55 protein-coding genes, 3 tRNA genes and 1 pseudogene (2 of these 59 cut by a window edge) are annotated in these 57,671 nt (G+C 50.8%); 7 read left to right on the plus strand and 52 right to left on the minus strand.

Translation table 11 applies throughout. The annotated features are described in order from the left end of the window. The 10 genes from PHR44_00340 to PHR44_00385 all read right to left on the minus strand — a co-directional run. Positions 1–834 carry the 5' portion of a class I adenylate-forming enzyme family protein gene (locus PHR44_00340; GenBank protein MDD4909122.1) on the minus strand. 603 nt of this gene lie to the left of the window's left edge, so 834 of the gene's 1,437 nt are visible here — the first part of the coding sequence; the start codon lies at positions 832–834; the stop codon falls past the left edge of the window. A gap of 108 nt (positions 835–942) precedes the next feature. Further along, positions 943–1,239 (minus strand): hypothetical protein, encoded by a 297-nt coding sequence (locus tag PHR44_00345; GenBank protein ID MDD4909123.1) that lies wholly within the window; start codon positions 1,237–1,239, stop codon positions 943–945. Further along, positions 1,236–4,349, minus strand: coding sequence for an efflux RND transporter permease subunit (locus PHR44_00350; protein ID MDD4909124.1), 3,114 nt, complete (start codon positions 4,347–4,349; stop codon positions 1,236–1,238). The genes PHR44_00345 and PHR44_00350 overlap by 4 nt, the downstream gene beginning before the upstream one ends. Positions 4,350–4,352: 3 nt before the next feature. Next, entirely contained in the window at positions 4,353–5,222 is an 870-nt protein-coding gene (locus PHR44_00355) for an efflux RND transporter periplasmic adaptor subunit (protein MDD4909125.1), read from the minus strand. Then, positions 5,222–6,514, minus strand: coding sequence for a TolC family protein (locus PHR44_00360; GenBank protein ID MDD4909126.1), 1,293 nt, complete (start codon positions 6,512–6,514; stop codon positions 5,222–5,224). The genes PHR44_00355 and PHR44_00360 overlap by 1 nt, the downstream gene beginning before the upstream one ends. 1 nt (position 6,515) lies before the next feature. Further along, on the minus strand, positions 6,516–6,965 hold the full coding sequence (locus PHR44_00365) for a MarR family transcriptional regulator (protein ID MDD4909127.1): 450 nt from the start codon (positions 6,963–6,965) through the stop codon (positions 6,516–6,518). Between the two features lie 89 nt (positions 6,966–7,054). After that, positions 7,055–7,567 (minus strand): PadR family transcriptional regulator, encoded by a 513-nt coding sequence (locus PHR44_00370; protein MDD4909128.1) that lies wholly within the window; start codon positions 7,565–7,567, stop codon positions 7,055–7,057. Continuing rightward, positions 7,564–8,514 (minus strand): acetyl-CoA carboxylase carboxyltransferase subunit alpha, encoded by a 951-nt coding sequence (locus tag PHR44_00375; protein MDD4909129.1) that lies wholly within the window; start codon positions 8,512–8,514, stop codon positions 7,564–7,566. Before PHR44_00375 ends, PHR44_00370 begins: the two co-directional genes overlap by 4 nt. A 4-nt stretch (positions 8,515–8,518) precedes the next feature. Next, positions 8,519–9,328 carry a L,D-transpeptidase family protein gene (locus PHR44_00380; protein MDD4909130.1) on the minus strand — a complete coding sequence of 270 codons (810 nt, stop codon included), beginning with the start codon at positions 9,326–9,328 and terminating at the stop codon, positions 8,519–8,521. An 8-nt stretch (positions 9,329–9,336) separates the two neighbouring features. Beyond that, a complete protein-coding gene (locus tag PHR44_00385) occupies positions 9,337–9,783 on the minus strand; it encodes a divergent PAP2 family protein (GenBank protein ID MDD4909131.1) in 447 nt (148 codons plus the stop codon). A gap of 85 nt (positions 9,784–9,868) precedes the next feature. Between PHR44_00385 and PHR44_00390 the strand changes: the two genes are divergently transcribed. From PHR44_00390 to PHR44_00405, 4 genes are all read left to right on the plus strand, one after another. After that, positions 9,869–10,135, plus strand: coding sequence for a SpoVG family protein (locus PHR44_00390; protein MDD4909132.1), 267 nt, complete (start codon positions 9,869–9,871; stop codon positions 10,133–10,135). Then, positions 10,119–10,475, plus strand: coding sequence for a YraN family protein (locus tag PHR44_00395; protein MDD4909133.1), 357 nt, complete (start codon positions 10,119–10,121; stop codon positions 10,473–10,475). Before PHR44_00390 ends, PHR44_00395 begins: the two co-directional genes overlap by 17 nt. A gap of 11 nt (positions 10,476–10,486) precedes the next feature. Next, the gene (locus PHR44_00400; GenBank protein MDD4909134.1) at positions 10,487–12,019 is read left to right on the plus strand and encodes a YifB family Mg chelatase-like AAA ATPase; all 1,533 of its coding nucleotides are present in this window, start codon (positions 10,487–10,489) and stop codon (positions 12,017–12,019) included. A gap of 120 nt (positions 12,020–12,139) precedes the next feature. Continuing rightward, a complete protein-coding gene (locus PHR44_00405) occupies positions 12,140–12,628 on the plus strand; it encodes a transposase (protein ID MDD4909135.1) in 489 nt (162 codons plus the stop codon). A gap of 54 nt (positions 12,629–12,682) precedes the next feature. Here PHR44_00405 and rlmN read toward each other — a convergent pair whose 3' ends face one another. Both rlmN and PHR44_00415 read right to left on the minus strand, forming a co-directional pair. Continuing rightward, entirely contained in the window at positions 12,683–13,717 is a 1,035-nt protein-coding gene (rlmN, locus tag PHR44_00410) for a 23S rRNA (adenine(2503)-C(2))-methyltransferase RlmN (GenBank protein MDD4909136.1), read from the minus strand. A gap of 6 nt (positions 13,718–13,723) precedes the next feature. Continuing rightward, positions 13,724–15,169, minus strand: a complete 1,446-nt coding sequence (locus PHR44_00415; protein MDD4909137.1) for a glycosyltransferase family 39 protein — start codon at positions 15,167–15,169, stop codon at positions 13,724–13,726. A gap of 81 nt (positions 15,170–15,250) precedes the next feature. On the opposite strand from PHR44_00415, the gene PHR44_00420 reads away from it, so the two are divergent. Continuing rightward, the gene (locus tag PHR44_00420) at positions 15,251–16,462 is read left to right on the plus strand and encodes an MFS transporter (protein MDD4909138.1); all 1,212 of its coding nucleotides are present in this window, start codon (positions 15,251–15,253) and stop codon (positions 16,460–16,462) included. Then, positions 16,452–19,139, plus strand: a complete 2,688-nt coding sequence (locus PHR44_00425) for an AMP-binding protein (protein ID MDD4909139.1) — start codon at positions 16,452–16,454, stop codon at positions 19,137–19,139. Before PHR44_00420 ends, PHR44_00425 begins: the two co-directional genes overlap by 11 nt. Here the strand turns inward: PHR44_00425 and folE are convergent. From folE to PHR44_00520, 19 genes and pseudogenes are all read right to left on the minus strand, one after another. Next, positions 19,129–19,686: a GTP cyclohydrolase I FolE gene (gene folE, locus PHR44_00430; GenBank protein MDD4909140.1), complete on the minus strand. Its 558-nt coding sequence runs from the start codon at positions 19,684–19,686 to the stop codon at positions 19,129–19,131. The genes PHR44_00425 and folE overlap by 11 nt on opposite strands. Positions 19,687–19,698: 12 nt before the next feature. Continuing rightward, positions 19,699–21,063, minus strand: coding sequence for a tRNA uridine-5-carboxymethylaminomethyl(34) synthesis GTPase MnmE (gene mnmE, locus PHR44_00435; GenBank protein MDD4909141.1), 1,365 nt, complete (start codon positions 21,061–21,063; stop codon positions 19,699–19,701). 44 nt (positions 21,064–21,107) lie between these two features. Beyond that, a complete protein-coding gene (locus PHR44_00440) occupies positions 21,108–22,502 on the minus strand; it encodes a bifunctional folylpolyglutamate synthase/dihydrofolate synthase (GenBank protein ID MDD4909142.1) in 1,395 nt (464 codons plus the stop codon). Positions 22,503–22,526: 24 nt separating this feature from the next. Further along, complete coding sequence (gene purH / locus PHR44_00445; GenBank protein ID MDD4909143.1) at positions 22,527–24,080, minus strand: bifunctional phosphoribosylaminoimidazolecarboxamide formyltransferase/IMP cyclohydrolase; 1,554 nt, start codon at positions 24,078–24,080, stop codon at positions 22,527–22,529. A gap of 19 nt (positions 24,081–24,099) precedes the next feature. Next, positions 24,100–24,342 (minus strand): annotated as a pseudogene (locus PHR44_00450) (DUF933 domain-containing protein). Between the two features lie 452 nt (positions 24,343–24,794). Beyond that, on the minus strand, positions 24,795–26,753 hold the full coding sequence (locus PHR44_00455; protein MDD4909144.1) for an elongation factor G: 1,959 nt from the start codon (positions 26,751–26,753) through the stop codon (positions 24,795–24,797). A gap of 154 nt (positions 26,754–26,907) precedes the next feature. Further along, on the minus strand, positions 26,908–28,086 hold the full coding sequence (locus PHR44_00460) for a KamA family radical SAM protein (protein MDD4909145.1): 1,179 nt from the start codon (positions 28,084–28,086) through the stop codon (positions 26,908–26,910). Further along, positions 28,083–29,078 carry an ATP-grasp domain-containing protein gene (locus PHR44_00465; GenBank protein ID MDD4909146.1) on the minus strand — a complete coding sequence of 332 codons (996 nt, stop codon included), beginning with the start codon at positions 29,076–29,078 and terminating at the stop codon, positions 28,083–28,085. The genes PHR44_00460 and PHR44_00465 overlap by 4 nt, the downstream gene beginning before the upstream one ends. 150 nt (positions 29,079–29,228) lie before the next feature. Beyond that, positions 29,229–29,843: an HAD family phosphatase gene (locus tag PHR44_00470; protein ID MDD4909147.1), complete on the minus strand. Its 615-nt coding sequence runs from the start codon at positions 29,841–29,843 to the stop codon at positions 29,229–29,231. Between the two features lie 5 nt (positions 29,844–29,848). Continuing rightward, positions 29,849–30,820 carry a PAC2 family protein gene (locus tag PHR44_00475; GenBank protein ID MDD4909148.1) on the minus strand — a complete coding sequence of 324 codons (972 nt, stop codon included), beginning with the start codon at positions 30,818–30,820 and terminating at the stop codon, positions 29,849–29,851. Then, positions 30,795–31,214 carry a YbgC/FadM family acyl-CoA thioesterase gene (locus PHR44_00480; GenBank protein ID MDD4909149.1) on the minus strand — a complete coding sequence of 140 codons (420 nt, stop codon included), beginning with the start codon at positions 31,212–31,214 and terminating at the stop codon, positions 30,795–30,797. Before PHR44_00480 ends, PHR44_00475 begins: the two co-directional genes overlap by 26 nt. 12 nt (positions 31,215–31,226) lie before the next feature. Beyond that, positions 31,227–34,031: a M1 family aminopeptidase gene (locus PHR44_00485; GenBank protein MDD4909150.1), complete on the minus strand. Its 2,805-nt coding sequence runs from the start codon at positions 34,029–34,031 to the stop codon at positions 31,227–31,229. Continuing rightward, positions 34,013–34,648 (minus strand): endonuclease III domain-containing protein, encoded by a 636-nt coding sequence (locus PHR44_00490; protein MDD4909151.1) that lies wholly within the window; start codon positions 34,646–34,648, stop codon positions 34,013–34,015. Before PHR44_00490 ends, PHR44_00485 begins: the two co-directional genes overlap by 19 nt. Next, complete coding sequence (locus PHR44_00495; protein ID MDD4909152.1) at positions 34,645–36,576, minus strand: hypothetical protein; 1,932 nt, start codon at positions 36,574–36,576, stop codon at positions 34,645–34,647. The genes PHR44_00490 and PHR44_00495 overlap by 4 nt, the downstream gene beginning before the upstream one ends. Continuing rightward, positions 36,533–38,953: a DUF3857 domain-containing protein gene (locus PHR44_00500; GenBank protein MDD4909153.1), complete on the minus strand. Its 2,421-nt coding sequence runs from the start codon at positions 38,951–38,953 to the stop codon at positions 36,533–36,535. The genes PHR44_00495 and PHR44_00500 overlap by 44 nt, the downstream gene beginning before the upstream one ends. A 78-nt stretch (positions 38,954–39,031) precedes the next feature. After that, complete coding sequence (locus PHR44_00505; protein ID MDD4909154.1) at positions 39,032–39,817, minus strand: aminotransferase class IV; 786 nt, start codon at positions 39,815–39,817, stop codon at positions 39,032–39,034. 53 nt (positions 39,818–39,870) lie between these two features. Beyond that, the gene (gene pabB, locus PHR44_00510) at positions 39,871–41,271 is read right to left on the minus strand and encodes an aminodeoxychorismate synthase component I (GenBank protein ID MDD4909155.1); all 1,401 of its coding nucleotides are present in this window, start codon (positions 41,269–41,271) and stop codon (positions 39,871–39,873) included. Then, positions 41,240–42,064, minus strand: a complete 825-nt coding sequence (locus PHR44_00515) for an exonuclease domain-containing protein (GenBank protein ID MDD4909156.1) — start codon at positions 42,062–42,064, stop codon at positions 41,240–41,242. The genes pabB and PHR44_00515 overlap by 32 nt, the downstream gene beginning before the upstream one ends. Beyond that, positions 42,064–43,404: a phosphatidylglycerol lysyltransferase domain-containing protein gene (locus PHR44_00520; GenBank protein MDD4909157.1), complete on the minus strand. Its 1,341-nt coding sequence runs from the start codon at positions 43,402–43,404 to the stop codon at positions 42,064–42,066. The genes PHR44_00515 and PHR44_00520 overlap by 1 nt, the downstream gene beginning before the upstream one ends. A gap of 48 nt (positions 43,405–43,452) precedes the next feature. Between PHR44_00520 and rpsT the strand changes: the two genes are divergently transcribed. Then, positions 43,453–43,716: a 30S ribosomal protein S20 gene (gene rpsT / locus PHR44_00525; protein ID MDD4909158.1), complete on the plus strand. Its 264-nt coding sequence runs from the start codon at positions 43,453–43,455 to the stop codon at positions 43,714–43,716. Here the strand turns inward: rpsT and PHR44_00530 are convergent. The 21 genes from PHR44_00530 to PHR44_00630 form a co-directional block, all read right to left on the minus strand. After that, positions 43,702–44,343 (minus strand): hypothetical protein, encoded by a 642-nt coding sequence (locus PHR44_00530; protein MDD4909159.1) that lies wholly within the window; start codon positions 44,341–44,343, stop codon positions 43,702–43,704. The genes rpsT and PHR44_00530 overlap by 15 nt on opposite strands. A 4-nt stretch (positions 44,344–44,347) precedes the next feature. Continuing rightward, positions 44,348–44,887: an LPS assembly lipoprotein LptE gene (lptE, locus tag PHR44_00535; GenBank protein MDD4909160.1), complete on the minus strand. Its 540-nt coding sequence runs from the start codon at positions 44,885–44,887 to the stop codon at positions 44,348–44,350. Then, complete coding sequence (bamD, locus tag PHR44_00540) at positions 44,884–45,846, minus strand: outer membrane protein assembly factor BamD (GenBank protein ID MDD4909161.1); 963 nt, start codon at positions 45,844–45,846, stop codon at positions 44,884–44,886. Before bamD ends, lptE begins: the two co-directional genes overlap by 4 nt. Beyond that, positions 45,843–47,876: a phenylalanine--tRNA ligase subunit beta gene (pheT, locus tag PHR44_00545; GenBank protein ID MDD4909162.1), complete on the minus strand. Its 2,034-nt coding sequence runs from the start codon at positions 47,874–47,876 to the stop codon at positions 45,843–45,845. Before pheT ends, bamD begins: the two co-directional genes overlap by 4 nt. 87 nt (positions 47,877–47,963) lie before the next feature. After that, positions 47,964–49,016, minus strand: coding sequence for a phenylalanine--tRNA ligase subunit alpha (gene pheS, locus PHR44_00550; protein ID MDD4909163.1), 1,053 nt, complete (start codon positions 49,014–49,016; stop codon positions 47,964–47,966). After that, positions 48,965–49,453: a DNA-binding protein gene (locus PHR44_00555; protein ID MDD4909164.1), complete on the minus strand. Its 489-nt coding sequence runs from the start codon at positions 49,451–49,453 to the stop codon at positions 48,965–48,967. Before PHR44_00555 ends, pheS begins: the two co-directional genes overlap by 52 nt. Then, positions 49,450–50,952, minus strand: a complete 1,503-nt coding sequence (locus PHR44_00560; protein MDD4909165.1) for a TrkH family potassium uptake protein — start codon at positions 50,950–50,952, stop codon at positions 49,450–49,452. The genes PHR44_00555 and PHR44_00560 overlap by 4 nt, the downstream gene beginning before the upstream one ends. A gap of 1 nt (position 50,953) precedes the next feature. Beyond that, positions 50,954–51,112: a hypothetical protein gene (locus tag PHR44_00565; protein ID MDD4909166.1), complete on the minus strand. Its 159-nt coding sequence runs from the start codon at positions 51,110–51,112 to the stop codon at positions 50,954–50,956. Next, on the minus strand, positions 51,109–51,771 hold the full coding sequence (locus PHR44_00570; GenBank protein MDD4909167.1) for an NAD-binding protein: 663 nt from the start codon (positions 51,769–51,771) through the stop codon (positions 51,109–51,111). The genes PHR44_00565 and PHR44_00570 overlap by 4 nt, the downstream gene beginning before the upstream one ends. Positions 51,772–51,785: 14 nt before the next feature. Continuing rightward, on the minus strand, positions 51,786–52,430 hold the full coding sequence (locus tag PHR44_00575) for a TrkA family potassium uptake protein (protein ID MDD4909168.1): 645 nt from the start codon (positions 52,428–52,430) through the stop codon (positions 51,786–51,788). 67 nt (positions 52,431–52,497) lie between these two features. Beyond that, on the minus strand, positions 52,498–52,857 hold the full coding sequence (gene rplT / locus PHR44_00580; protein ID MDD4909169.1) for a 50S ribosomal protein L20: 360 nt from the start codon (positions 52,855–52,857) through the stop codon (positions 52,498–52,500). Between the two features lie 11 nt (positions 52,858–52,868). Further along, positions 52,869–53,060, minus strand: a complete 192-nt coding sequence (gene rpmI / locus PHR44_00585; GenBank protein MDD4909170.1) for a 50S ribosomal protein L35 — start codon at positions 53,058–53,060, stop codon at positions 52,869–52,871. A 12-nt stretch (positions 53,061–53,072) separates the two neighbouring features. Next, positions 53,073–53,600 carry a translation initiation factor IF-3 gene (infC, locus tag PHR44_00590; protein ID MDD4909171.1) on the minus strand — a complete coding sequence of 176 codons (528 nt, stop codon included), beginning with the start codon at positions 53,598–53,600 and terminating at the stop codon, positions 53,073–53,075. Beyond that, a complete protein-coding gene (gene thrS / locus PHR44_00595; GenBank protein MDD4909172.1) occupies positions 53,597–55,306 on the minus strand; it encodes a threonine--tRNA ligase in 1,710 nt (569 codons plus the stop codon). The genes infC and thrS overlap by 4 nt, the downstream gene beginning before the upstream one ends. A gap of 136 nt (positions 55,307–55,442) precedes the next feature. Continuing rightward, a tRNA-Val gene (locus tag PHR44_00600) sits at positions 55,443–55,516 on the minus strand. Positions 55,517–55,534: 18 nt separating this feature from the next. Next, positions 55,535–55,617 (minus strand) — tRNA-Leu (locus tag PHR44_00605). Positions 55,618–55,645: 28 nt separating this feature from the next. Further along, positions 55,646–55,717 (minus strand) — tRNA-Cys (locus PHR44_00610). Between the two features lie 2 nt (positions 55,718–55,719). Continuing rightward, a complete protein-coding gene (locus tag PHR44_00615; GenBank protein ID MDD4909173.1) occupies positions 55,720–56,259 on the minus strand; it encodes a flavoprotein in 540 nt (179 codons plus the stop codon). Positions 56,260–56,270: 11 nt separating this feature from the next. After that, the gene (gene rpoZ, locus PHR44_00620; GenBank protein MDD4909174.1) at positions 56,271–56,471 is read right to left on the minus strand and encodes a DNA-directed RNA polymerase subunit omega; all 201 of its coding nucleotides are present in this window, start codon (positions 56,469–56,471) and stop codon (positions 56,271–56,273) included. A 13-nt stretch (positions 56,472–56,484) separates the two neighbouring features. Further along, the gene (gene gmk / locus PHR44_00625) at positions 56,485–57,060 is read right to left on the minus strand and encodes a guanylate kinase (protein MDD4909175.1); all 576 of its coding nucleotides are present in this window, start codon (positions 57,058–57,060) and stop codon (positions 56,485–56,487) included. Further along, a protein-coding gene (locus PHR44_00630) for a YicC family protein (protein ID MDD4909176.1) crosses the window boundary here: on the minus strand, positions 57,057–57,671 show its 3' portion. Its footprint extends 198 nt past the window's final position; only the last 615 of its 813 coding nucleotides appear in the window; its start codon lies off the right edge, out of view; it ends in the stop codon at positions 57,057–57,059. Before PHR44_00630 ends, gmk begins: the two co-directional genes overlap by 4 nt.

Below are 57,671 nucleotides of genomic sequence, written 5' to 3' on the forward strand. Positions count from 1 at the left end.
TAACAATTCCGGCGAGGAAGGCGCGCCGAAGACAACGGCATATTTCAAATGAGAAAAATCAAATTTATCGTATTCCTTTAACGATAAGATCGCCACATACATCGCCGGGACGATGCAAAAGATGGTTACTTTATGCTTTTCCGTATTCCTCAGGAACTCCAAAGGATGGAATCTTTCCATCAACACCAGGGTTGAGCCAAAATACAGCATAAACAGGGCGTAATCAAAGCCGCCAAGATGCGAGAACGGCACTCCGCCGCATAAATATATGTCATCGCAAGAGGCGCCCAAAAAATGCTCTATTGTCTTTACCGGGCTGTCAAAATGCTTATGCGTCAAGACCACTCCCTTGGGATGGCCGGTTGAGCCGGAGGTATAAAAAATGGAAGAGATATCTTGTTCATTGATTTCTATATCTGGCCTCGCGGAACTTGCCCCTATGTTATCGTTAAGTATGACGACCTGTTTCAGGCGGAGGCAGCGGGTTTGGATGGATTGCGCGTCTATGTCTTTTTTGGGCTGGGCGATCAGGAGTTTCGCGTCGCTGTGATTGATGAAATTAACGATCTCTTCCTGCGTTAACATAAAATCCAGGGGCACGCACACCGCGCCTGCGCTGAATACGGCAAAATAACTGTAGATATACTGGGGGATATTGGGAAGGAACACGGCCACCTTATCCCCTTTTTGAATGCCCTGCTCAATGAGGAAGTTGGCGAGCTTAAAGGAGTTATCGCGCAAGTCCTTGAAGCTGACAGAGCTGTCGCGGAAGATAAGCGCCGGCTTATCAGGCCGCTCTTTTGCCTGCTTTTCCAGTAATACGGTAATATTCATAATATAGTAAAATTTTACTAATTAAATTGTATTATATAAAATATCCCCTGAATGTCAAGGTTTTTTTAGAGATAAAACTGATTGGCTTAATTGAAGATACGGCGTGAATTAAGTGGCGTCTTCCAAAGGCAGGAGGAATGCCTTAACACCTTCGCGGCCCAACTCTTTACGCAGCTGCCTGATGCAGTCAAGTAGCTGTTTAGCCTGCTGATCTTCACAGGCGATATACAAAAGATCGTTCTTCCCCGGCCAGATATCAGTCCCAAAATGCGTGCCGGAACTGCTGCCGCTGCCAAAAACACCGGTTACTTTAGTATAATTCTTCAAGCCGCAGCCCTCCAAGGTTTCCATTACCTCGGCATCTATGGCTTCGTTGTAAATGACCATCACCATTTTCCGGCTCACTTCTTATGGCCTCCATTTCTCCTGATCCTGGCTTCGAATATGGCATACAACGTCGGAACGAACAGCATCGTAACCAGGGTAGACACGGTCAAGCCGCCGATCATCGTGATCCCCAGCGGCTGCCAGGTTTCAGAACCCTCGCCTCTTGATAAAGCCAACGGCATAAGCCCCGCCAGAGTGGTAATGGTGGTCATTAAAACCGGCCTCAAGCGGTCCCTGCCTCCCCGCGTTACCGCCTGAAGCATTGAAAGGCCCCTAGCGCGCAGAATATTTATGTAGCTGATAAGCACTATGGCGTTATTAACCACGATGCCCATAAGCATAATGATGCCTAAAAAGGTGACCACGCTTAATGTCGTCCCGGTCACAAGAAATGCCAGGAATACTCCCGTAAAGGTAAAGGGCACGGCAAACATAACGATGAAAGGGTCTAATAACGACTCAAACTGGGCGGCCATGATCATATACACAAGCACAAGGCCCAGGGCCAAAAGGAACGTTAAGTCACGGAACGCCTTCTTCTGCTCTTCTGCCTCCCCGCCGAAATTCAGCATTATGTCGGCGGGCAGGATCAGCTTCCGCAATTCCTTCTTTACGTCTTCTATGACTTTTCCCGCCGAGCGTTTATAGGTATTGCATTCTACCCTGACTACTCTTTCGCGGTTCTGGCGCTCGATATTGATGGGCCCGGCCGTCTCGTAGACCCTGGCAAAATTAGACAGGCGTATCTGCTTGCCGGTTACCAGAGAGACAAGCGAAAGGTTCTCTATATCTTCTATTTTTGAGCGCGACGACTCCTCCAACCGCACATAAATATCGTATGTCTCGCCCTTCTCGCGGTATTTTGTGGCGGTAGAGCCCTCAATAAATGTCTTAACGCTGCTTGCTACCGTGTTCATATTAAGGCCCAGTGCCGCCGCCTTTTCCCTGTCCACCTCGATCCTCAACTCCGGGCGGCTTATATCCCGCGAGATGCTCGTATCAACAGCTCCGGGGACCTTCTCCATAACCCCTTTTATCTTCGCTGCCAACGCGTTGGTATCTTCAAAAGAGTGGCCGATGATCTCCAGCTGTATCGCCTTCCCGCCTGCCCCGGTGATCATCCTGCCGAGGGGGTTGCCGGTAGAGATATCGACCTTTAACACCCCGGGAATGCGCCAGATCTCCTCCCTGAGCTTCTGTCCGACCTCAAATACCGAACGCCGTCTTTCTGTTTTCGGCACCAGCTTTGCCCCGCAAACCACAACGTGCGGCCCGGAGTCGCCCGCGCCCATTGCCCTGCCGCTGCCCGTGGTAGTGCCGGCCCTGGCATAAAAAAACTTCGCCTCGGGGACGCTCTTTTCCAGAATATCCTCGATCCTGCCGGCTACCTTATCCGTTTCTTCAAACCTCGTGCCCAAAGCAAGCTGAACGGTAATGCGCACGTCGCCGCTGTCCTCTTCGGGGATGAATTCATTGCCTATGAAACGGGTGGAAAACAGGCTCGTTATAAAGGCCGCCAGAAAACCGAAGATCACCAGTTTTTTATGGCCGAGGCACCAGGCAAGGCAGCGGCCGTAAAAATCTTCCCATGACTTGAACAATCTCTCTGAAAAATCATAAAGTTTGGCCAGCGCCCCGCTCTGTTTCCTCAATCTCAGCAGTTTTGAACAAAGCATCGGCGAGAACGTGGCGGCGGTAAAAAGAGAAGCCAGGAGCGTTACGGTCACGATCATGGCCAATTCCCCGAACATGATGCCGACGACGCCGGTGATAAAGAGCATCGGCAAAAATACGACCACTGTGGTAAAGGTAGAGGCGGCAATAGAGAGGAACATTTCGGAAGCGCCGAATATCGCGGCCTCCTGAGGCCTGCGGCCTTTCTCCAAAGAGCGGTAAACGTTGTCCACTACCACGATGGCGTTATCCACCACCATACCGCAGGCGATCGCCAGCGAAGAAAGTCCGATGACGTTTATGGTCTTTCCGCTCAAGAAGAGATAGATAAAGGCGATCAGCAGCGAAAAAGGCAATGTCAAGGCGATGATGAGGCTGCCGAAAAACTGCCGCAGGAAGAACCATACCACCAGTATGACCAGGATAATGGCCAGCCAAAGCGCCGACTTGAGGTTCTGGAGAGAATTGATGATATCCTGCGAAGTATCAAATATGAGGAACATCTTTACGTCGGCGGGAAGCGTCTTTTGGAATTCCTTTAATTTATTCTTTATCCGCGCGGCCACCTCCACCGTATTGGTGCCGGTCTGCTTCTGCACCATCATCATCAGGCCCGGATGCCGGTTGATCCTCACGTTCATCGTTACTTCCTTGAAACTGTCCTCCACTTTGGCGACATCCTTAAGATAAACGGACTTCCCGTCGCGCTTGCCGAGGATGACCAGGTTTATCTCTTCGGGCGAGGCGAACTCGCCGGGAAGGCGCAGGAGATAATCGCTTAATCCCGTCTTTATGCCTCCCATCGGCTGGGTGACATTCTCCTGCTTTAAGGCGTTCTGTATATCAAGCACGGAAAAACCGTAGCCCTCCAGCCGCTGCCTGTTTATCCAGATATTGATCTGCCGCTCCAGGCCGCCAAACAACTGCACGGTGCCCACGCCCGCAAGCTGCCTTAAGCTGTCGCCCACCCTTTTATCAATCAGATCATACAGCCCGGCGTAGCTCTGCTCGGCGGTTATCCCCGTGAATATGATGGGAATATTGGCGGTGTTAAATTTATATATAAAAGGGTTGTCCATCTCATCGGGGATATCCGGAAGGAAGCGCTTTGCCAGGTCAATGCGGTCGCGGATATCATTTGAGGCCTCATCGATGTTGGTCCCCCACTTGAATTTTATGCTGATCAAAGAGAGCCCTTCAAGAGAATTGGAAGTCATCTTTTCCAGGCCGGGGGTAGTAGAGAGCTGGTTCTCCAGCGGCTCGGTAACCTTTATCTCCACGTCTTCGGGGCTGGCTCCGGAATAAGAAGACACCACCGTGATCACCGGCGGCTCGATCTCCGGCATCATATCTATGCCTAACCTTGACATACTGTAAAAGGCAACGACGAGGATCGCCGAAAAGATCATCAAATTTGTTACCGGCCTTTTTACGCCGAACTCAGGAAGCAACATATTTTACTCCGTTTCCACGCTTACCTTAGCGTTCTCGTAGAGCCGCTGCTGGCCCATGATCACCACCAGGTCGCCCGGTTTTATTCCGTCGTCAACGGCATAATAGGGCCCCTGGCGGACGCCTAACTTTACTTTCTTTAACAGAACTTTATTATCTTCTATCACATATATATAGGTATCCGGCTCCTTACCTACAACCGCCTCTTTTAAGATTACCGGCACATTTTTATATTCCTCAATAAACAAATTTACCTTGGCGAACATCCCGGGCTTAAGGAGCTGTCCCTCCTGATTATCTATGGTTATCTCAATGGGCGCGGTCCTGGTCTCCAGGTCAACCATCGGGCTGAACTTGGTCACCTTGCCGCTGAATTCCCTGTCAGGATAGGCGTCTACCTTGATCTTCGCTATCTTCCCCAGTGAGACCCTCGGCAGGTATTTTTCCGGCAGGCCCAGATCAATAAGCATACTGTCCATATTGACCACCAGCGCTACCGGGTCTTGAGGACTTACGTTTGAGCCGATGTCCACGTACACCCTGCCGACAACGCCGTCCAGAGGGCTTTCTACCGGCGCCTTCTCGAACTTCAGGCCGACCTCATCCCTGTCAATGTAGACGATCGCCTCTCCCTTGTTCACCGGGCTGTTATCCTCTTTGACCTTCCGCATTATCTTGCCGCCTACCTTGGGATAGACCAGCACTTCGTCTTCGGCCTTGATGTTGCCCACGTATTCCAGGGACTCAAACAGGTCGCGCAGCTCCACCTTCATTACCTTTACCGGGATGGCCTCTTCAGGCGCTGTCTCGGGCCCTTTCTGCGAGCATCCCGCCAACATTAAAACGCAAAACAGCAAAATAACTAACGGTCTCATCAGATACCCCCTGTTGCCTTGTCAAAACTCGCCTTGGCGATTATGTAGTCGTATATCGCCTGTTTTTTATTAAAGGCGGTTATGTCGTATTTCACGGCGGAATCGTCCACGTCCAGGGCGCTGGCTATGCCCTCTTCATATTTTTCTTCCGCCGTTTCCAGATTATCCTTATATAAGGCCGTATCGGATTCTACCGCCTGGATCTTTGATATCGCGTCCTGTAAAGCAAGATAGGCGTTCCTTAATTCCAGCACGATATCCTTAACGGCCTTTTCTTTGGTCAACTGCGTCTGTTTCAGGCCTATCAGCGCCTGCCCTACCCTGGCCTTTGCCGCCCAGCCGTCAAAGACCGGCCAGGAAAAAGTAAGCCCGATGATGTTGTAGTCCTGCCAGCCCTTTCCTGGACTGAAGGTCAAAGATGCGGTGGAACGGCTATAGTAATCCCAGGAGGCGTAAATCGAAGGCCGGTTATCCGCCTTGGCGATCTCTACCGCGTTTTTATCCGCCTTGAGCTGCGCTTCATACTGCCGTATCTCCGGCCTGGCGGAAATCGCCTTTAATAACGCCAGGTCATAAGCGATCTCTTGCGGTTCATAGCCGAACTCCGCGTCGGGCCTGATCCGGGCTTCCTTCTCTAAATATAGCAGATTTTTCAAAAGCTCCTCCGCTGCCTCCGCCTGATTAAGCGATGCCTCGTACTCCTGCCGGGCGCTGCTTAAAGACGCTTCCATATTAAGTATATCTGATTCTGACGCCTGGCCGTTTTTATAGCGCTCTTTGGCCACGGCCAGATGCACCCTTATGTTCTCCAATATCTTTTGATTTACATAAGCGAATTCATCGGCTAAGGCCAGAGTATAAAATGACTTATTTATATCCAGCGCCAGCTCCAGCTTTTCTTTATCCAATAACGCCTGGGAGACCTCGAATTCGTTCTCTTTTTGTTTTATGGTATTGATCGTCTTGCCGCCTTTGTAGAGGTATTGCTTAAGAGTGGTTTGCGTGGTGGTCTGGGCTATGTCTTTGGCGTAATAACCCCGCGTATCGTTCCATGTGCCGGTAAAACTTAACGCCGGCAGCAGTCCTGAACGCGCCTCAGCGATCTTTAGCTTCGCGTTTTCAACGTCCTGCGCTTTAAGGCGTATATCGCGGTTATCTCTTAAGGCGATGGCCAGCGCTTCATCCAGAGTCAAGACAATGGCCTTGCCCTCAGCGGCTGCCGCGGCCATACAGCGGGCGCTGCCGCAACAGAAGAATGTAAAAATCATATATAATATAATGTAATTGCGCATTTTATTTTTCGCCGGCCTTCAAGTGGCTGTGTATCTTGGTCAGGATCTCAAGGTACTTGTCGCGGTCTGAAACGCTCAGATTGCCGAACGCCTCCATTATCATCCTTCGCCTTGCCTCGTTTATCCTTACAATAACGCCCTTGCCCTTCGGAGTAACGCTGACTTTGACTACGCGCCTGTCGTCGGGCAGGCTCTCGCGCGCGACAAGGCCTTCTCTTACCAGTTTATCTACAAGCCCTGTGGCCCCTGCCATGCTTACGGACAGGTCCTTGGCCAGTTCGCTCATGCGCATTGATTCCTCTTCTTTCAGGATATCAAGTATGATCGCCTGCGCGAAAGAGATATTCGCCGCTGCCAGCCATTTTCTGTGCCTCTTCAGGAACTGGCGCATGACAGCCGGCAGGAGCCGGCAGACACCGTGGGAAAATTGGACGAGATCGTTGTCAGACATATTTAATCTACCTGATATTTAGGTTACTTAAATATTCACTAGATGAAGTATAATATATCTTTGCCATCCTGTCAAGAAAAAATAAGGAGTTATTGAGCGGCCAGGCGCGTGAGGAATTTTATCTCGGCGTCAAGCAGCTGCTGGTTATGCTCTATGATAGTAATAAGATTAGGGGGGGCGTCGGGGGCGAGGGTGTTTTTAAGTTTCTGGAGCCCTCTTTCCAGGCGCTCCAGAAGTTTCAGGCGTATCTTTAAATAGCGCCGCCTTGGCTGCGGCGGTATATGGTTCAGGAAATACAGCGACAGGTCAATGCTGAAATACGGCCTTTCGATCCTTAAGATGTTCTCCAGGAGCAGCCTGCTGAACTCCTCCCTGCCCCTGGAGGTGATCTTGTAGGTCTGCCTTGCCGGCCGCCTGCCTGCCTTGGTCAGGGCCTGCGTGACCAGGCCCCGGGACAGCATCTTTCGCAGAGGATAATATATGGAATCCGTGTCAAACCCCGCGAAAGTGGAAGAAACCTCCCGCATTATCTTCTTTAATTGATAGCCGTGTTTAGGGCCGTCGCTAAGAAGACCTAAGAAAAGCAATTCCTGTTCTTTCATTGCTGAAATACGCCGATTTTTCTGAATTTATTGTAGCGCTTCTCCAGCAGTTCATCTATGGGGACTGCCTTGCATTCTTTTATATTGCGAAGCACCGCTTCCTTCAGGGCCCGCGCCATCTTTTCCGGCTCGCGGTGGGCGCCGCCTAACGGCTCCGGCACAATTTCATCTATGATGCCGCGCTGCTTAAGGTCTGCCGCGGTCAGCTTCAGCGCCTCGCAGGCATCCTGCGCGCGGCTTCCGCTTTTCCAGAGTATCGCGGCGCAGCCTTCAGGCGAGATCACCGAATAATAGGCGTTTTCCAGCACGCCGATCCTGTCGGCAACGCCTATGCCTAAGGCGCCGCCTGAGCCGCCCTCCCCTATCACAAAGGCAACTATTGGCGTGGCGATCAGCGACATCTCCATCATATTAAGGGCTATTGCCTGCGCCTGGCCGCGCTCTTCAGCCCCTATGCCCGGATACGCGCCCGGCGTATCAATAAATATCACGATGGGGATCTTGAATTTTTCCGCCAGTTTCATAAGGCGGAGCGCCTTGCGGTAGCCCTCCGGATGCGCGCAGCCGAAGTTGCGCACCAGGTTCTCCTTTGTATCGCGCCCCTTCTGATGGCCTATGACCATGACCTTTTCGCCGTCTATCCTTGCCAGTCCGCCTACCATCGCCTTATCATCCGCGAATGAGCGCTCTCCGTGCAGCTGGACAAAATCCGACATGATCGCGTTTATGTAATCAAGGGTATAGGGCCTCTGGGGATGGCGGGCAAGCTGCACTCTCTGCCAGGCGGTAAGGTTGGAATAGACCTCCTTCCTGAGTTGCTGCAGCCGGGTTTCCAGCCGTTTGATCTCGCTGGACAGGTCTATCTTCTTCTCGTCTGTAAATGAGACCAGTTCCTTGATCTTTCTTTCCAGCTCTAAAATGGGCTTCTCAAAATCAAGTCCGCTCATTTCTCTAATCTATGATGGTGACTTCCGTGCTCACGGGCACAATAGTGTAGAGTTCCTCTACTTCCTGATTGGCCATACGCACGCAGCCCTGGGTGACCTGCTTGCCCAGGTTCTGCGGCTCGGTTGTGCCGTGTATGCCGTAACCGGCTAAATTAAAACCCAGCCAGCGGCTGCCTAAGATGTTCTCGGCGCTTTCAGGAGGGACGACCGCGCCTGCCTTAAACCAGGTAGGATTCATAAGCTTATTCACTATCTTGAAGGTGCCTACCGGGGTAGAGTTGTCCTTTCCGGTAGAGACAACATAGGTCTTTATTATTTCGTCTTTTATCTTCAGCATTAAGACGTTCTGGGACTTGTCCACAAGGATGTTGAACGGCACATTTATGACTTTAAGCTTCTTCCCCGGGACGATCATGTCTCCCGTGATCCCGTTCATCTTCTTCAGCAGTTCAACCGTGGTATTGTAGCCGGCGGCTATCTTCGTCAAGCTGTCCCCGGGTTTTACCTCGTACATAACGCTGTAGGGGCCGGGCTGATTAGAAAAAAGCAGCTGCGTATTTATCGCTTCAACCTTCTTCTGCCAGGCGGATACCTCTTTTGAAGCGGGGTAATCGTTTATAAGCCGAGCGTAAACCGTCTTTGCCTCAAGCAGAGCGCCTTTTTCCTCCATGCCCTTGGCGCTGCTTATGAGCTGATTGAGGGAATCAGCGGCCTGCCGGGATTTATTGGCGCTGCCCAGCCCGCGCATTAAAAAAACGCCTGCGATCAAAGCCAGAATGACCGCCGCCGCCATAAATACTATTTGCTTTTTCATATCTCTCCTTATCTGAATGCCAGCGCAGTTAATATGCCTATTATGGAGCCGATGATCACCTGCAGGGGCGTATGGCCGATCAGTTCCCAGAGGCGCTTCTCCTGGATCCTGCCCTTCCAGTATATATCCTCCATTACCTTATTCAGGATCTCTGCCTGCTTTCCTGCCGAACGCCTCACCCCTTGCGCGTCAAACATGGTTACAAAGGCAAAAACCGCTGCCAGCGCGAAAAGCCCTGATTCAAACCCATATTCTATGCCTGTGATCACTGCCAGGGCAGACGCGCCTGAGGCATGGCTTGAGGGCATGCCGCCGGTGCCTACGAACCAGCGGAAATTGAATCTTTTCTCCCTGATTATACCCAGAGCAACCTTGGTCAGCTGGGCAACCACCCAGGCAATAATAGTGACCCTGAGCAGATTATTCTGCAAAAAACCCTGAAAGAATCCCGGCATAGTATCTAATTATAATAAATTTTTAAGTTTTTTGCAAGAATTTCCCTCACTTTTACGTCTTATATAGTAGAAGGAGGTGATAACGATGAATAGCCAGGATATTCAAGTAAAGCGGCTGCATAAGCTGGATAAGGCAGAGGGCAAGCTAAAGGGCTTTGTGGACATTGCCGTGCAAGGGGCGCTGCTGATCAAGGGGCTGCGCATTATGGACGGCAGGAACGGGCTGTTCGTGGGCATGCCCTGCGAGCAGGGCAAGAACGGCCAATGGTATCCCACTGTGCTGCCTTTAAACAAGGAGGTCAAGCAGCAGATCAACGAATTGATATTGCAGGCGTATGAGGAACAGGTATAGGCAGGACCTGGGCAGAAAAGGCGAGGATATCGCCGAAGGGTTTCTGCGCCGCAGGGGCTGCAAAATAATTGTCCGGAATTTTTCCTGCAGATCAGGAGAAATAGATATTATTGCCGGCCAGGGGAACACCACGGTATTTATAGAGGTCAAAACCAGGTGCTCCGATGAGTTCGGGCTTCCCGAGGAATCGCTGACTCCGGACAAGATAAGCCGCCTGCGGCGCTCTGCCCAGTTCTATATAAAAAACCACGCGGACCCTGAAGGCAATTTCAGGTTTGACGTTATCTCAATCACTTTAAGAGATAACTATGAGATCAGGCTGATCGAAGACGCATTTTAAAGGAGGGTGGTATGTTAGCCAAGGTGATTTCCAGCACGGTCGTAGGGATAGAAGCGGAAGAGGTCGTTGTTGAGGTTGATGTTTCCGGCGGGCTGCCGGGTTTTTCCATTGTAGGGCTGCCTGATACGGCTGTGAAGGAGAGCATCAACAGGGTCAAGGCGGCGATCAAGAACTGCGGGTTTGAATTCCCCGGAAGAAAAATAACGGTCAACCTCGCTCCGGGAGATATCAAAAAACACGGCCCCAGCTTTGACCTGCCCATTGCCCTGGGGATCATGACCGCTACCGGGCAGATCCATCCCGACTCTTTTCACGGCAAGGTGATCTGCGGCGAGCTGTCTTTAGACGGCAAGCTGCGGCCCATTGCCGGATCGCTCGCTCTTGCCTTGGCGTTTAAGAATAAGCGCTTGAGCAACCTGTTACTGCCGCAAGACAACAGCGCTGAAGCGGCAATAGCGCGGGGAATAGAAGTCCTGCCGCTGGTTGACCTCAGGCAGGCCGTGGGCTTCCTGAGAAAGGAAGTAGAGATACTGCCTCAAAAAGTGGACCTGCGCCGGATATGGAAAGACAGCGGCCACTGTCATTTGGATATGAGCGACGTTAAAGGCCAGACATACATTAAGAGAGCGCTTGAGATCGCCGCCTGCGGCAGGCACAACATTCTGATGATGGGCCCGGCAGGCAGCGGAAAGTCAATGCTGGCAAAACGCCTGCCCACGATCATGCCGGAAATGACTTTGGAAGAGGCGCTTGAGGCCACAAAGATCCATTCGGTAAGCGGCCTTTTGACCAACAAGGCGCCGATCGTAACTGAAAGGCCTTTTCGCGCGCCTCATCACACCATATCCGACGTGGCGCTGGTAGGCGGCGGCTCCATACCGCAGCCGGGAGAAATAAGCATGGCGCATAACGGCGTGTTGTTCTTGGATGAGCTGCCTGAATTCCACAGGGACGCGCTGGAGGCGCTAAGGCAGCCGCTTGAGGACGGCGTGATCAGGATCGCGCGGGTAAATAAATATATAGAGTTACCCTGCAATTTTATGCTGGTCTGCGCCATGAACCCCTGCCCCTGCGGACGGCTTGGCCAAAAAAGGCATCCCTGCAGCTGCTCAACCACTCAGGTATACCGCTACCGTTCCAAGATCTCCTCTCCGCTATTGGACAGGATAGATATCCATATAGACGTGAAACCGCTGAAATACCCCGACCTGAAAAATAACGAGCCGTGCGAAAGCTCAAAGGATATAAAAATGAGGGTGAAACGCGCGCACAAGACCCAAAAGGCGCGCTTCAGGCGCGAAGGCATACTTTTCAATTCCGCCATGTCGTCAAGGCAGATCAAAAAATACTGTATTCTTGATGAAAATGCCGCCAATCTGCTGAGGGCGGCGATGGAAAAATACGAGATTTCAGCGCGCGGCTATGACAAGATACTGAAGGTAGCCAGGACGATCGCGGACGCGTCCCAAAGCGGCGAAATAAGGGCGGAGCATCTTTCAGAGGCAATTCAATATAGAAGCTTAGATAGGGATGTCTTTGTCTAAAAGAAAACTGAACTGGTGCCAATTTGGCACCAGTTTTAGAAACAGTTTCTCTCCCGATTAGGAAACTGTTTTAAAACTACACAGGAAACTGCTTTAAGGAAATCAGAAAAGGAGAAATCGATGTCGAAAACGCGAGTATTAATAGAAAATGCGTGTTATCATCTTTTTGTAAGAGGCAACCACAAACAAAATGTCTTTAGAGAATTGAGCGATTATAGATTCTATCTTCTCCAACTTAGGAGATATAAAAGAAAACATTCATTTTTATTATACGGTTATTGTTTGATGCCTAACCATATCCACCTAATTGGTCAACCCAAAGATTCCAAAAAGCTTTCCAAATTTATGCAGGGATTACATCGCTCTTATACTGCTTATTATAATAAAAAATACAATAAAGTAGGACATCTATGGCAAAACCGATTCAAAAGTAAAGCAATAAATAAAGATGAATATCTAATAGATTGCATTGCTTATATAGAACAGAATCCAGTAAGGGCAAATATGGTCAGTAGCCCAAAGGAATATACATTTAGCAGCTATTTAGAAAGAGAATGTAATATTGATGAAGATTTGGATATTAATCTATTGGATAATCTTCTAATCTAAAACAAATATACCCTCAATACCCACTTTGCTATTCAGCTTCGAAACAGTTTCCTATTAAGAAGTGAAACAGTTTCTTAATTTTAATTGGCCGCAGGAGGCAAGGATGTCCTCTCCCCGCTGCTTGCGTAAAGTAACGGGTATCCCCTGTTTTAAGAGATGATTCTTAAATAAAAGGATTTCCTTCGCAGGGGGCGGCTCTATGTTCAATTCCTTGATGTGATTGGCAGGTATCAGATTGACTTTGGATAATCTTATTGTCTTTAAAAGCGCGCTCAACTTTTTGGCGTTCTCCAAAGCGGAATTCAGGCCTTTGATCAAGATATATTCAAATGTAACCTGGCGCTTTGTTTCTTCCGCGTAGCGGCGGCAGGCAGAAATGAGTTCTGGCAGAGGGTATTTTTTATTTACAGGCATCAGGCGCGTTCTTAAGGCGCTGTCCGCGGCGTGCAGGGATACGGACAGCTCGATCTGCAGGCCCTCGCCTGCTAATCTTTTGATACCCGGGATGATCCCGCTGGTAGAAATGGTAATGCGCCTTGCCCCGATATTCAGCCCTTCGGGAGAATTTATAACCCTGATCGCCTTTAAGACATTATCGTAGTTATCCAGCGGCTCTCCGATACCCATAAACACAATATGCGTAACCTTCTTTGCCGCGGAATAGGCCTTGAGGCAAAGTACCTCTTCAATGATCTCAGCGCAGGTCAAATTCCTTTTAAAGCCTGCCAGGCCGCTGGCGCAGAAAGCGCAGGCGAATGGACAGCCGACTTGAGAAGAAACGCAGCCCGTGACCCTTTTGCCCGCGGGGATACTTACCGCCTCAATGATATTCCTGTCCCGCAATTCAAAAAGGAATTTTTCTGTTCCATCGCGGGACTCAAACTGCCGCGGCAGGCGCGAAGCGGAAAGCGTGAAATTATCCTTTAGCCGGTTTCTTAAATCCAAAGGCAGATCGCTCATCCGGCTGAAATCAGGAGCGCCCTTCTTGTAGAGCCAGGAAAATACCTGGCGGCTATGGAAGGCGCCATAGCCCCATTTTTTAAAAACTTCCCCTAATTCAGCCAGGGTTAAATTCTTTATGTCGTCCATAGGGTATTAAGGGAGGCGCGCCGATATTGCTTTGCTGTCTGTAACAAACAGGTGCTCTTTGTAGCGGCAGAGGATGGTTAAACCGCGCCTTAGGCCTTCCGGGATCTTCCGGAACTCCGCGTCCGGCAGATAGATGAAACGCGCCTTTAGCGAAGGGGCGCTCAAGGCCTGCTCTAAAGACGGCGCATCTTTGAAATACCTGTAATTATCCGTCGACAGGTAAAAAAACGCGGAGCCCCTGTCTACCCTGCATATCATCAATTCGTGATCGCCGGCTTGTTTTAAAGCGGCATTGATCGCCGGCGCCATCTTAAACACCTCTTCAAAACGCGGCTTGTAAAGTTTAAGCGGCAGGCATAACATAAGCAGGGTCATGGCTATGATTATATATTTTACCGCTTTGGCAAATTTAAATTTGGCCCCCTCGCTTAATAACCTGTTGAGGGAAAGCCCGGCAAGCAGGGCAGAGGCCGGATACATAGGCAGGATAAAATAGTGCAGTTTCTGGGCGCCGAAAGAAAAGACAAAAGGGAAAAATACCGCCCATATTACCGGTATAAGCCAGCCGTTGTTACCCCCTTTAAACTCCTCCTTTATCGCCAGATACCCGCCGTGTAAGGCAAACGGCAGAAAATACCAGTATTTATCCAGCAATGCCCTTATATAATAATACCAGGGAACATCAAACCTGTCCGCGAAACTGGGTGAAAAGGCGACGTGTTTAAAATTCCAGGCATACCATTTCTCAAACAGCGTGCTGCCGTAGAGTTTATGCTCCAGAAAGATCCAACCCAGCACCGGGACAACCGCGATAAGGCAGCCGGCTAAAAATAAAGGGTGGAACAGCTCTTTAAATCTGAACCTGATTAACAAATATAGAACCGCTATCACAAGAGGCGCCGTGCCTACAATATCCTTGGAGAATATGGCGAGGCAGCTTGCCAGGCCGAACAACAGGTAATAACCGCGCCTGCCTTTCTGCGCCAGATAAAACGCGAACATGGCAAGCGCTATGAAAAACGTGACCGGCAGATCCATACGGCATTGCCGGCTCAGCCGCGCGACATGATTGGTCAAAAGAAAGCTCCATGCCGCGAAAAAACCTACCCAGATATTCTTAAGCCGCCTGCCGAAATAGAATATCAGGACAGCGGCAAAAAGCGCGCTCGCCATTGAGAGCAGCTTGGCGGTAAAGAGCCCTGTTCCGAAGAATTTAAAAAGCAGGGCGGTCAGCCAGATCACAAGGGGGAAGTGATAATAAAACTGTCCGTCGTAACTTGGATCGTAGATATTAAGCCACTGCCCCGTAGCCGCGACATGCCTGGCTGTAGCCGCGTACATGTAGGAATCGCCGTCCAATGTAGCTGTATTCCAGGAAAAGGCGAATATCATCATCAGGGCCATGCAGATGATGTAAGCGAGAAGAAAGGCGTGGTTATTTTTTACCGGCATATCGGCTTTATTATATTCATTTCCCTTCCGGAATTCAATAACAACTTGAGTATTGATGTATTTAATATATAATATTAGAAAATGGCACCCATAAACAAAAAAATAACCGTATTTTCCTGGGCGCTGTATGATTTTGCCAATACGATATTCTCAATGAATATCGTATCGCTGTATTTTGCCCTGTGGGTAACGGTCACAAAAGGCGCGCAGGATATCACCTACAGCATCGCCCTTTCCCTGTCAATGCTTATCGCCGCGTTCCTTGAGCCCCTTCTGGGGACCATCTCCGATATCCGCCAGAATAAAATGCGGCTGCTTATGGGATTCACAGCCGCCTGCTGCGTATTTACGGTATTTATGGGGTTCTCCGGCGGGTTGTATACGGGGCTGATTTTTTTCATCGCGGCAAACGCGGCATACCAGATAGCATCTATATTCTATAACGCGATGTTATCCCATATTGCCGAAAAAAGCGACGTGGGAAGGGTCTCAGGCATGGGGGTCAGCCTCGGGTATGTGGGCACGCTTGTCGGGCTTTTCACCATAAAGCCGTTCGTGCTAAAAAGCGGCTATCAAGCCGCCTTTATACCTACGGCGCTGCTTTTCTTCGCCTTCTCCCTGCCCTGCTTTATTTTCGTGAAGGAAACAAAACTCGCGAAAGGCACATTTGAGCTCCCCAGCGTCAAGAACGCCTTCTTAAGGATCAAACGGACGTTTACGGAAAACACGGAATTACAGGGGGTAAAGTATTTTCTTATCGCCGCCTTCCTGTTTATGAATGCCGTAAACACCGTGATAATCTTTATGTCGGTATACATAAAAAAAGTCGTCGGCTTCAGCGATTCGGAGATCGTCACCTTCTACGTCATCTCTACATCCTTCACCATAATAAGCTCTTTTCTTTACGGCTTTGTAACCGACAGGGTAGGGCCGTACAAGGCGCTGGGATGGGTTTTAAAGACCTGGTGCGTAGGCATGGCGCTTGTAATGCTCAACTTCAGCAAGACGCTGTTCTGGTTTATAGGCCCCATAGCGGGCGCGGCGCTGGGAGCGACCTGGGTTTCTTCGCGCGCGCTGGCAATACACCTGGCCCCCAAAGAAAAAATGGGAGAGATATTCGGGATGTTCGGCCTGACCGGCAAGGCCTCCAGCATAATCGGGCCGCTATTATGGGGGCTGGCCATCCTTGTATTTACGCCGCTTGGGCTGTGGCGCTACAGGATAGCGATCCTAACCCAGCTTCTCCTGGTGATATTAAGCATGCGCTTCTTCAAAAAAATCAATGGAATATAAAACACTGCCGCAAATATTCAAAGAGACCGCGTCAAAATTCCGGGGAAACGTCGCCATCCAGGACAAAGACGGCGGAAAATTAAAGGCCTATACCTTCGGAGAGATCAGGGATTCAGCCGGAAAAATAGGCGATTTTCTTCTCCATAGCGGAATATGCAAAAATAACGTGTCCCTGATCTGCCCTAACGGCGCGCAGTGGGTAGCGGCGTATTTCGGTATCCTGGAATCCGGTTCGACCGTTGTCCCCATAGATTACACTCTCACGGCGGAAGAGATCGCCAATATCATATCGGATTCGCAAAGCAAGGCGCTGTTCTGCTCAAAAGAAGTCCTGCGTAAAATTGAGAGCGCCCTGGGCAAGCTGCCCCACGTCAAGCTCGTGGTCCTGACCAACGCCCAAGCGCAAAAAGAAGGCATGGCGGGGCTGCGCCAGATAGAAGAACAGGATATCCCCCGTCAAGATATACGGCCGGAAATAAACATAGACGCTGTCGCCTCGCTGCTTTACACATCCGGCACGACTGCCAGGCCGAAAGGCGTGATGTTGACGCATAAGAACCTGTGCGCGAATTTCCAGAGTTTAAACGAACTTAAGATATGTTCTTCTAAAGACAATGTGCTCTCCATACTCCCCCTGCACCATGCCTACGCCTTTACCGTCACGCTGCTTCTGCCCTTGTTTTCCGGAGCGCGCATAACTTATATACACTCTTTAAGGACAGACGCCATACTCTCTATAATGAAAGAAACAAAAGTCACGATGCTGGTAGCGGTCCCGGAAATGTTAAATGCCATCCTGAATTCCATAGAGGATAACATAAAGCGCCTGGTCCTGCCCTTAAGAATCGGGGTAGCCCTGGCAAGAAAATCCTGCCTGATCATTTATAACGCCAGCGGCCTTAACTGCGCGAAGGCATTATTCGCGAATATACACTCACGCTTCGGAGGGCATTTAAGGTTCCTGGTAAGCGGAGGCGCCCGGCTTGAACCCAGGGTATCTCTCGGGCTTATGAGCTTTGGGTTCACTATTTTTGAGGGCTACGGCCTCACCGAAACCTCGCCGGTGGTCGCGCTGGCTAAAAAGGAAATAAAGAAAGCGGCGGCTGTGGGCAGGGCGATAAACGGCGTGAACATCAGGATAGAAAGCGACAACAAGGGCTCTACCGGAGAGATACTGATCTACGGAGACAATGTGATGAAGGGTTACTACCGGCGGGATGAAGACACATCCGCGGTAATAAAAAACGGCTGGTTCTATTCCGGCGACCTGGGGTTCATTGATGTTGACGGATACCTCTACATAACCGGCAGGGCAAAAGACGTGATAGTTTTGAGTTCCGGAAAGAATATTTATCCCGAAGAAATAGAAGAACACTATAAGAAGAGCCCGTTCATCAAAGACATATGCGTCATTGATATAACGCAAGGCGGCGTTATAGGGCTCTACGCGGTGATCGCCCCGGATTATGACCACTTCAAGAAGGCGCGGGAGATCAACATAGCGCATAAGATAAAATGGGAGGTGGAAAACCTCGCCAAAAACGCCCCCTCATTCCGCCGCCTGCTGGGCTTTACTATCGCCAAGGAAGACCTGCCCAAGACCGCCCTGGGAAAAGTCAAACGCTACGAAGTCCGGTCAAAATATAAGGACGCGGTCCTGCAGAAAACAAGCGCTGAAGGGACAAATGACGAGCTGCCGCCGGACAAAGAAATACTCAAAGATGAAATGGCGCTGGATATCCTGGGTTGCCTCAAAAAGGAATTCAAAAAGGGCGTGGCCCTTGGCGATCATCTGGAGCTGGATCTGGGCGTGGACTCGCTTATGCGGGTAAACCTGGCGGCCTGCCTGGAAAAGACGCTCAACCGCAATATACCCGACGAGGCAATGTCTTCCGCCTATACTGTCAGGGAACTTATAGAAAACATCAAAGGCCTCTCTACCGCGGAAGCCCCTGGCCGGGCGCCTGAGGCAGCGGATTGGGGAAAAATACTGCGGGCTGATCCGGGCAAAGAGATAATGGAGAAGATCCGCACGCGCGCCAACCTCCTGGAAAAGGGGTTGATATTTTCAGGGACGTTTTTCATAAAGCTGCTCTGCGGCAGCCTGTTTTTGCTTAAATCCCGCGGCAGGCAGAACCTCCCTTCCAGGGCACCCTATATCATCTGCCCAAACCACACCAGTTTCCTCGACGGCCTTCTCATCAAGGCGTCCCTGCCGTATTCCCTGGCGGGAAAGATATTCTTTCTCGGGTTCGATTTCAAGTTCTACCGGCTGGCACTGGTGCGCCCCATTATCAAATTGGCCGGCATAATACCGCTGGCCCCTTCGGAAAATCTGGTTGAGGCGATGCAGGCCTGCGCCTTTCTGCTTAAACAGGGTAAGATTCTCTGTATCTTTCCTGAAGGCTCGCGCGGCATAGAAGAAAGGCCCCAGGAATTCAAAAAGGGTGTTGGTATACTGACGCGGGAACTGAATGTTCCTGCTGTTCCCACCTATATTAAGGGCGCTCTTGCTGCCTGGCCAAGGACGCAAAGATTCCCCAAGCCCCACCCTACCAAAGTGACCTTCGGCAAAGCGGTCTATTCTGAAGAAATTAAAGAACCTCGGGATAACAGCGCCTATGAGGCGATCGCTAAGACGCTGCGCGATAGAGTGGAAGGGTTGCTTAAAACTTGATCAGATCAAGAGTTTCCGAGCGGGTCTTCTGATTTTCCTTAAATATCCCCCTGACAGCGGAAGTCACTGTAAGCGTGCCGGGCTTGCGTATGCCGCGCATTGACATGCAAAGATGTTCTGCCTCGATCACGACCATCACCCCCAGCGGCTTAAGCTTGCCCATTATCATATCGGCGATCTGGGTAGTCAGCCGTTCCTGCACCTGAGGCCGTTTAGACAGCATATCCACGACGCGCGCTAATTTGCTCAGGCCCGTGACCCTGCCTCCTTTCGGGATGTAAGCGATATGAGCCCTGCCGAAGAAGGGCAGCAGGTGGTGCTCGCACACGGAATAAAGCGGTATGCCCTTAAGCAGGACTATCTCGTTGTGCTTCTGGTCCAGTATTACCTCAAGCTCTTTTCTGGGGTCATCTTTAAATCCGGAAAATATTTCTTCATACATCTCTGCCACGCGCCTGGGCGTATCCTTTAAGTCCTTTCTCTCGGGATCTTCGCCTATGGCCTCGAGGATCATCCTTACAGCTTTCTCGATTTTCTTCAAATCCATATTTTATCCCCCTTATTTTCCAATACAAAACTGACTAAATATATTCTCCAATATATCGTCGCTGAAATTCTCCCCCGTTATCATGCCGAGATCATCCAGAGCGCGCCTTAGATCAAAGGCGGCAAGCTCCAAATCCCGCGAAGATGCCGCGGCCCTTTTTACTCCGGCAAGCGCGTCCGCCATAAGCCCGGCATGCCTGGCGTTGGCCATGATCGTAAAATTATCCGCGGATACTTTTCCGTCAAGGACAATGCCGGCGACCGCCTCTTCTACCCTGTCCAGCCCTTCGTCCTTCAGGGCCGAAACCCTGCGGGCGATCATGCCTTTATGCCCCGGCAAACTTAATCTCTGTTTCAGGTCGGATTTATTTATTACGACGACCGCGTTCCTGCCTTTAAGTTTTTTAAGCAATCGCTTATCCTCAGCCGCGGCCGGCTTTGAGCCGTCCAGAACAAGCAGGATAATATCCGCCTCTTTGAAATATTTCCTGGTTTTGCTCAGGGCCTTTCTCTCAAGCAGGTCTTTGGGCTCAACTATGCCGGCAGTATCGATTATTCTCACAGGTATGCCCCTGATATCCATTATATCCTCGATCGCGTCCCTGGTTGTACCCGGGATATGCGTGACGATCGCCCGTTCCTTTTTAAGCAGGGCGTTAAGCAGGGACGATTTGCCCACATTAGGCCTGCCGAATATGCAGATGCTTACTCCTTCCCTGAATATCCTGCTGTTTGAGGCGCCCTTAAGCAAACCTTCCAAATGGCGCTGTATTTGCAGAATATCTTTATCTAAACCATCCTTGCCGCGCGCCTCTATGCCTTCCTCGGGAAAATCTATCTCCGCTTCAATACGGCTTAACAGGGAAGTGAGCGCCTGCCTGATCTTCTTGATCTTGCCTGAAAATGCCCCTCTTAACTGGCTGACGCTGATGGAAAGCGCCTTGTCTGTCTTTGATCTTATGATATCCAATACGGATTCTGCCTGCGCCAGGTCTATCCTGCCGTTCAAGAACGCCCTTAAGGTAAACTCTCCCGGTTCAGCCAGGCGCGCTCCGCTGCCGACGGAAATATCCAGTATCCGCCTTAAAGGCACGATGCCGCCGTGGCAGCCTATCTCAACTATATCTTCTCTGGTGTAGGTCTTGGGCTTGCGCATAACTGTGAGCAAAACCTCGTCCACGGCATTTTCATCGTTGTCCCTGACCCAGCCGTAATGGACTGTGTGGGTCTTATAATTTGAGGGCTTGCCGCCGTCTTTGGCGGAAAAGATCTTATCGGCTATGGCCAGCGCGCCTTCTCCGCTTAAGCGCACGATCCCTATGCCGCCCTCTCCCATCGGCGTAGATATCGCGACTATCGTATCTGTTGGATTATACATAATTCCCTCTACACACTTACGTGTGTAGAATCCCTTGGCTATGCTTATAATCGCAATTCCCCACACGTAAGTGTGGGGTGTCTTCCCTTTCTTATAACATATTCCCTTGCTTCTGCCGCGACGAACAATGAGCCGCAGACAAGGATCAAATCATCTTTGCCGGCCGATGAGATCGCTTTATCCATCGCCTCTTGCACGCTGCCCGTGGTAACCGATGCCGCGCCTTTCAAATATTTTAAGAATACCTCGGGTTTTGCCGCCCGCGCGTGACCCGAACGCGTCAGTATGAATGCGGGTGTCAGTCCCTGCAACTCCAGCGTTATCCCCTCTATGTCCTTATCCGAAGAAGCGCCAAGCACTACAATAACCTTCTTACGCGGAAAGTACCTCTTTATCGCGTTCTTTAAGGCGAGGGCTGATGCCCTGTTTTGCGCTCCATCCAGGATAATATGCGGATTCTTAGAGATCACTTCACATCTCACCGGCCACAGGCATTTAAGCAGCCCGCCCCTGATCGCCTTTTCTGATATTGATATCCCCTGCCCTGCCAACTGCTCAATAATGCCGACGGCAACAGCGGCATTCACGATCTGGTGTTCGCCCAACAATCGTATTTCCAGGCCGCTGTATTCACCGTTAACGCCTCGCAGATCAAACCTCTGCGTATCCTCTGTGAAATCCGACTCTTTATACAAAATATCCCTGCCGGCTTCAAGAAACCCTACACCTATACTCGCGCATCTCTGCTGTAAAACAGCCCTTGCCTGTTGTTCCTGCGGGGCGCTTATAACCGCGGCTGTTAAGCCGTTTTTTATAATGCCCGCCTTTTCCCCCGCGATCTGTTCCAATGTCTTTCCCAGCTTATCGGTATGCTCAAGGCTTATAGGCGTTATGCCGCAGGCAAGGGCGTCGGCGGTATTAGTAGCGTCAAGCCGCCCACCCATCCCCGTCTCAAGCACGACAAGATCCGCTCCCTTCTCTTGAAAATACTTAAAGGCAAGCGCTGTATATACCTCAAAAAATGACAGCGCTCCGTCGGGGCAGTCCCGGTTATACCGTTCGGCCGCCGGCTTTATCTCTGTGACCAACCGCGCTAATCTATGCTCGGGGATCATGCCTTCGAAATCCCTGCCGTCAGGCGCGCCTTCTTCATTATCCAACAGCCGTATCCGCTCTCTGAAATCGTTCAGATGCGGAGAGGTGTAAAGCCCGGTCCTGAATCCCGCTTCTTTAAGGATGTAGGCGAGAAAGGCGCAGGTCGACCCCTTGCCTTTTGAGCCGGCGATATGCGCGCATCGGAGTTTGTGCTGGGGGCTGCCGAGTTCCTTGAGAAATCCGTCCGCCCTTCGCAGTTTTAATTCCAGTTCATAGTTGTAGGCGGAGAGTTGCTCAAGATCGGCGAAAGAATCCAGATAATTCAGCGCTTCCCGATAAGTCATTTGACAAAGAGGAGGCGGATACTATTAATGCCTGAAATGGCGCATACCTGTGAATACCATGGATATGCCTTTTTTATCTACGGCCTTTATTACCTCTTCATCGGATATGGAGCCGCCCGGCTGGATGATCGCTTTTATTCCGGCCTTTGCCGCTGTCAGGACCGCGTCGGCCTTGGGAAAGAAGGCATCGGAGGCAAGCATGGAGCCCTTAGCCAGTTTTCCCGCCTTTCTTACCGCGATAATCACGGAATCCACTCTGCTGGTCTGGCCGGCGCCTATGCCTACGGTCTTTGTGCCGCTGGCCAGCACGATCGCGTTTGATTTTACGTGCTTAGCTACCTTCCAGCCGAATAAAAGCGAGGCGGTCTGCTGCTTTGTGGGCTTCTTTTTAGAGATAGTTTTTAAGCCGGCTTCGTCTACCATGGCCAGATCTTTATCCTGGACCAATAGCCCGCCGTTTACCTTCTTAAGGTCAAGCTCCTTCTCCAGGCCAAAATCGGCAAGCTCTATCAACCGCAGGTTTTTGCTTGAGGAAAATATCTGCCGGGAGGCGGCGCTGAAGGAAGGGGCAATTACGCATTCAAGGAAACCGCATTTCTTTATCGCCTTTGCCAGGCCTTCTTCAACCGGCCGGTTTATACCGATGATACCGCCAAAAGCCGAGAGCGGGTCGCAGGCGTAGGCATCCTTGAACGCCTTGATTATATTATCCGCCTCAGCCACTCCGCAGGGATTATTGTGTTTTATCACTACCGCGGCCGGACGGGAAAATTCGGAGGCGATCCTCACTGCGGCGTCAAGGTCCAAGATGTTATTAAAGGAAAGTTCCTTGCCCTGAAGCTGCTTAATATTGCCCAGGCCGTATGCCCTGGCAGCGTCGCGATAAAACGCCGCTTTCTGGTGCGGATTCTCGCCGTAACGCAGGTCCTGTACCTTTTTAAAGGCCGGCCGCAGTTCCTGCGCGAAGCCGGAACCCTCTGCCTTTGAGCCGTATGTTGAGAGGTAGCTGAAGATCGCCGCGTCGTATTGCGAAGTCCTCTTGAATACATCCACGGCCAGCTCAAAACAGGTCTCCTCGCTTACAGCGCCGTTATTGCCCTTCATTTCAGCCAGCACCTCTTGATATCTGGCTGGATCGGATATGACGCAGACGCTCCTGTTGTTTTTTGCCGCGGAACGCAGCATGGAAGGCCCCCCGATATCAATATTCTCTATGGCCTCGCCCAATTCAACACCCTTCCTGCTCACGGTCTGCTCAAAGGGATAAAGATTCACCACGACCATATCAATAAGGCCTATATTGTGTTCCTTTAAGGTGGACATATGCTCCTGATTGCCGCGCAGCGCCAATAATCCCCCGTGTATCCTGGGATGCAGGGTCTTTACCCGGCCGTCCAGCATCTCGGGAAATCCCGTATAATCGGACACATCCTTTACCTCGATCCCTTTTTCTCTAAGTAATTTCGCGGTGCCGCCGGTAGAAAGCATCTCTACGCCGGAACCCTCCAGCCCCCTGGCAAATTCCACAATGCCTGTCTTGTCTGATACGCTTATCAATGCCCGCCGTATTTTGACCATTTACGCGACTCCTTCCTTTTTATTTATTGAATCTGAATGTTATCCAATCCCCGTCCTGCACTATGTAATCCTTCTGCTCAAGGCGCACTTGAGAACGCACCGCGTTAAACGAACCGGCGGCGATAATGTCCGACGTAGGAACGACTTCGGCGCGGATAAACCCTTTCTGGATATCGCTGTGTATCTCCCCTGCCGCCTCTTTAGCGTTAGTGCCCTGCCTTATCAGCCAGCCGCGGCAGTCCTTATCTCCCGCGGTAAAAAACTGGGCGAACCCCGCCTTTATCAACAGATCCTGCAGCAACCTGTTCTTATCCGCCAATGCCTCCTGCGCCGCCAGATATACGCTCCTTAAACAAAAAAGCGGATATGTTTGCAGCGCCTTCTTTTCCTCCCCGCTCAACATCTCCGGAGTTACCAGCTCTTCCTTCTCTAAAGTCCCTTTAACCTTCAAGAGCACTGCCTTCTCTGCTTCGTCTTCGGACCGCTCAAGGCGCTTATCTATAAAATCTATGTCCGAAATAATAACCTGCAGTTTGTCCTCCGGTCTTGCCACGACCGCGTCGGCCTCGGATAACCGCTCTTCGGCGATGACCTCTATTTCCGGGTATGTCTTCTTGGCCGCCTTAAAAATATCTTTGAGTTTGTCCAGCCGCGGGTCTTTGACGGCTAATTTGCCTTTAGGAAATTCCTGTTCCAGATTAAGAGCGACTATTTTCATCCTTCAACACCTGCCTTTTGATGCGCCTGTGATTGCGCGATGACCGTAGAGACATGCTTATGCGGGACCTGTTCGTAATGCGAAAAATTCATTGTGTAATAACCTCTACCCCCGGTCATTGAACGCAGGTCGTTTGCGTATTTGAACATCTCTGCAAGGGGCACCTGCGCCTTCAAGGCGTTGTTTTTGCCCTTTATCTCCATACCCATGACCCGGCCGCGCCTGGAATTGACATCGCCTGAGATCTGGCCCATATATTCCTCCGGGATCACGACCTCCACGTCCATTATGGGCTCAAGCAGCGCCGGCGCCGCCTCCTGCACCGCCTTTCTTATGGCCATTGAACCGGCGATCTGAAACGCCATATCCGACGAATCGACTTCGTGATAGGAGCCGTCACAAAGCACGACCTGCACATCCACCACCGGATATCCGGCGACAATGCCCTCCTGCATCGCGTTCCTTACGCCCTTTTCTACCGACGGCACGTAGTTCCTCGGTATTGCCCCGCCCACAATCCTGTTCACGAACTCAAAGTCCTTGCCCCTCTCAAGCGGCCTGATCTCGATCCAGACATCTCCGTACTGGCCCCTGCCTCCCGACTGTTTCTTGTATTTGCCCTGCATCTTGACTGCCTTGGTGATGGTCTCCTTGTAAGGGACCTGGGGCGTTCCCAGGGTGACCTCGACATTGAACCTTTTTTTCAGCCTGCCCATAAGCACGTCCAGATGCAGATCGCCTAAGCCCGAAACGATCTCCTCCCTGGTCTGGTTATCGCGGGAGACCTTGAATGTCTGATCCTCTATCATAAGTTTCGCGAGCGCGGGTGAGATCTTCTCTTCGTCCTGCCTGGTCTTAGGCCTGACAGAAGCGGAGATCAGCGGCTCGGGGAAAACGATCGGTTCAAATACCAGCGGCCTGTCCTGAGAACTTATGGAATCGTTGGTAAAGGTATCCTTGAGCTTGGCGATCGCCACTATGTCGCCGCATCCCGCCTCGCTGATGCCGCGCTGTTCCTTGCCCTGCAATATGTATATGGGGCCTATGCGCTCCTGCGTCTTCTTGGTGGAGTTATAGAATGATGTATTCGGCAGGAGTTTGCCGGAAAATATCCTGATCACTGTAAGCTGGCCCACATAGGGGTCGGAGATGCTTTTAAAAACAAAACCGGAAAGCGGGGAGCCATCGCTGAAGGTTATCTCCGTCTTTTTATCCGGCTCCTTGGGACAGGCGGCAAACACGGCCGTCCGCTCCGACGGATTCGGCAGATAGTGGATAATGGCGGCGGCAAGTTCGCTTACGCCCTGATTGTTCAATGCCGAGCCGGAGAGTATGGGAAATATCTCCCCTTTATCAACCGCCTCATGCAGCGCTGTCTTGATCTCATCCTCGCTTAAAACCGCGCCCTCAAGGTACCTCTCCAATAATTGATCGTCCGTCTCAGCGACCGCTTCTATAAGGGCGGCATCGCTGAATGAGCCGACCACAACCGCTTTTTTAGAAAGCCCGCTTCTTATTTCCTCGATCACCTTATCGACGTTCACGCCTTCCCTGTCTGTCTTGTTTATGAAAATAAGGCGGGGCATCTTGATCTCTTCCAGGTCCTGCCATACGCGCTCTGTGCCGGCCGCTATGCCGTCGGTAGCGTCTATTACCACTACCGCCGAGTCAACCGCCCTTATGCCGGCCAGGACCTCGGCGTAAAAATCCAGGTAGCCGGGAGCGTCTATTATCTGTATGCGGGCCGCCTCCGATTCACAATAAAGCATGCTCGCGTTTATGGAGATCTTACGCTCGGCCTCGTCCGCGCTGTAATCGCTTACGGTGTTGCCTTCCATAACCGAACCCCGGCGCGTGAGCGCCTTGCAGTTAAACAGCATCGCCTCCGCCAAAGATGTCTTTCCCGAATGAGCATGGCCTAGAAGTATAACACTCCTTTTCTTATTCACGTCCATCTTGTCCTCCGGAATTAGAAATTCGTGTCAGCATCATGCCAACGGCTTAAGGTTTATGGGCTGGATATCAATACGAACGGCAGGACTTTATTATATGGGAAAAATGAAGCAGCGTCAAGGTGAGAAAACAATATTTTGGCGGGGAGAAAACCCCTTATTCCAGATAGGTATAGATCTTTCCCTTGTAATTCCTCAGGACGTATTTGCCCTTTGCCTGGGAAAGGATATAATACGGGCCGACGGGGATCTTGCCTCCTCCGCCTGGAGCGTCTATCACATATGTGGGCACGGCATAACCCGAAGTATAGCCCCTCAGTTTCTCAATGATGTTGATGCCGGCGGCAACGGGCGTGCGAAAATGCTCTGTGCCGCGCACGGGGTCGCACTGATAGATGTAATAAGGCCTGACCCTCATCTCAAGAAGCATATGCATAAGTTTTTTCATGATATAAGGCCTGTCATTGATGCCTTTAAGCAGCACGGTCTGGCTGCCCATTGGAAATCCGGCATCAGCCAGCATATCACAGGCATTCCTGGTGCGCCTCGTGATCTCTTTAGGATGGTTAAAATGTATGCTTATCCAGAGCGGGGAATATTGCTTAAGCCGGCTGACAAGCGACTCTGTAATGCGCTGGGGCAGCGTAACAGGCACGCGCGTGCCTATCCTTACGAACTCCACGTGAGAAATCTCGCGCACGCGCTTTACTATGCCTTCTATCTGGTCGTCCTCCAGCATAAACGGATCGCCCCCTGAAATAAGCACATCCCGCACCTTTTTATTGGATCTTATGTATTCGATCGCCTTGTCAAATTTGTGCTCGGCATCTATCTCTTTTTCATCTCCCACGAGCCTGCGCCTCGTGCAATGGCGGCAGTAAGTGGCGCAGCGCTCCGTCGCCAGAAGCAGGACCCTGTCAGGATACCTGTGCACAAGCCCGGGAGCGGGAGAGTCCCTGTCTTCCGCGCAGGGATCAAGCATCTCATGCGGGCTGACCGTAAATTCATGCGAGGTAGGGACCGCCTGCCTCCTTATGGGGCAGTTGGGGTCGTAAGGGTCTATGAGCGTCGCCCAATACGGCGTAATGGCAACGGAAAGCCGGCCTGAGGATTTTTTGATCCCCTTCTCCTCCTCAGGAGAGAGATCGATTATCTGCGAAAGCTGTTCTTTTGTATGGATCCGGTTTTTTACCTGCCAATGCCAATCCTCCCAATCAAGAGGGTTTGCCTCCCTGAACAGAGGCATCTGATGATAGTCGATAGGGAACCGTTTGATCCTGGGGGCGCCGGACTGTTGCTGCGTTTCAGCCCGTTCAGCTACCTGCTGCTGGCTCAAAGAGAGCCTCCTTTCCCATACCGCTGGAGGGCGCAATCAACAACCTTGCCTATCATAGCATCGTAGGTAATTCCCAGATGTTTGGCGATAACCATAAAGACATCATCAACGGACAAAGAAGGCAGAGGGTTTATCTCAAGGACGTAGGGATTGCCGTCTTCATCCGTACGGAAATCAATCCTGCCGAAATCGCGGCATTCAACCGCCCTGTAAGCCTTTAAGGCGTAATCCCGCATTTTATCTATCAATTTCTGAGGTATCCGCGGCGGGCATACATATCCCAGCCTGTTGGAATGTATCCTGGCGAAGGTGTAAAATTGGTCCCCGAGGTCCAGCTTGCCGTCTATCTTTACCTGCACCGGCGGGAAAACCTCGGGGTCTTCGTTGCCGATGATCGCTACGGTAAATTCCTTTCCGGATATGAACTCTTCCACCAGCGCCGGTTGTTTATATGTCTTGACCACGAAATCCACCCGCTTCCTTAAGCTTTCTTCATCGTCAACTTTGGCATCTTTGCTTATGCCCTTTGAAGAGCCCTCGAAACGCGGCTTCACGATCATGGGAAACCGCAGGTGGTCCATATTCATTTCTTCCAAACTCTTTGCCTCAAAAAATTTAGGCGTGGGTATTTTTTCATACAGCAGCATTTTCTTTGTGGCGATCTTGTCAAGCGTCAGCCCCAGGGTAAACCCGTCGGAACCAACAAACGGCACATCCATCATTTCAAGCAGCACCGGCACCTGCGATTCCCTGTTCCTGCTTATGGCCCTGCCTTCGCAGATGTTAAATACGATGTCAACGCCGAGATCGCCCCGCATTTCAAGCAGCCGTTCCGCGTTGCCGATCTTCTTAACGGTATGGCCGTTTTTCTCCAGCGCTGCCGCTACCGATCCTATCACGGGCCTGGAGTCCAGCTCCGCGTAGAGATCCGACGGTTCTCCCTCTTTCAGCTTATAATCCTCTTTTAAATCGTATGTAAATCCTATGATCATAGAAAAAAGCACCTTTCCTTTCAGGTCAGGTGCCCTTATCGGTTTCTATCTTTCAATTTTCTTATTTTCTCCTCGGAGACGGCATTCTTAAAAAACCAACTGTTTGATAATAACTCTATAGTTATTTTTTATCACACGCTATTATGTATGTCAAGAATTTTCTAAGATTTTGTTCAATTTTTCCTCCAACGCGCGCGCGCCTTCGAAACGGATACAATCAATACCCATTTTTCCCGCCTCCGCGATCAGGTCCGGCCTGTCGTCGGTATATATCACTTCTTCCGGGCCGGCATTGCTCAGGCGCAGGGCCGTATCATAGATCTCGGGCTTGGGCTTTCTTGCCCCGACCTCATAAGAAAGCACGATCCTGTCGAACACGCCGAATATATCAAATTGTTTCTTTAAAAATTCAAAATGCAGGATATTTATATTGGATATCAGCAGGATGAAAAGGTCTTTCTTCAATAATTTGGCGAGAGAATGGACCTTGAGGTTGTCGGGAGTCAAAAAAAATATATCATTCCAGATCGAGTTAAACTGCTCTATCCCTAAATTCAATTTAAGGCGCGGGCGGATCGCGTTGAAGAAGTCCCGCGGCGAAACCCTGCCCTCTTCAAATTTCTCGGTATATTCGGAATCAAAAAATACATCAAATATCTCTTTTTTGTCCAGGGGCGAAAACCGGGCGATCTTGTCCACGGCCCTCCAATGGTCAAAGTCAAGCCACACGTTGCCGAAGTCAAAGAATACCGCCTTGTATTTCATCCGGGTTAATTATCCTTCTTTCCGCTGCCTTTAAACAGGTCCAGGAACCTGTCTTCATAATCCTTGTAAACGCTCCACTTATCCAGTTCTTTTTTAAGCTCGCCCGCCTTTGTGATATCGGATTTTACCATCTCAAACAGCTTCTCGATCCTGGCGTTTATGGAAGACGGCAGCCGCGAATGCTGGCTAAGCAGTTTCTTGATCTTTTCTATTTCCTCTTCCCCTATCGGCTCCTGGCCTTCGTGCTCGCCCCTGACGTAATCTATCAGCTTATTGATCTCCGCCTCTACGAATTCCGCCTGTTCTTTTAATTCGGACAGATCCAGGTTGACACCGGCCAGCACGCTGAAAACCTTCAGCACAGCCAGCGCCGCCTTGGGGTTTTCTATATGCACCGTGAAAATGGGTATCTCCCCCAGCAGGCATATGCCTTTCAATCCTCTTTTCTTTGCCATAGCGACAAATATGCCGTTCATCCCGCTGATCTCTCCCCGTTCCATGATCGTAATGCCCGCGCCTTTCAGTTTATTTATATCGTCCGTATGCGTGCAGGAGGCAAAGACCTCCGGGGCCTTTATATGGTCTATGGGCTTGGGCAAAGAAGCAAAGCCATAGATCTTCTTCACTTTAAAATCGGCGGCTACGTCCAGTATCGCCCTGGCGTAGCTTTCCGCCCTGGAAAGATCCGGCTGCGCGTTACTGAAGAAAAAGATCAGGTCGTTATTATTGTCTTTGTCTTTCCAGAAAAAGAATTTGCTCACCGGCAGGTCCGCGATCCTTATAACCCCCTTATCCACGATCGCTGAGCCCCTGTAAAAAAACGGCCTGGGGTCGATCTCGGCAAGCTCCTCCGCCTTGAGCTTATCTATTAAATAAGTAACGGCCTTAAAAGCTACCTCCCCCATGCCGGGCCAGCCCACGATCAAGGAAGGATTGTTAAGTTTCGGCCTTTTAAATATCTTGATGTTCCTTTCCATTCTTTTCCTCCGATGGATTTTCTGCGAGTTTTTCCCGAATGTCGTCGGGTATGGCAACCGGGCGGAAGCCGGCGTTAACGCAAACCATTACCACCTCCGCCTCGCACACTACACAATCGCCCTTGAGGACCGTTTGACTGAAAATAATAGAAGATACCTTGATCTTAGCGGCTTCGCTCTTTACCGCCAACACATCTCCGTACCTGGCGGGCGTCCTGTACTTTATGTTGACGGACGCGATGACAAAAAAGAACCCCCTGTTAACGCAGTCGGCTACCAGGACCCCTCTTTTTTCTAAATATTCCGTCCTTCCTCTCTCCAGGAACCTGAGGTAGTTAGCGTAATAAACTACCCCTCCGGCGTCCGTGTCTTCGTAATAAACTCTTACCTGCATAATAATATGGGGTTAGAAGGCGTGGTTGGCGCCCAACCACAGGCGGGTCTGGTCTTCATCAGGATCGTCTATTGCCCTGGCCACATCTAATCTTATGCCCAATCTTTCCACAAAACCGGCTATATCTACATAAAACCTGAACCCCAGCCCCAGGTCCTTCTTGAAATCGCTGTCGTTAAAGCTGGCGAACCAGGCCTTGCCTATGTCAAAAAACGGCACCAGCTGTATTTCATCCAGATGCAGCAGATTATCAAAGCAGTATAGCCCGAGGTCGTCCAGCACGGTCGCCCTGTATTCAATGCTTGTAAGCAGCATACGGCTGCCATTTACGGTCTTCCTGTCATAGCCGCGCAGGCCCTCATCCCCGCCTAACTGGAACAATCTTTTATCATGCGCCTCTCCCCAGCCCAGCTTCAAGCGGCCCGCGAGTTTTGAGCCGGCTGATACAAAACGGTAAGAATCCAATTCCAGGGCGCTTCTCCAAAATGACTCGGTACCGCCTAAGGCATGGACACCGAACTCCTGCGTCGGCGTGAAACTCCATCCGCAAACATGGTCCGGGTATGGCCCGCGCCTTGCCAGCGTGCCTTCTATCCCGAATATGGTCTCGTCCTTCCTTCTGTAATAAAGATGCTCTGAGTCCTCTGTGCCGCTTAATGTAGACAGCCCCTCAAACTTCCTGTCCCTTATCATATATACGGTAACGTGGTCGTTTATTTCCCCCAGCCCGTACGGCGCCGGCCATAACTCCCTGCGCAAATAGATCTTGCCGCCGGTTAGATCCTCCTCTTTATGATTTGACTCCCAGTTGAAAAATTCAAACCCGGCGGCCAGATGAGAGCCGCCTATATGCTTGAATTGATAGCCCAGGGTTGATTTTACGGATTCACTGTTAAAATCATAGCCGCTCTTGATATACAGGATGTCGTCCTCGGGTTTTTGTAACGACGCCTTGAACCCTAAGGCATTAGACAGATCAGGGCCGGCCACAAGATTATATCCGTCGGGCTTCAGGAAAACCGGTATCTCGTAAGCAAAAAAGTAAACCGGCACCGGCTTAAGGTAGAGCCGGCGCGGCCAGACGTTATTGGTCCTGTCTATATCAAGCATGCTGCCGCCGGGGTCCAGCCGCGCGCTTTCCACATCCTCGGAAAAATCCAGGATCTGTACCGGGTCTTCGCCGTCCCAGGTGAGCGTCTCTTCTCTGCCGCCGGAAAGGCCTGCCTTGACCTCAACGGGCATTTGTATCCGGCCTTTGCGCTCAAGCAGGACGCTTTTGCCGCTTACCAAAGATACGGCGTAGTCGCATTGCTTATCGGTCTTCAGCCACTGGTCAAAGAACCAGCCCAGATCCCTTCCTGACTGCCCCTCGCAGATCTTTATGAAATCATCCACGCCGGCGTTTTTAAATTTAAAATCCCCTGTATAGGCCTGTATCGCCTTGACAAATACTTCATCGCCCATAAGAGCGCTCAACATTGAGATCACCGCGCTGCCCTTGCCGTAGGTAAGGGCGAAGATGGATGAGGGCTCCTGAAAACTTGAGAGCTTTCCCAGTATGGGCCTGTCGTAGCCGTTCTTGACCAGAAAGTTATACCGGGCGATCCTGGAATCCCGGAAGGAAAAATTAGGGATAAGCCATTTGACCGGGTTCGGCAATACCATCACCTGCGCGTCCTTGCCGTATTTCTCCTCGACATACTTAAGCATCCAGTAGGAATTCAGCCCTTCATCAAGAAATGTCTCTTTATATTCATCGGAGCCGACTACGTTGTAAAACCACTGGTGGCCGGTTTCATGCGAGACAAGAAAATCAAAGTAGCGGATGAGGAAGCCGGGCAATTTATAGGCCCTGGTGTCTATGAAAACGAGGTTGCTCGATTCGTGGCCGCCGTATCCCAGATAACTCGGGACCACGCTGAATTCCTTATAGGGATAACTGCCGAACAGCTTACCGTAAAAATCCATTGTATCCCGGGCAAAATCACAGGCGTCCCGCGCGCTTGCCTCATCACCGGGAAGATAAAATGACTTGATCGTTACGCCGTTCTCTTCTCTGGCATAGACCTTGAAGCTGCGGCTTATTCCTAAAGAGAAATCCCGCACAGGCAGCCCGGTCTCAATAAATAAGCTCTTTGTCCCGTTGCCGTTGTCCTCTTCCTGAATAAGCTGCCCTGTATGGGCTGCCGTTTCATCCGCGGGAAGGGTCAATTTCACCTTGTATAACGACGCGTCGCTGAAGAACGGCTGATGGTATAGATAAAAAGGATAATTATGCCAGCCGTCCTTATCCCTCACCGAAAGTATGGGATACCACCTGTTCAGCGTGGCCACATCCTCATGCCAGCCGAACCTGCCGAAGCAATGCGGGATATCCACAGTGAAGCCGATCTCGATCTTCACGGAGGAACCGGGGCCAAGCGGCGCGGGCAGACCTACATTAAGTATGGTGGCGTCTTCCCCTTCAATCTTGTATTCCGCTGTCTTTCCTTCGGCGCTTATTGACTGGATCTGCATGCCGCCCTTATCAAAGCCGCCCGGATAAGGATTGATCTTAAAATATCCGGCGTAACGGTAAAGGAAGGCGACCTCCTTCCTGGTATAAGCCCTGTGGGGATAGATGTGAAAGAATATTTCGTTTAAGGGCTCCGCGGTATTGTTGGTGAAGGTCACGGCCTCTCGCGCGGTTATTTTATGGCCCGCGCTGTCAAAGACAGCGTCTATTTCGTATTCAGGCACAGCAGCAAAGGCGGATCCGCACAGGATCAACGTAAATATAAAAACACCTGCGGCTCTTTTCATCTCTTTACCGGACATACATCGCACCTCGGGTTATTTTTCCTGCAATGCTCTTTTGCCAGGCGCACGATAAGCGCGTGAAACTCCTTAAACAGATCCACATCATGAGGCAGATTATCCATAAATAACCTTTGGACCTCGTCATATTCGGCGCCTTCTTTTATAAAGCCCTCGCGGGACATAAGCCGTCTGGTGTAGGCATCCACCACGAATACCGGCTTGCGCGCCGCGTAAAGGATAATGGAATCAGCGCTCTCAGGGCCGATCCCGTTTATAGAAAGCAGTTCCCGGCGCAGAGAAGCGGTATCTTTATCCAGCATCCTGCTTAAAGAACCGGCGTAATTTTTCTTAAGATGCGATATAAAATTCTTAAGGCGTTTTGTCTTTATATTAAAATAACCTGCCGGCCTGATGGCCCGCGCCAGCTTACGCCGCGGGGCCGCCTGTAATTTCCTGCAGGAAAGCAGCCCCTGCCGTTTTAAATTCCCGATCGCCTTCTCTACATTGGACCAGCTTGTGTTCTGGGTTAGCACTACCCCGACCACCACTTCAAGATCGCTGTCAGCCGGCCACCAGTATTGCGGCCCGAACCTCTTTAACATCCTGCGGTACAAACCGAGCAGCCTGCGCTTCATTCCTGTTCCAGGCGCAGCGGATTAAAACCATTAAAGGCAAAGAGCGCGTAAGTCGTGCCTGCCACTGAGCCGGTACGGCTTCCTTTGGGGGTCATCCAGCCATGGCCGGTATCGCTGAATTCCGAAGTAGCGTAAGGCAGGCATCCGGAGCCCTGGCCGGTGCGGGAATCGCTGGTTATGATCAACTTGGTCAACTCCGTAAGGTAGTCATTGGCAAGCTTGTCGTAGTATTTGGCCTTCTCCCCGTCGTTTTTATTCTGATAAAACTTGGCCATGATGCGGTAGGAGATTATCATCTGCGCGGTCCACTCCGTGGAGATCACCGGGCAGCTGCCTACGCGCCTGCTTAAACCAAAATCAAAGCCGTTGACCTCAAGCGTATTTCCGTCGGGGCGCTGGAACGATGTCCTGGCCAGGCATTTTACCTTGGCGAACTCCAGTATCTGGTCCGGGTCCATTCCCGCCTCAAATAACCGCTGGGGGCCTATTGCCGCGATGGACCAGGCATAGGTATCGGTGGCGATAGTAGAGTCGCCCTTGCCGCGCTTTACGGGGATCTCGGGCTTGTCGTAGGCGTGGTTTTTCAGCCATTTAAAGACCTGCTCACCGGATACATTATATCGCTCATTGCCGGTAATTTTATACAGCATGCGCAGGAAGGCGTACGCGTCAAGATTATGTTCGGTAGCATACCATGTGTACTGCGGCCCGCCCCTCAGGCCGTTGTCCCGGTCCTCTTTTTGCAGGCCCATAACCCAGTCGGCTATCTCCCCAGCCAGCTTAAGATAGCGCCTGTCTCCGGTCATATTTGTATAATGCGCCGCGGCAATGCCGACCCAGATGTTCGGGCCGGTATGCACGGCGTACTCCGCCACTTCATAATCATCGGCGTAATAAGCGTTGGCGAATCCGCCGTAAATTTTCTTTGCCCGCCCGGAATAAAAATCAAGTATCTTCTCAGCCCTCTCATAGTCGCCAAAATAGGTATAGGCAACGGCGATCAATGACTGGTCATAAGTAAATGCCCAGCCCTCTATGCTCGGGTCTCCCTCAAAGCTGCATACAAGCCCTGTGCGCGGGTTTTGATGGCTGCGCAGCCACTCATACATCTTTTCCAGATTCGCCCTTTCCAAGACCACCATCTTTTCCGTCATCATCAATAAATCCTCTGTGACGCTGCCCTCTTTATCCTGGACCGCGATCAACTTATTCTGGATATCCGCCTTCTCTTTTTCAAGCTGCTTTATGATTTGATTAAGTCCGGCTATATCTTCGTCTTTTGGTAAAGACGATCTTTTCATCACCGTATCTAATTTAAATTCCGCGGTAGCGAGCCTTGATTCAAGCTCCGCCCTTTCCCGCTGGATATCCTTTATCTTCTGCTTGGCAACGGAAGACCTCTGGACGACCTGCACAAGCTCATCAACCAGTTTCTTGCTGGTCTGGATCAATTTATAATTAAGGTGGGCGCTTAAGGAAAACGCGGCGATCAGCAGCACTATGCACAGGGCGATCAATCTGGGCAGCAGCGCCTTAGTATAGGCGAAGCGCATGATATTCCTGCCGCCTTTGGCATCTATATGCTGGTAGGAAAGCCCTATGCTGTAAGTATTTTCTTCGCCGGCGCCCTCGCCTTCTATCCACGCTATATTGGCAAGCGCGTTAACCTTCTTTCCGGCTATAGGCACATGTATCACCAGCTCCAATTGCACGGCCTTGCCGGAGATTATGCCGATAAGACGGGGATTTAGATTATTTACGGCCAGGCACAGGCCGCCTTTGCTGACATTGCTGGTAAATCCCTGCTGCCAGGTAGATAATTCCCTGCGCGGCCGCTCATCCCTGCCGGGGTCTACCAGCTTAAACTCAACGGGGAATACGCTGTCAAGGCGTATGTAGCGTCTCTGTTCCCTGCCCAGATAAGTCATCCTGAACCTTTTCTAAAACCACTCTTTTATTTACCGCCCTTCCCAATTCTTCCAGGAAGGATTTAAACGCGGGGTATTCCGGCTGCGCGATCTCGGTCTTTTTTACCGTCTGTTTCTGGTAAAAAACTATCCGGCCTTCCTGAAATTCATATTCTACTATAAAATCAAACCATTCGCTATCCTTTCTTAACCCCTGCGGCAGGTATTTCAACTTCAGGTGAGACGGCAGGTCTATAGTGACCTTCTTCTCTATGGTTTCGGGCACCACCAGATCTATGGGATAAACCCTCCGGCCCTTCGCGGCTATTGAAGTATCCAATTCGGCCAGAGGCGGCAGCATCTTTATATCCTCCGCGCTTATAAGGAACTCTGGGCCGTTGAAACTATAATTCAATACCACCGGCGTGCTCAAGTCGTCGAGATTGTCTATTTTATAATCAATGAGCTGCGCCCCCACGGAAACGGACTGTATCTGCTGCTTGAGGCCCTCTTCTATCAACTGCGGCTGGGTATAAATGAACCAGAACCTCTGCATCTGGTCAAACTGCCCGAATGAACTAATCTTTGATTCCACCGCTATGCTCTCATCGGAGTTTATCTGTATTGATGTCTCCCTGATCAGGCGGTTGTTATCCGGGCCGAAAAACGGCGTTCTTAATATCTCGTAGCCGTCATCCTTGATCACAAGCACATCCCTGTTCTGGTCGGCGTCCGGCAGATCACCCAGAGCGCAGGTCTCGCAGGTCGTATCCATGAACAAACTGCTTCCTTCAAATTCCATCACCGCTATGGCGTGGTTAAAGGTAAGCGTGGGAAAATCCTGATTGAGCGCGGCTGTCCCCTTTGTGCCGATAAGAACGGGGTGGGCCTTGAAACCGGCGGCCTTGAGCATTGTGATCAGCAGGACCGCCTTGTCCTTGCAGTCCCCGTACTTATTGGAAAAAACCTCTGCCGCGCTGTGCGGCTCATACCCTGCCTGGCCGTATTCAACGGCTACATAACGGACCTTCTGGGCGCAGAAATTGTATACCGCCTTTATCTTTTCATAATCGCTGTCCTTGCCTTGCGTCAGCTCGGCAACCGCCTTTTCAATGGCGCTGTCCGGCTTCATTTTATCTTCCGCCAATTTCCACCACCAGTTGTAGATCTCATCCCAGGCCCTGAACGTGGAAAGCATTATCGCCGTGTCTATCTCGGATACCGGCGGCATGGAATCCTCGGGTATGATCTGGGGGATATCATTAAATAACCAGGCATACCTTTGCTTTCCGTATTCCTCTGTAACGGCCGGCTCAAGTTTCGCCTCTGTAAAATTATACCTCTCGTTGATCAACTTCGTATTCAATACCCTGCCCGCGGGCAGCGTTACCTCAAATCGCGCCTGCTTGACCGGCTCAAACTCCTGCAGCCGGTAATTAGTCATAAAATCGTCGTCGTTAACCAGCTTTCTTAAGAATATCTTTGCCTTATATTCTATTACGCTGCCTTCGCTCACCTCCGGCATGGAGATTATCTTAACGCGCGCGTTGGAATACAGCGGGAAATTAAGGTACCGCGACACGTCCCTTATGTGCTTATCCCCCACCATAACCACCTTGCCGTCGTCCCTGATGGTCCTGGCGTATTCTATTTCAACCGATTCGTCGGTGGAGTCGTATCCTATTTCTATTTCGGCGAAATTCTCCCTGCCGCGCTCGTTCAATATCTTCACCAGGTACCTTTGCTGAAAAACCGCGGTGTTATCTTCAAATATCTCGACGCTCTCATCGCTCAGGAGGATCACCGCCCCCGCCTCAGGGTATTCTTCGGCCCCGCCGGCGCCGACGATCATATCCCTCGTCTCTTTATCAAGGTCGTCTAAAGTCAGTTCCTGCGTTTCCTTGCTTATATTCTCAAGGCGCGCCCCGGCCATAGCGGCAAAATTCCCGCTCTGGATCTTCGCGTAGACCTCCTGCGCCTTATTATACAGATTTAACTCCTCGCAGGTAAGCCCGTAGAAATAAAGGTGTTCGCCTTCATCGGCGGAAAGCCCTAACTTATCAAATACGGCCAGGGCATCCGTAAACCTGGCGCTTCTGAATAAGGAAACCGCCAGTGTCTTCCTGGCGTTCTTTGATCGTGCCTCTTTAAGCAGGTCTATGGCATTCTCAAAATCTCCGTTGCGGAAATACAGCTCCCCCAGCTCTTCCATGATCGGCTCATTATCCGCGGAGGCATTAAGCGCTTTCTGATAATAGGCAACGGCAAGAGCGTATGACTCTTTGCTTCCCGAGGCGTATTTACGCGCCAGCTCAAGGTCATCCCTGAAGGCGCAACTGTTTAAAGCCAACAACAATAAAAATGAAACGCAAATATCTCTAATAATTTTACCTTTCATATTTGTAATACCCCTTTCTCAAATGAGGCCCAAACTTACGTCGCTAGGCGCGAAGCGACTGCTCCATAAGTCGTGTCCTCACTTATTATACTCCCGCGCAAGCAATTTGTATATTCCATCCTTCCCCGATCGATTGATCCGCCGATTATTTATCCGCGCGACCGGCATAAGCCCGATAAGCGAATTTGCAATGAATACCTCCCGCGCCTTAAATAGATGATCCGGCCGCACATCTTTTTCAATAACCTCTATGCCGCTTCTTTCCGCGGCATCCATGATCACTTTGCGCGTGATCCCGGCGAGGCATCCGCAGGAAAGCGCGGGTGTGATCAATTTTCCATTTTCTACCAAAAATATATTTGAGCGCGAGCCCTCTGCCACAAGACCCCTGGTATTCAAAAGCAGCGCCTCATCCGCTTCCATCTTTTCTGCTTCCTCGCGCGCGAGGGCGTTAATAAGATAATTCAGTGATTTTATCCCGGCTATACCGGATAACTCATTGATCCTGAATCTGGAGATAATTACTTTAAATCCTCTGTCGTATTCAGCGCCGGTAGGAGGCGTAAAACTATTTAACGAAATGAGGATATTGCTCCCCTTTACGCCCTTCCAGGCATTTACGCGCATACGCGCGGTTTTGAAGTCGGCTTTATTTAGAACGGCATTTATACCCGCGCGCAGATCTTTACCTATATATATGCCTAACGTCCGCGCATTGTTTCTCAGCCGGCCGATATGCTCCTTCAAAAAAACCGGCTTGCCTTCGCATACCAACAGCGTCTCAAATACCCCGAACCCGTAAAGAAACCCCGGGTCCTGCGAGTACACCACCGCCTTTTCTCTTGGAACAATCCTACCATTCAAACAGAAAAGCTCTCTCATGCATTCCCTCTACACACTTACGTGTGTAGTATCAGCTATCTATGCTTAGTTTGCCATTCCCCACACGTAAGTGTGGGGTCCACTCCTACTGCCTGCATCATTGCCCGCGCCTTGACCAATGTCTCGTCGTATTCCTTAAGCGGGTCGGAGTCCGCGACAATGCCGCCTCCGGTATGAAAATACAGATCATCGCCCTTTTTCAAAATAGTGCGTATCAAAATATTCAAATCGGCGCTGCCCGAGAAACTGAAATACCCCAAAGAGCCGGTATATATCCCGCGTTTATGCGGCTCAAGCTCATCTATTATCTCCATAGAGCGTATTTTAGGGCAGCCGGTGATCGAGCCGCCGGGAAATGCCGCTTTTATCAGATCGCTTATGCCCGCGCCCTGTTTTAGCCGGCCGCTTACCACGGCAGTGGTCTGGAAAACCGTCTTATACCGCTCAAGCCGCCTCAGATCATCCACCTTTATCGTGTTATATTCACACACCCTGCCCAGATCATTCCTTTCCAGGTCCACTATCATAAGCAGCTCTGCCTTATCCTTGGGGCTGATCAATAACTGCCTCCTCAAAGACATATCCTCGCTTCTGTTTGAGCCCCTCGGCCTCGTCCCCTTCATCGGCTGAGTACGCACCCTGCCCTGATCCACCTTGAGGAACCTCTCCGGAGAAGAGCTGGCTATCTGAAAAGTCCCGCAATCAAGATACGCGCTGAAATTAGACGGGCTGAACCGCCTTAACCGCTGATAGATATCCGCGGCGCGCGCCCCGCTGCTCACTCTGAATCTCTGCGAGAAATTGACCTGATAAATATCCCCTTCGCTTATGTAGCGCTTTGCCTGTCTTATCCGCCCGCGGTATTCATCTTTGGTCAGGTTGGACTCAAAGGATGAATTCTTTAACGCGGATCTTTGAAAATCTGATCTGCGCGCGCCTGCGTTCAACAATCTATTTATTCTTTTAAAGCCCTCTTCTGCTTTTTTCTTCTGTAAGGCCGGGCTTTTCTCGGGGAAGCCGCAGGAAAAAGCAATGACCTGCCTTTTCGCGTGGTCAAATATGAGGGCGCAGTTATAAAAATAAAGTACGCATTCCGGCAGGCCCAGATCATCCAGCGCCTTACCCTGCCTTATCTTCTCAAGCCGGAACCCCAGGTCATAGGAAAAATACCCTACCGCTCCGCCCAGGAACGGGGCAATGGGAAGCGGCGGAATTTTATAAACGGCCAAAATACGGCCCAACTCATCAATGAGCCGCAGGCTGTCCGTCTTCAGCGTGAGCGCCGGCCCAAACCCCATGAAAGAATACCTGCCGTCATAGCCGTAAGGCATGCCGCTTTCTAAAAAGAAGCTGCCCTCATCTTCGGGCAATGCCTCAAATACGATATGGGGGCTGGCCCATTTGTTAAACGACTTCCAGATGTAATATGCTGTCAACGTTAAACGTCCTTTTGTCCTGCCTCAAATAACAATTGCCCACGAGGTAATACTTTCCCCGTTCCTGCTTTATCTCCAGCGGCTCCACGTTCCTTTCCGTAACCTCGCTGTTTGAGCGCGACAGATACCTGAGTTTCAGCTTTAGTTTAAGGTCGATCGCCTCCTGCAGCTCGGCAACCCTCTGCTGGAGCATTCTACGGGAAGTATCCGTGTTTACGGAAAAAAGGCGCAGCAGGGAATCCGTATCATCGATCCGTTTTGAGATCAGGATCTCCTTTAGTTTTTCAAAAACCCTTATGGTCAGGACCACGTCTTCATACGCCCTGTGTTCCTGGCCCGAACTTATGCCCAGCGTCCTTGCCACGTTCAACAACGAATACCCGCTTAAACCGGGCATCAGCCTCCTGGCCATGATCAATATATCCACCGCGTATAGGTCCGCGGGCAGGGCCTTGCCCAGCATCTTCAGCTCTATGTCCAGAAACCCCAGATCAAAGTTAGTATTATAAGAAGCCAGGAGCGCCCCTTTAATAAAATCCAGGAATCCGGGCATTATCCGGCGGCTTTCCGGCGCGCCCCTGAGCATGTCTTCGCTTATATGGTTCACCTTGAACGCTGCCTCAGAAACATCCCTCCCCGGATTGACCAGCGAACAGAAAGTGGCCAGATGGACCTTGCCGCGCAGCCTTACGGCGGCGATCTCCACGATCCTGTCTCCGGAAAAGGGGTCGAGCCCGGTTGTCTCCGTGTCAAATATGACCACGTCCACGTCATTTATACTCTTGCCGGTCATTATTTCTCCAGTAATACCGTATAGTAATTCTCTATTCTATGCGGCCGGTAAGAAAGCTTGGTCTTCCTTAAATCCTCCAGGCCGGAATCATCCATAACGTTGATAAATTCCTCTTTCCTCTCTTTGCAGAACTCCCTGAATATAAACTGCGCCAGCCCCTTGATCTTCAGGTCCGCCGCCTCAAGCAATACGCAGAACGTCCGCGTGTTCAGCTCAAACCCGAATGAATATGCGCGCAGGCGGCCCTCCACTTCAACGACCCTGCCTGCCAGGCCAAGCCCTTTGCAGTCCTCAAATACCCGCCTGTGATAACGCAGGGCGTCCTCAAGCATAAGATCGTGCGTCCTGTCCCTTGACGCGTCCTTCCTGCCTTTGGCCCATTCCTCAAGCAGAGATACGGCGGCGTCCTTATCGCTTTCTTTGTAGGGCCGGTATTGGAACCTGTAATTCTTCAAAAAATAATTTATGTCCGCGCGCTTTGACTTGAACCTCCCGCCCTTTAAAGCGGCCTGTTCCTCTCTAAGATACACGTACTCCCTGCCCCTTTCTTCCACGCGCAGCCCTGAGCGCCTGAATTCTTCGGCGGCATCCTCCTCTACGTTATCGATCCTTGCCGCCTTCAGGACATCCCTGATATAATTTACGGCGGACAGGTCGGCGCCCTTGCCCAAAGGGTTAAGATATAAGAACGCGCCTGAGCCGTTCTTAAACAATATGAACAGGCCGCCGTCAAATACGGCCTGCCTTATATCAAAAAAATCCTTCCAGATGTATACGCCGGCAAAAGAATACGCCGAAAGCCGATGCTCTCCGGGCTTTAAATAACCCTCTATGAATGCCCTGTCGCCCAGGGCGATTTCCTTCAAAGATACGCGCTCAATTTCTTTAAGCGGCTCAACAGAGCCGCCGTAATCGCAGGCAAGCGAATGTATCCGGCTTAGATCCGCCCTGGCCAGCAAATGATCACGGAGATATTCCGCGTATTCAAGGAGTTTTCCTGACCGCCTGTTTTCTTCGGCATAAGGGCAGTTTGAGTCAATGCCCAAATAGGCCCTGCCGTTATGCCTGACTATGACAAAAGGGTAGATCCGGCACTCAAACGGCCTGAGATCATATACCGAGCAGCGGTTGCCTTCTTTATCAAAGAACTCGCAGCAATATAAACCGTCTGAGCACTCCTTAAGCGCTATCCTGCTCTCTTGCTCTCTCAGCCCCTCTTTATCCTCCTTCAAAAGCGAGGGCCGGAACACGCTTTCCTTATCCGCGAAGCGGCAGCAGACCCGGCAACTCAGGCACACATCGTTGGGGACAAATTGCTGAAGCGTATTAAATGTTGACATATCAGAAAATGTATGTTATATTTCTTTCTCAAGAAAGGAGTTACGCATATGCCGCAAAGAAGAAACGCCGTAAAGAGAATGCGGGTTGACAAGAAGAGAAAAGCCCGCAACCAGAGAATAAAGGCCAACCTGAGAAAAACTATCAAGGACTTTTTGGCGCTTGTGTCTTCGGGAAAAATGGAAGAAGCCAGGGCATCGCTGAAAACGGTATTCTCTAAATTAGACAAGGCAGCCAAAAAAAAGATCATCCACAAAAATACCGCCGGGCGCAAAAAATCCCGCCTCAGCAGTAAAATCTCAAAAACAGCATAGTTTTATAACTAATTTCTCCAGCGCCAGAGCAGGCCGCAGGCGCCCTGTCTTTATGTCTAATTCCGTGCCGAGCAGCGCCGATAGATTCCTCTGCCTCTGCGTGTCCGCGAGGGAATCTTTCATCAACTGATACCTTAAGGCGCCCAGTATCCTCTCGGGGCTTTCGCCTTTATGCAGCAGGTAATTAAGAAGGCGCAGGCCCGCGCCTATGTCTTTGCCTGCCACCGCCCTGCCCAGGTCAAAGGCGTTGTTTTTCCTGGCAAAGCCGATCTTTTCTATTTTTATATTGCCCGCGCTGTAGGCGAGAGCGGCCTTATCCTGTTCCCCGTCCCCTCCCGCTGTTAACACGAGAACAACGTGGGAAAACGGCTTGCCGGAATAAGCGATGAGGGATTCCTTTACCTGCGGCTTTAGTCGTTGGGCATCGCGGATCAAGACCAGGCGTTTCTTTACGCCCTGGGTGGGAAGGCGCGACAACGCCTCCTGCAGATCCTTTACGGTGAGCCCTTTGGAGGCGAGGTTTTCGTAATTGAACTGCTCAAGGCAACCGGCAAGGCATGCCTGTTTAAACTGGTCTATCCGCGCCTGCTTCTTTTCTTCGTTGTCTCCCAATAATAAATAGACCATGGGCTCACCAATCTTCTATGGTCCTCTCAACCACGCGCTTGGCGAGATCTTTGATAGCGGCATCTACAGCGCTTGATTCTGATTTGGCCTGGGAACCGGTGACGAAATAAGTGGTATCTCCGGAAAAATTGGCCTCAGACCACACCTCCTCATCATTCTTATTATCCCGGAGGGCCATATTCAGTATCAGCGTCAGGCGGTATTCAAGAACGTCGTCATTGTCGTCATACCTTAAGGCGTCCCTGCGGTAATCTATCAATTCCGCCTTTAGAATAATGTCGGCGTCCCGCGGCTGCGCCAGGCGCAGCCCACCTTCAAAGGCGTATCTTTCTATTATGGCATTGGTTATGTCCCTGTCCAGAAGCGGGTGGTAGGTCCTGAAAAGCCGCTGGTTTGCCGCCTCCTGCGTGATGTCAACTTTATTTTTCACCGGCTCCACATACACGGTCTTAAACCTGGATTTTATCAACGAACGCGTGCTGTAGCCGCAGCCGGAAAAGAGAAAAAGCGCCGCAATCATATAGATCAAGATCCTTGGCCTCATTTACCCTCCATATTTTCTATGATCGACAACCGCTCGACCGCCTCAGAAGCAAACTTGCTGTCGGGATAATCGTCCAGGACGATCTTATAATAGACCGCGGCTGCCTTATATTCCTTCTGCTTCTCGTAGAACCTTGCCGTATCAAAATTAAACTGCGCCTCCTTATCTTTGATCCTGGTTATATTATCCCTGGCCTTCTGGGACAGCTCCGCGTCAGGATAGACCTTGAGAAAATCCTCAAATCCTTTTTTTGCCTCGCCCGCGGCTCCGGAATCGTATTCCGGGCCGGTTGAGGTGGCTGCCTTTGTAGAGGCCAGCTGAAACCTGGCCGCGGCGACCCATTCGCTGGCAGGGTAATTGTTGGCCACCTTCTCAAACGCCTCCTCTGCCTCGTATAGCCTGCCGAGATCCTTCAGGATCAGCCCCAATTTATATTGCGCTACCGGCGCCAACGGGCCGTAGGTGGAATTTTCTATTATCTGCTCCAATATCTCAATGGCCGGATTGTCAACCGGCAGCCTCAACCCCAATGCCTTGCGCTCCGCTTCTCCGGATATGAATTTCTCCGCTATCGCGTACTCCTTCTCAACGATCTCCTGAATGCGCTCGCTGAAAGGATACTTATCTATGACCTTCTGGTATGCCTTGTAGGCGGAATAAAAATCTGCCTGCTTCATAAGACACTCCCCCAGATAGAACTGCGCCTCGGAGGCCTCATGTGATTTAGGATAATACTTTATGAGTTTCTTAAACTCTTCTGCGGCCGGGATATAATCTCCCGCGTTAAAAAATCCTAACGCGAAATTGAGCTGCTCTTTGGGGTTCTGTTTTACCGCGTGCTTCGGGTTTACGAACCTGCCTGTCTTGGGCGTCCATACCCAGAAGGCCTGCGCCTGCGGGGCAAGAATCACAGTATTGATAAATAAAAATAATAAGAGTATCGGCCATTTATTTCTCATCGGATCTCCGCTTTGAGCTCTTTGACAAGCGCCTTAAGCACGTTATCGTGCGTGCTGTTTGCCTCTTCGTCGGTCAGGGTGTGGTCATCAGAACGGTACAGGCAGGCCAACATAAGCCCTTTATACCCTTCTGGTATCTGCTTGCCGCGATAACAATCTACTACGGATACATCCTTCAGGGTATCCGCGGAGCTGCCTGCGATCACCCTTTTTACCTCTCGCGCCGGTATCCCGCTTTTCAGTATCAGGCTGATATCGCGCCTTATGGACGGAAAGGACGGCAGGGGGCTGTATCGCCTGCTAAGGTCGGCAATACGGAAAACCTTCTCTATTTGTATCTCAGCCGCGAAGACCTTCGCGTTCTTAATGCCGAAAGTGTCCAGGATACCGGCCTCAATTTCTCCAAATACGCCTAATTTATCGCCTTGGGCGGCCAGGGAAAACGACCTCCCTTCGGCAAAGAACACGCAACAGCCCTCTTCAATCCCGTAATCATTTATGCCCAGCCCGCGGAATATCCCCTCAATTACGCCCTTCGCGTGAAACAGCGAATACCCCTCCCTGCTGATGCCTTGCGCGAGGCATTTTATATTTTCTCCGCTTAAGGCAAAAGCCAGCGTATCCTCCTCGGTATCTTTGAAAAACCTCCTGCCCCATTCATAAACAGCGACTCTATCCTGCCTCTGGTTAAGGTTTGTCCTCACGGCATCGAGCAGGCCGCAAAGCAGCGTGGGCCGCAAAACGCGTTGTTGGGAATTAAGCGGATTAACTATGGAGCGCAATTCATCAGCCGGATATTCCAACGCCTCTAACAGCTTATAATTAAGCAAACTTACGCTTATGGCCTCGTCTAATCCCTGGCTGATGAGCGCGTCCCTGAGCCCCTTCTTCAATTTTATTTCACGCAGGGTTTCCTCGTCTATCCGCGGCCGGAACGCCGGCAAACAGGAAGGGATATTATCATAACCGTATATCCTGGCGATCTCTTCTATAAGGTCCGCCTCAATACTCACATCCTGCCTGAAAGAGGGTATGCTTACCGAGAGCTTTTCCTTCGCGTGTTTTTTTACGCCAAACCCCAACGCGGCAAGGATCGCCTTTATTCTTGCCGTTGAGACATCTATGCCGAGCAGATTCGGGACCGAGCCTTCCTTCAATATAATTGACCTGGGCCTGGCACTGAGCCCTCCGGAGACGATCATCCCTTCGTCTCGCCCTGACGCGATACTGATAACCAACCCTGCCGCCCGCTCTGAAGCTCCAGGCAGCCCGGACCTGTCGACACCCCGCTCAAAACGATAGGAGGAGTCGGTAGAGGCCCCGGCGATAGAACGCCCGCGCCTGACAACAATGGGGTCAAAAAGCGCTGTTTCAATAAGTATGTTTTTTGTGCCCGCGTTGATCTCCGTATCTATGCCGCCCATGACTCCGGCGATAGCTATGGGCCTGGTGTTATCCGCTATGACCAGCACATCTTTGTTAAGCTGGCGTTTTTTACCGTCTATGGCCATGATCTCCTCGCCCTGCTTTGCCCGGCGCACAGTGATACCGCCTTTAATTTTATCCAGATCAAACGCGTGCAGCGGCTGGCCGGTTTCATAGAGGACATAGTTGGTAATGTCTACGATATTGTTGACCGGACGAAGCCCCACCGCGCTGACGCGCTCAGCCAGCCATTTTGGAGACGGCCCCACATTAACTCCTCGTATTATTTTTGCCGTATAAACAGGGCAGTCCTTTTCGTTTTCCACCTTGACCGGAAAAGAACGCGCCTTTCTCGGGGAAGCGGCCTTCTTGGCCGCGGCAGGCCTCATCCTCCTGCCTGTGATCGCCGCTATTTCCCTGGCAATGCCTAAGACGCTCAAACAGTCGCTGCGATTAGGGGTGACCTCTATCTCAAACACATGGTCATCCCCGAATTTAGACAGAGATGTAACTTCAAGCCCTGCCATGGTCAGCTTATCCGCCAACTTCTCCGGCGGGAGCGTAATATTGACAAAATCTTTAAGCCAATTGTATGTGACTTTCATACATGTCCTCTACACACTTACGTGTGTAGTATCCTTGTGCTGTTCTTGGCTTGACATTCCCCACACGTGAGTGTGGGGTCCACATCGCTAAAACTGTCTTAGAAACCTCAAATCGTTCTCGAAAAATAAGCGTATATCATTTATGCCGTACTTAAGCATGGCTATTCTCTCAATGCCCAGCCCGAAGGCGAACCCGGTATACCTCCTGCTGTCTATACCCATATTCTCCAGCACATCAGGGTGCACCATGCCGCTGCCCAGGATCTCCAGCCATCCTTTCCTGCCGCATACGGAACAGCCGCGGCCTCCGCACATGATGCAGGATATATCCACCTCTGCCGACGGCTCGGTGAAGGGAAAGAAGTGCGGCCGGAAACGCATCCGGGTCTTTTCGGAAAACAGGGAATGGACAAAGGACTCAAGCACCGCTTTCAGGTGGCTGAAGTTTATGCCCTCATCCACCATAAGCCCCTCTATCTGATGGAACATAAAGGAATGCGACGCGTCCACCGCGTCGGGGCGGAAAACCCTGCCCGGCACGACCACGGCAATAGGCGGCTTCCTTGATTCCATCACTCTGATCTGCACCGGAGATGTGTGGCTACGAAGCAGCAGCTTCCCGCCTTTCGGCCTGTTTGCCTGCTCTTTTTGCTCAAGATAAAACGTGTCAAATACATCCCGGGACGGATGCTCAAGCGGAATATTTAACGCCGTAAAATTGTGGTATTCTGTTTCGATTTCCGGTCCGAACACGACCGCGAAGCCCATGCGCTCAAATACCGCGCATATATCATCCATTGTTTTCGTGATCGGGTGCGGATTGCCCTGGTACTGGCTGACAGAAGGCATACTGATATCCACCGCGTCAACGCATACGGAGCCGGCCGCTCCGGAGGATCCGATCTCCGCTTCCCTTGATCCTATTAAACGGCTGACCTCGGCCTTAAGCTCATTGATCATACTGCCTGCCCGCGGCCGTTCTTCTTTTGACAGGCCGGGTATGGAACCGGTCAAAGAAGCAAAAACGCCTTTCCTGCCCAGATACTTGTCCTTGAGGGCAAAAAGTTCTTTCCGCGTTGCGGCTTCGCCTATTTCTTTACGCGCCTGCTCTTTAAAATCCTGAGGGTCAATACCAAGCATAACAATCCTGTCAGTATAATTACCAGCCGCCTTTTGTATAAGTCAAGCGGCTCGTTAATTTTCTTGCCCGGCCGCGTTACTGCTGCTTCAAAGGCGTGGATATCCAGGTCTGAGCCGTGGACAGCGCAGGCGCGGTTAAACACGCCTTTCACCTTAACCCTGTCGCCCTTTACATTATAGGCGCCGACATGGCTGATTTCCGGCATGATAGCGGCAGGTATCCATACGCCTATGGCGTTATCTCCGTCGTGCAAATTCACCAGTGCCTGATCGCCGCGCCTCATCAGGTCCCCTATTGCCTCGCCTTCAAACTCTATCTGCTTGCCGTCGAAACTCCGCGCCTCGTTAATTAATGTGTTGCTTGAAATCGGCTGCGCCCAAATACGGCCGCAGGCAAGAAAAATAAATACCGCCGGCAAGAATAATTTGCGCATCATTTACCCCTTATAGCCGATATGACAAAACCTATAAGCACAAATATGGACATGAATTCCAGGCGGCCAGCCCACATCTGGAACATATAGATTATCTTAAGCGTATTAGGCATGCCTGCCGAGGTTATGCCGCAGGACAGGCCCACGTTTGCCGCGGCCGACGTTGATTCAAACAATGACTGCATAAAGGGAAACCCGAAAAACATCGCCGCCAGCGTGCCCGCAAGATACATCGTAAGATAGAATAATGTGACTATGCTGGCGTTCTTTACCGCCTTATCATCAAGGAACATCTCCTTAAGATGAAAGAACCTTTCTGAAACGCGGCTTGCCTCGGGCAGCATCAACTGCCTGATATTCTGCACCGTCCCCTTTATTATCAGCCCTATCCTGAGCATCTTGATACCGCCGGAACTGGAGCAGGCGCCGGCGCCTAACGCCATAGCCAGGATCAGGCCAAAGATCGCCGTGGGATGCCATTCGGAGAAGAACTGCCCGTTGTAAATCGTGGAATACCCCGTGGTTGTATGCGCGGAGATGAACTGATAAAATCCCTTGCTGAATACTGCCTGGCCTGAAGCGTATACGCGGTAGCCGACAAGCCCCGCGGCAACAATAACAAACAGCAGCGCTATAGACCAGAGGAACGTCCTTATCTCTATATCCTTGAAGACCGCCTTCTTATTGCTAAGCCAGATGGCATAATGCATATTAAAGTTGATGGCGCCGGACACCATAATCAGCACTGTAATCATTTCTATAAGCGGATTGTGGAAATAAAGTATGTTCTGCGACTGAGTAGTAAAGCCGCCTGTGTCAAATGTGGCCATAAAAATACACACCCCATGGAAAAATGACCTGGGCCAGCTTATGCCGTAAATCCGCGCTGCCGCGGCAAGCGCGAATGACCCCAAAAACAAATAAGTAAAACTGACTATCCAGATAAACCTCGCGGTCTGCACCACATTCGGCAGGATGCGCTCCTCGCGCGCCTCGCCCACATACATCCTGAATGCCCCTGACGCCGATCTCACCATCAGAGAAAGCACAGTGATGATAATGCCCTGGCCTCCGATAAATATGGTAAGGTGCCGCCAGAGATTGTGGGAATAAGATATATGGTCTAAGTCCTGCACCAGCACAAGTCCGGTCGTAGACAGCCCGGACATCGCGTCAAAACAAGCGTCCAGAAAAGATGCCCAGTGCCCGCTTAAATACAAGGGTATCGCCCCCAAAAGCATCGCGGCAAGCCAGGAAAGAGAGACGGTGATCATACCCTGCATCCAATTGATATCTTTTGTGGTCCGGCAAAGAGAGACCAGGCCAAACCCTATAATCAAACTTGACAACAGGGCAATGCAGAAGTCAAGGGCGGGGTTAATCTCGCCTAAAGATAAGGCGAGGATGAGCGGAATGCCTAAAAACAGGGAAAATCCGATAAGTATCTTTCCCAGATAATAGGCGATTATCTTGATATCTTCAAATTGCGGCCTGAGCAGCATCTTAAGTCAATTTAGCGATAAAGAAAAAAATGGCCATACTTATGGCAAAACCCAGAATAATGATGGATACGCCCAGGCCCAGTTCAACGAGTATTCCGGTAAAAGACGAATACGCGGACCTTAAAAATGAGGCGGCTGCTTTAAGGGGATTGAATTTCATATCTTGCCGACGAGGCAGCTCAAGAGTTCCTGTTCATTCTTAATAACGGTAAGCGCTACTATGTCGTCGCGCGGCTTAAGCACGGTATCTCCCTTGGGCACGATCACCTCATCGCCCCTTATGATGGAAACCAGGACGGAATCAGGGGGGAGCTGTATGTCCTTAACCGCCTTGTGTATAACTGGTGAATCATCCGGCAGGTCAACTCTTACTATGGTAAGCTTGCCGCGCTTAAAACTCATCAGCGTGACAAAATCCGAGAAGGACACCTCTTCTTCTATGATCTTTGAGATTATCACTGTGGCGTCTATCGGCACATCCACGCCGAGGTCGTTGAATATATGGTTATTTTTCGGGTCGTTCACCCGGCCCACGGTCCTCCTGACGCCGAAGCGCTCTTTTGCCACCTGACAGATTATAAGATTATCCTCGTCGTCGCCGGTAACCGCGGCGACTACATCAGCCCTGTCTGCCCCTGCCTCCCCTAAAAATACCGGGTCGCAGCCGTCGCCGCTTATTATAAGGCAGTCCAGCGACCTGGACATCTCGTCGCATACGGCCTTATCTTTATCGATCAGGGCTACGGTGTGCTTATCCTCCAAAAGGCGCAGCGCCAGAAAATGCCCTACCTTTCCCGCTCCGACTATGACTATATACATAACACCACCTATAATTAGATATTAAAGATCTTACGGACCTTTGCCAAACTCTTGATGCTGACTACCGCCATAAGAATATCGCCAAGCTTAACGCGGGTATCCTTATCCGGTATAATAACCTCTTTGATCTTCCTGATAGAGGCTATGATCAGCTCTCCCGGTATGTTCAACTCCTCTACCCGCTTATCAACCAGCTCCTTGCCGGCCTCGATCTCCAAAAGCCCCACGTCCTTGCTTTCTATAAGATACGAACTGAACTTGCTTTCAATTATCTTATCGCGCAGCATTGCCGCGAAAAGCACTGTGCCGCTGATAATATCGAGCCCCAGCGCCTGATATATATGCGCGCGCGTAGGGTCATAAACGCGGGCGATGACCTTGGGGACATTGAATATCTTTTTTGCCACCTGGGAGGATACCAGATTAGTGTTATCGCCGTTAGTCACCGCGCAGAATGCCTCTGCCTTATCTATACCCGCTGATTTAAGCACCTTTTCGTCAAAGCCGCTGCCCACAAGCGTCAGCCCGTTGAACGAACTGCCCAGGCGCGCGAACGCGCCCTCATTCTTATCAATGACTACCACATTATGGCCTTCTGTGGAAAGAAGGCGCGCCAATTCAGAGCCGACCCTGCCGCAGCCTACGATTATGACATACATGGTAACCTTCCTCTACAGGCTTACGCCTGTAGAATCCTCATTCCCCACACGTAAGTGTGGGGTCCTTTCATTTATTAGGTTTTTCAGTTACTTGCTCCAATATTTTCGCAAACACCTTTGGTTCAGCAGCGGCTAATTCCGCTAAAATCTTTCTATCAACATTCACTTTTGCTTTCTTCAAAGCGTTCATAAACGCGCTGTAAGTCGTGCCGGCCTCTCTGCAGGCAGCGCTTATACGCGTGATCCAAAGCGAGCGGAAAGTGCGCTTCTTTACCTTCCTGCCCTCATAGGCATAAACAAGCGCCCTGTCCAGGGTCCTCTTTGCCTGCTGATACTGCTTGCTCCTGTCCAGAAAATAACCCTTTGCCTTCTTTAATAATCTCTTCTTTCTTTTATGAGTCGCTACGCTGTGCCTTACCCGTGCCATTGAATCCTCCTTCAGTGCAACATAAGCCGTTTAATCTGTTTTTCCATCCTGAAGCTGCCGACATAATCCTTGCGCCTCATACGGCGTTTTCTCTTTGAGCTCTTTTTTGTAAGTATATGGCTCTTACCCGCGTGCATATACTTTAACTTCCCTTTTTTAGTAAGCCGAAAACGTTTTGCTACGCCTTTGTGTGTCTTAAACATAAGTCCCCTCCATTACTTTGGCGCGATCACAACCGATAATACCCTGCCTTCCATCATAGGCGGTTTTTCCACCTGCCCGTCCTGCAGGGCATCCTGCATGAATTTATCTATGACGCGCCGGCCCAGGTCGCGGTGCTCAAGCTGCCTGCCCCTGAAAAAAAGGTTCACCCTTACCTTGTATTTTTTCTTCAGGAATTCGTTCACATGCTTTAATTTGACCTGATAGTCATGCTCGTCTATATTAGGTTTTACCCTGATCTCTTTAATATGAAAGACCCGTTGATGTTTCTTGGCCTCCCGTTCCTTCTTTTCCTGTTCGTATTTGAACTTGCTGAAATCCATTATCCGGCATACGGGCGGGTTTGCCTGGGGAGCCACCTCAACCAGGTCCAGTTCCTGCTGTATAGCCATCTCCAGCGCCTGCTTGGAAGCGACAACGCCTAACTGCTGGCCGTCAGCGCCGATAAGCCGCAACTGCGGCGCGCGGATCCTCTCATTGATCCTGATGCTCTTTTTAATGACTGACCACCTCCTCCTTATTGTGTTTTAAACTCCTCTATGAGCTCTCCGATATTCAGAACCCTCTGTTTCCCCTTCTCCTTTATCCTGCTTCTAACTGAAACCGTATTTGCCTCTTTCTCTTTCCTGCCCACGACCAGAATGTAGGGCACCTTCTCAACCTCTGCCTCGCGGATCTTCTTGTCCAGCGTTTGATTGCGCGAATCCACCTCTACCCTGAAACCGCTTCTCGACAATTCCGCTTGTATGCCCTCCGCGTAACCTGAGATATCTTCCTTGATAGGGATTACGCGCGCCTGTACCGGCGAAAGCCACAAGGGAAAATCCCCGGCGTAATGTTCGATCAACGCTCCGATAAAGCGCTCAAGGCTGCCCAGCAGGACCCTGTGGAGCATTATAACCCGTTTTTCCTTGCCGTCGGCATCAATATAGGTAAGGTCAAAGCGCTCGGGCAGGGCAAAGTCGCACTGGATAGTAGCACACTGCCACTCTCTCTTCAGGGCGTCCTTTAATTTTATATCGATCTTGGGGCCGTAAAACGCGCCGTCGCCCTCATTTATTTTATACTCTAAGCCCTTATCTTTCAAGGATTCTTCTAAGGCAGAGGTCGCCCGCTGCCAGTCCTCATCGTTGCCGATGGACTTATCGGGCCGCGTGCTCAGCTCTATGCCCAGATCCTCAAAGCCGAACTTCTTCATCGTCTCAAAAACAAAATCTATCACCCCTTGTATCTCCGCCTTGAGTTGGGAGTCCCGGCAAAATATATGGGCGTCGTCCTGCGTAAACCCCCTGACTCTGAGCAGGCCGTGCAAAACGCCGCTTTTTTCATGCCTGTAAACCGTACCCAGTTCAAAGAACCGGATAGGCAGATCTCTGTAACTCCTGGTCTGTGATTTATATATAAGTATATGCCCCGGGCAGTTCATCGGCTTTAAAATAAATTCCTTATCTTCAACCTTCAACGCGTACATATTCTCTTTATAATAATCATAATGGCCGCTGGTGCGCCAGAGATCATCCTGCATAATATGCGGGGTTATCACCATTTGATAGCCGCGCTTCTGATGCTCCTGTTTCTCATAATCCTCTATTATCCGGCGGAGCGCCGCGCCCTTCGGGTGATAGAAGATCAATCCCGCGCCCGCCTTATCGTAATATATATCAAAGAGCCCTAACGCCTTTCCCAGCTTCCGGTGGTCCCGGTTCTTCGCCTCCTCTAAATTATCCAGGTGCTTCTTAAGCTCATCCTGCGTATTAAAACAGGTGCCGTAGATCCTCTGCAGCATGGGGTTGGTCTCTATTCCATGCCAGTATGCCCCGGCAACGGAAAGCAGTTTAAACGCCTTGATTCCGCCGGTTGAGTCGATATGCGGCCCGCGGCAGAGATCGACGAACTTTTTCCCCGTCCTGTATACCGATACCTCGTCTTCTTTGAGCCCGTTTAACAGCTCAATCTTATAATCTTCTTTTAATTTCCTGAACAGGGCAACCGCGTCTTTCTTCTTCAGCATTTCCTTTTTAAACGGCTCGTTATCCTTTATGATCCGGCGCATCTTCTCTTCTATCTTCTCCAGGTCTGCCTCCGTAAACGGCTCTTTCTTATCAAAATCGTAATAAAAACCGTCTTCAATGGAGGGGCCTATGGCTAATTTTACTTCGGGCCAGAGCTCCTTCACCGCCTGCGCCATTATGTGGGAACAGCTGTGTCTTAAAATATCCAAGTCCATAATTTATTTTGCTTAGGTACTGTGCTCACTGCCTCGCTTGTCGCTGATGTTAGGCACTACGCTCGCTACGGCGCTTGTCGCGCCGTTTAACGCTCGCTTTAGTGCCATTTAAAAAATCCTTGTCGGATTTTTTAAATGGGCCCAAGAGGACTCGAACCTCTGACCTTTTCCATGTCAAGGAAACGCTCTAACCAACTGAGCTATGAGCCCGTAATTTTAATCCTGAAATGGGCAAGGAGGGAGTCGAACCCTCACGACCTTGCAGCCAACAGATTTTAAGTCTGTCGTGTATGCCATTCCACCACTTGCCCGATTTTAAATCCCACTTAGCTAAATTTAAGGCGTGGACCGGATTTGAACCGGTGAATAGCGGTTTTGCAGACCGCTGCCTTGCCGCTTGGCTACCACGCCATCTATTTCAAAGCCCTTTTTACCTCTTCCGTGATCTTCTCAACGTCCTCAAGGCAGCCGATACCGACCTTGCCGCAGGCAAGCTCTCCCTTACGCGGATGGATCATCTTATAGCCGAACGAACGCAGCTTATCTATGTTGTCCTGGACCGCCTTGTGTTCATACATATTCTCATTCATTGCCGCGGCGATAAACACCGGCGCCTTTGTGGCCAGGGCCACACAAGTAAGCAGATCATCGCATATACCTGAGGCAAGCTTACCTATTATATTAGCTGTGGCAGGCACGATCAGCAAGGCATCGGCCTTTTCCGCCAGCGCGATGTGTTGAACGTCCCAGATGTCGGGGACTTCAAACATATCCTGATAGACCTTGCGGCCGGAGAGCGCCTGGAATGTAAGCGGCCTGACAAATTCTCCCGCCTCCTTTGTCATTACGCAGGTTACGCCTATGCCGCTTTTTTTGAACGACCTTACAATATCCGCGGCTTTATACGCCGCTATGCCGCCGCAGATGCCGACAATAACCTCTTTAGTTTTCATCTATGCCGTCCTTATTTACCGCCCTTTGCGCACTTTATCCTGCCTTCGCTTATCTCCTGCAGCGCGGCCGCTATCGGCTTGACGGCCCCAACAGCTCCGGACAGCAGCGGAGCGCCTTCCGCGATCTCCAGCGCCCTTCTCGCGGCCAAAATAACCAACTTATACATTGAGTAATTCGTCTTATCCAGCAGATTTTCTAACGCCACTTGCATATACCCCCCCCGTTTAGCCCTTTTTACCTCTTGATTGGTAACTTTTAATTATATCCAATAATTGCCTGGTTGCCAAGTCAATATTGGCATTTTCTATGACGTGGTCGTAACGGCCGGAGAATTTCAGTTCCCTTCTTGCTTCCTTCAGCCGCTTAAGCACCTCGGGCCTGGTCGTCTTATGTGAACGTTTTGTGATCCTGTTCTCCAACTCCCCTATCGAGGGAGGGACAATAAAGATCGTGACTGTCGCGGCGGGGTATTGCCGCTTAAAAGAAGACGCCCCTTTTATGTCGCGGCACAGTATTATATCCCTGCCCATATGGATAAGATCGTCTATCTCCTTCCTCGGCGTGCCGTAGAGCCCGTCCAGAAACTTTGTCCATTCAAGCAGCTCCCCCTTCTTTATTTTCCCGCGAAACTCCTCCTCACTGATAAAAAGGTAATCCGCGCCGTCCTGTTCGTTATGCCTGGGAGGGCGGCTGGTAAAAGACAGGGGCCTGGCCAGCTTTTTAGGCAGGCCCGCCTTCAGGGCGTTATCTACCAGGGTTGTCTTGCCGGAGCCGGAAGGTCCTGAAACTATGAATATCATTCTACGTTCTGCAGCTGCTCTCTTATCTTCTCAATCTCACTTTTGATGCTGACCACGCTTGATGATATAAGCGCGTCTATTGATTTGGCGCCGGTGGTATTCGCCTCTCTTTGTATTTCCTGCGCGATAAAATCCAGTTCTTTGCCGCTTACGCTGTCCCTGCAGAGGTTACGAAGGAAATTCTTAAGATGGTGCTTGATCCTTACCAGTTCCTCCGTTATGTCGGAATTCTTTATAAAGGCGCTTTGCTCTTCCGGCGTCTTTAATCTCTTCACCCTGCTTTCCACTACCTTTTTAAAGCGCGACTCTATTGATCCCGCCAGCCGGCTGACCCTCTCTATCCTGTGAGTCAGGTCCGACTTTATTGTCTTGCCCTCCCTGCAGCGCATTCCCGCGAGATCATCCAGCGCCTTGACAACAAGCGCGGTTATGGCCGACGACAATTTACTCTTGTCATTATGCTCTTCGTATACGTTCAACACGCCGGGCAGGGCAAGAAGCGAACCCGCGTCAAAGGTCGCCGCGAATCCCGCTTCCTTACTCAGCGATTTTATTTCCCTGGCATAGTGGCGGATAGCCGATTCGTTCAGGACTATCCGCTGTTCAGGCCT

The organism is Candidatus Omnitrophota bacterium (genome assembly GCA_028707125.1).
GTDB lineage: Bacteria > Omnitrophota > Gorgyraeia > Gygaellales > JAQTUX01 > JAQTUX01.

Bases quoted from the DNA above. Each gene is read 5' to 3' on its own strand.
- PHR44_00490 (MDD4909151.1), bottom strand. From the start codon at position 34,648: ATGAAGCGCAGGCTGCTCGGTTTGTACCGCAGGATGTTAAAGAGGTTC.
- PHR44_00520 (MDD4909157.1), bottom strand. From the start codon at position 43,404: ATGTCAACATTTAATACGCTTCAGCAATTTGTCCCCAACGATGTGTGC.
- mnmE (MDD4909141.1), bottom strand. From the start codon at position 21,063: ATGTATAATCCAACAGATACGATAGTCGCGATATCTACGCCGATGGGA.
- PHR44_00455 (MDD4909144.1), bottom strand. From the start codon at position 26,753: ATGGACGTGAATAAGAAAAGGAGTGTTATACTTCTAGGCCATGCTCAT.
- thrS (MDD4909172.1), bottom strand. From the start codon at position 55,306: ATGGACTTGGATATTTTAAGACACAGCTGTTCCCACATAATGGCGCAG.
- PHR44_00575 (MDD4909168.1), bottom strand. From the start codon at position 52,430: ATGTATGTCATAATCGTAGGCTGCGGCAGGGTCGGCTCTGAATTGGCG.
- PHR44_00470 (MDD4909147.1), bottom strand. From the start codon at position 29,843: ATGAAATACAAGGCGGTATTCTTTGACTTCGGCAACGTGTGGCTTGAC.
- PHR44_00475 (MDD4909148.1), bottom strand. From the start codon at position 30,820: ATGGAAAGGAACATCAAGATATTTAAAAGGCCGAAACTTAACAATCCT.
- PHR44_00485 (MDD4909150.1), bottom strand. From the start codon at position 34,031: ATGTCCGGTAAAGAGATGAAAAGAGCCGCAGGTGTTTTTATATTTACG.
- bamD (MDD4909161.1), bottom strand. From the start codon at position 45,846: ATGAGAAATAAATGGCCGATACTCTTATTATTTTTATTTATCAATACT.
- PHR44_00415 (MDD4909137.1), bottom strand. From the start codon at position 15,169: ATGCCGGTAAAAAATAACCACGCCTTTCTTCTCGCTTACATCATCTGC.
- pheT (MDD4909162.1), bottom strand. From the start codon at position 47,876: ATGAAAGTCACATACAATTGGCTTAAAGATTTTGTCAATATTACGCTC.
- rpmI (MDD4909170.1), bottom strand. From the start codon at position 53,060: ATGTTTAAGACACACAAAGGCGTAGCAAAACGTTTTCGGCTTACTAAA.
- PHR44_00385 (MDD4909131.1), bottom strand. From the start codon at position 9,783: ATGCCGGGATTCTTTCAGGGTTTTTTGCAGAATAATCTGCTCAGGGTC.
- PHR44_00355 (MDD4909125.1), bottom strand. From the start codon at position 5,222: ATGAGACCGTTAGTTATTTTGCTGTTTTGCGTTTTAATGTTGGCGGGA.
- PHR44_00380 (MDD4909130.1), bottom strand. From the start codon at position 9,328: ATGAAAAAGCAAATAGTATTTATGGCGGCGGCGGTCATTCTGGCTTTG.
- purH (MDD4909143.1), bottom strand. From the start codon at position 24,080: ATGGTCAAAATACGGCGGGCATTGATAAGCGTATCAGACAAGACAGGC.
- PHR44_00390 (MDD4909132.1), top strand. From the start codon at position 9,869: ATGAATAGCCAGGATATTCAAGTAAAGCGGCTGCATAAGCTGGATAAG.
- PHR44_00495 (MDD4909152.1), bottom strand. From the start codon at position 36,576: ATGACTTATCTGGGCAGGGAACAGAGACGCTACATACGCCTTGACAGC.
- PHR44_00395 (MDD4909133.1), top strand. From the start codon at position 10,119: ATGAGGAACAGGTATAGGCAGGACCTGGGCAGAAAAGGCGAGGATATC.
- folE (MDD4909140.1), bottom strand. From the start codon at position 19,686: ATGGATTTGAAGAAAATCGAGAAAGCTGTAAGGATGATCCTCGAGGCC.
- gmk (MDD4909175.1), bottom strand. From the start codon at position 57,060: ATGATATTCATAGTTTCAGGACCTTCCGGCTCCGGCAAGACAACCCTG.
- pheS (MDD4909163.1), bottom strand. From the start codon at position 49,016: ATGCTTGGTATTGACCCTCAGGATTTTAAAGAGCAGGCGCGTAAAGAA.
- rpsT (MDD4909158.1), top strand. From the start codon at position 43,453: ATGCCGCAAAGAAGAAACGCCGTAAAGAGAATGCGGGTTGACAAGAAG.
- PHR44_00615 (MDD4909173.1), bottom strand. From the start codon at position 56,259: ATGAAAACTAAAGAGGTTATTGTCGGCATCTGCGGCGGCATAGCGGCG.
- PHR44_00370 (MDD4909128.1), bottom strand. From the start codon at position 7,567: ATGAAAGAACAGGAATTGCTTTTCTTAGGTCTTCTTAGCGACGGCCCT.
- PHR44_00350 (MDD4909124.1), bottom strand. From the start codon at position 4,349: ATGTTGCTTCCTGAGTTCGGCGTAAAAAGGCCGGTAACAAATTTGATG.
- PHR44_00560 (MDD4909165.1), bottom strand. From the start codon at position 50,952: ATGCTGCTCAGGCCGCAATTTGAAGATATCAAGATAATCGCCTATTAT.
- PHR44_00360 (MDD4909126.1), bottom strand. From the start codon at position 6,514: ATGCGCAATTACATTATATTATATATGATTTTTACATTCTTCTGTTGC.
- PHR44_00420 (MDD4909138.1), top strand. From the start codon at position 15,251: ATGGCACCCATAAACAAAAAAATAACCGTATTTTCCTGGGCGCTGTAT.
- PHR44_00515 (MDD4909156.1), bottom strand. From the start codon at position 42,064: ATGACCGGCAAGAGTATAAATGACGTGGACGTGGTCATATTTGACACG.
- PHR44_00365 (MDD4909127.1), bottom strand. From the start codon at position 6,965: ATGTCTGACAACGATCTCGTCCAATTTTCCCACGGTGTCTGCCGGCTC.
- PHR44_00400 (MDD4909134.1), top strand. From the start codon at position 10,487: ATGTTAGCCAAGGTGATTTCCAGCACGGTCGTAGGGATAGAAGCGGAA.
- PHR44_00530 (MDD4909159.1), bottom strand. From the start codon at position 44,343: ATGGTCTATTTATTATTGGGAGACAACGAAGAAAAGAAGCAGGCGCGG.
- rlmN (MDD4909136.1), bottom strand. From the start codon at position 13,717: ATGGACGACATAAAGAATTTAACCCTGGCTGAATTAGGGGAAGTTTTT.
- rpoZ (MDD4909174.1), bottom strand. From the start codon at position 56,471: ATGCAAGTGGCGTTAGAAAATCTGCTGGATAAGACGAATTACTCAATG.
- PHR44_00375 (MDD4909129.1), bottom strand. From the start codon at position 8,514: ATGAGCGGACTTGATTTTGAGAAGCCCATTTTAGAGCTGGAAAGAAAG.
- PHR44_00405 (MDD4909135.1), top strand. From the start codon at position 12,140: ATGTCGAAAACGCGAGTATTAATAGAAAATGCGTGTTATCATCTTTTT.
- PHR44_00425 (MDD4909139.1), top strand. From the start codon at position 16,452: ATGGAATATAAAACACTGCCGCAAATATTCAAAGAGACCGCGTCAAAA.
- lptE (MDD4909160.1), bottom strand. From the start codon at position 44,887: ATGAGGCCAAGGATCTTGATCTATATGATTGCGGCGCTTTTTCTCTTT.
- PHR44_00570 (MDD4909167.1), bottom strand. From the start codon at position 51,771: ATGTATATAGTCATAGTCGGAGCGGGAAAGGTAGGGCATTTTCTGGCG.
- PHR44_00500 (MDD4909153.1), bottom strand. From the start codon at position 38,953: ATGAAAGGTAAAATTATTAGAGATATTTGCGTTTCATTTTTATTGTTG.
- PHR44_00565 (MDD4909166.1), bottom strand. From the start codon at position 51,112: ATGAAATTCAATCCCCTTAAAGCAGCCGCCTCATTTTTAAGGTCCGCG.
- PHR44_00555 (MDD4909164.1), bottom strand. From the start codon at position 49,453: ATGATGCGCAAATTATTCTTGCCGGCGGTATTTATTTTTCTTGCCTGC.
- PHR44_00465 (MDD4909146.1), bottom strand. From the start codon at position 29,078: ATGATCATAGGATTTACATACGATTTAAAAGAGGATTATAAGCTGAAA.
- PHR44_00480 (MDD4909149.1), bottom strand. From the start codon at position 31,214: ATGCAGGTAAGAGTTTATTACGAAGACACGGACGCCGGAGGGGTAGTT.
- PHR44_00440 (MDD4909142.1), bottom strand. From the start codon at position 22,502: ATGACTTATCGGGAAGCGCTGAATTATCTGGATTCTTTCGCCGATCTT.
- rplT (MDD4909169.1), bottom strand. From the start codon at position 52,857: ATGGCACGGGTAAGGCACAGCGTAGCGACTCATAAAAGAAAGAAGAGA.